This window comes from Cellulomonas xylanilytica (assembly GCF_007989805.1).
Taxonomy (GTDB): Bacteria; Actinomycetota; Actinomycetes; order Actinomycetales; family Cellulomonadaceae; genus Cellulomonas; species Cellulomonas xylanilytica.
The window spans coordinates 1-53,745 of the sequence record NZ_BJUB01000014.1 but is presented as its reverse complement, the minus strand read 5'-3'; the positions used below and the strand labels follow the sequence as shown (position 1 = coordinate 53,745).

At 73.3% G+C, this 53,745-nt stretch carries 62 protein-coding genes (1 of these 62 only partly in view); 29 read left to right on the top strand and 33 right to left on the bottom strand.

The window, feature by feature from the left end:
* A protein-coding gene (locus CXY01_RS18785) for a PP2C family protein-serine/threonine phosphatase (RefSeq protein ID WP_146930691.1) crosses the window boundary here: on the top strand, positions 1-948 show its 3' portion. Its footprint begins 582 nt before the window's first position; 948 of the gene's 1,530 nt are visible here — the last part of the coding sequence; its start codon lies off the left edge, out of view; it ends in the stop codon at positions 946-948.
* 19 nt (positions 949-967) lie between these two features.
* Here CXY01_RS18785 and dhaK read toward each other — a convergent pair whose 3' ends face one another.
* The 4 genes from dhaK to CXY01_RS18765 form a co-directional block, all read right to left on the bottom strand.
* Complete coding sequence (dhaK, locus tag CXY01_RS18780) at positions 968-1,963, bottom strand: dihydroxyacetone kinase subunit DhaK (RefSeq protein ID WP_146930688.1); 996 nt, start codon at positions 1,961-1,963, stop codon at positions 968-970.
* A gap of 74 nt (positions 1,964-2,037) precedes the next feature.
* Positions 2,038-2,658 (bottom strand): dihydroxyacetone kinase subunit DhaL, encoded by a 621-nt coding sequence (dhaL, locus tag CXY01_RS18775; RefSeq protein WP_146930685.1) that lies wholly within the window; start codon positions 2,656-2,658, stop codon positions 2,038-2,040.
* A complete protein-coding gene (locus CXY01_RS18770; protein ID WP_146930682.1) occupies positions 2,648-3,436 on the bottom strand; it encodes an HAD-IA family hydrolase in 789 nt (262 codons plus the stop codon). The genes dhaL and CXY01_RS18770 overlap by 11 nt, the downstream gene beginning before the upstream one ends.
* The gene (locus tag CXY01_RS18765; RefSeq protein WP_222594591.1) at positions 3,433-4,269 is read right to left on the bottom strand and encodes a class II fructose-bisphosphate aldolase; all 837 of its coding nucleotides are present in this window, start codon (positions 4,267-4,269) and stop codon (positions 3,433-3,435) included. The genes CXY01_RS18770 and CXY01_RS18765 overlap by 4 nt, the downstream gene beginning before the upstream one ends.
* 143 nt (positions 4,270-4,412) lie before the next feature.
* Between CXY01_RS18765 and CXY01_RS18760 the strand changes: the two genes are divergently transcribed.
* Positions 4,413-5,147, top strand: a complete 735-nt coding sequence (locus tag CXY01_RS18760) for a GntR family transcriptional regulator (RefSeq protein ID WP_146930676.1) — start codon at positions 4,413-4,415, stop codon at positions 5,145-5,147.
* A gap of 1 nt (position 5,148) precedes the next feature.
* On the opposite strand, the gene CXY01_RS18755 is transcribed toward CXY01_RS18760, so the two are convergent.
* Positions 5,149-6,489, bottom strand: coding sequence for an NYN domain-containing protein (locus CXY01_RS18755; RefSeq protein WP_186813468.1), 1,341 nt, complete (start codon positions 6,487-6,489; stop codon positions 5,149-5,151).
* 64 nt (positions 6,490-6,553) lie between these two features.
* Here CXY01_RS18755 and CXY01_RS18750 point away from each other — a divergent pair, with 64 nt between their 5' ends.
* Positions 6,554-6,877, top strand: a complete 324-nt coding sequence (locus tag CXY01_RS18750) for a cupin domain-containing protein (RefSeq protein WP_146930670.1) — start codon at positions 6,554-6,556, stop codon at positions 6,875-6,877.
* Positions 6,874-7,143, top strand: coding sequence for an acylphosphatase (locus tag CXY01_RS18745; protein WP_146930667.1), 270 nt, complete (start codon positions 6,874-6,876; stop codon positions 7,141-7,143). The genes CXY01_RS18750 and CXY01_RS18745 overlap by 4 nt, the downstream gene beginning before the upstream one ends.
* A gap of 4 nt (positions 7,144-7,147) precedes the next feature.
* On the opposite strand, the gene CXY01_RS18740 is transcribed toward CXY01_RS18745, so the two are convergent.
* Entirely contained in the window at positions 7,148-7,834 is a 687-nt protein-coding gene (locus tag CXY01_RS18740) for a hypothetical protein (protein WP_146930664.1), read from the bottom strand.
* 63 nt (positions 7,835-7,897) lie between these two features.
* Between CXY01_RS18740 and CXY01_RS18735 the strand changes: the two genes are divergently transcribed.
* A complete protein-coding gene (locus tag CXY01_RS18735; RefSeq protein WP_146930661.1) occupies positions 7,898-8,488 on the top strand; it encodes a carboxymuconolactone decarboxylase family protein in 591 nt (196 codons plus the stop codon).
* A 7-nt stretch (positions 8,489-8,495) separates the two neighbouring features.
* On the opposite strand, the gene CXY01_RS18730 is transcribed toward CXY01_RS18735, so the two are convergent.
* The 5 genes from CXY01_RS18730 to CXY01_RS18710 are packed head-to-tail and all read right to left on the bottom strand — an operon-like array spanning position 8,496 to position 13,280.
* Positions 8,496-9,614, bottom strand: coding sequence for a bifunctional 2-methylcitrate synthase/citrate synthase (locus tag CXY01_RS18730; RefSeq protein ID WP_146930658.1), 1,119 nt, complete (start codon positions 9,612-9,614; stop codon positions 8,496-8,498).
* A 49-nt stretch (positions 9,615-9,663) separates the two neighbouring features.
* The gene (gene prpB, locus CXY01_RS18725) at positions 9,664-10,557 is read right to left on the bottom strand and encodes a methylisocitrate lyase (RefSeq protein WP_146930655.1); all 894 of its coding nucleotides are present in this window, start codon (positions 10,555-10,557) and stop codon (positions 9,664-9,666) included.
* Positions 10,557-12,083 carry an MmgE/PrpD family protein gene (locus tag CXY01_RS18720; RefSeq protein WP_146930653.1) on the bottom strand — a complete coding sequence of 509 codons (1,527 nt, stop codon included), beginning with the start codon at positions 12,081-12,083 and terminating at the stop codon, positions 10,557-10,559. Before CXY01_RS18720 ends, prpB begins: the two co-directional genes overlap by 1 nt.
* Before the next feature lie 28 nt (positions 12,084-12,111).
* Positions 12,112-12,831 carry a 5'-methylthioadenosine/adenosylhomocysteine nucleosidase gene (locus tag CXY01_RS18715; RefSeq protein ID WP_146930650.1) on the bottom strand — a complete coding sequence of 240 codons (720 nt, stop codon included), beginning with the start codon at positions 12,829-12,831 and terminating at the stop codon, positions 12,112-12,114.
* On the bottom strand, positions 12,828-13,280 hold the full coding sequence (locus tag CXY01_RS18710) for an S-ribosylhomocysteine lyase (RefSeq protein ID WP_146930911.1): 453 nt from the start codon (positions 13,278-13,280) through the stop codon (positions 12,828-12,830). The genes CXY01_RS18715 and CXY01_RS18710 overlap by 4 nt, the downstream gene beginning before the upstream one ends.
* Positions 13,281-13,379: 99 nt before the next feature.
* Between CXY01_RS18710 and CXY01_RS18705 the strand changes: the two genes are divergently transcribed.
* The gene (locus CXY01_RS18705; RefSeq protein WP_146930647.1) at positions 13,380-13,847 is read left to right on the top strand and encodes an NUDIX hydrolase; all 468 of its coding nucleotides are present in this window, start codon (positions 13,380-13,382) and stop codon (positions 13,845-13,847) included.
* A gap of 1 nt (position 13,848) precedes the next feature.
* Here the strand turns inward: CXY01_RS18705 and CXY01_RS18700 are convergent, their stop codons facing one another.
* Genes CXY01_RS18700 through CXY01_RS18690 form a run of 3 tightly spaced genes read right to left on the bottom strand, consistent with a single transcriptional unit; the run spans position 13,849 to position 16,480 of the window.
* A complete protein-coding gene (locus tag CXY01_RS18700) occupies positions 13,849-14,886 on the bottom strand; it encodes an NAD(P)/FAD-dependent oxidoreductase (protein WP_146930643.1) in 1,038 nt (345 codons plus the stop codon).
* On the bottom strand, positions 14,883-15,407 hold the full coding sequence (locus tag CXY01_RS18695) for an isoprenylcysteine carboxyl methyltransferase family protein (RefSeq protein WP_146930640.1): 525 nt from the start codon (positions 15,405-15,407) through the stop codon (positions 14,883-14,885). The genes CXY01_RS18700 and CXY01_RS18695 overlap by 4 nt, the downstream gene beginning before the upstream one ends.
* Positions 15,404-16,480 carry a type III polyketide synthase gene (locus CXY01_RS18690; protein ID WP_146930637.1) on the bottom strand — a complete coding sequence of 359 codons (1,077 nt, stop codon included), beginning with the start codon at positions 16,478-16,480 and terminating at the stop codon, positions 15,404-15,406. The genes CXY01_RS18695 and CXY01_RS18690 overlap by 4 nt, the downstream gene beginning before the upstream one ends.
* A gap of 103 nt (positions 16,481-16,583) precedes the next feature.
* On the opposite strand from CXY01_RS18690, the gene CXY01_RS18685 reads away from it, so the two are divergent.
* A complete protein-coding gene (locus CXY01_RS18685) occupies positions 16,584-17,426 on the top strand; it encodes a UbiA family prenyltransferase (RefSeq protein WP_246125488.1) in 843 nt (280 codons plus the stop codon).
* 56 nt (positions 17,427-17,482) lie between these two features.
* Positions 17,483-18,358, top strand: coding sequence for an LLM class F420-dependent oxidoreductase (locus CXY01_RS18680; protein ID WP_146930631.1), 876 nt, complete (start codon positions 17,483-17,485; stop codon positions 18,356-18,358).
* Here the strand turns inward: CXY01_RS18680 and CXY01_RS18675 are convergent.
* The 4 genes from CXY01_RS18675 to CXY01_RS18660 form a co-directional block, all read right to left on the bottom strand.
* Positions 18,355-18,834 (bottom strand): VOC family protein, encoded by a 480-nt coding sequence (locus CXY01_RS18675; RefSeq protein ID WP_146930628.1) that lies wholly within the window; start codon positions 18,832-18,834, stop codon positions 18,355-18,357. The two genes, CXY01_RS18680 and CXY01_RS18675, sit on opposite strands and share 4 nt — an antisense overlap.
* Positions 18,835-18,931: 97 nt before the next feature.
* Complete coding sequence (locus tag CXY01_RS18670; RefSeq protein WP_146930625.1) at positions 18,932-19,714, bottom strand: pentapeptide repeat-containing protein; 783 nt, start codon at positions 19,712-19,714, stop codon at positions 18,932-18,934.
* A gap of 23 nt (positions 19,715-19,737) precedes the next feature.
* On the bottom strand, positions 19,738-20,025 hold the full coding sequence (locus CXY01_RS18665; protein WP_146930622.1) for a transcriptional regulator: 288 nt from the start codon (positions 20,023-20,025) through the stop codon (positions 19,738-19,740).
* Positions 20,025-20,579 carry a hypothetical protein gene (locus CXY01_RS18660; RefSeq protein ID WP_146930619.1) on the bottom strand — a complete coding sequence of 185 codons (555 nt, stop codon included), beginning with the start codon at positions 20,577-20,579 and terminating at the stop codon, positions 20,025-20,027. Before CXY01_RS18660 ends, CXY01_RS18665 begins: the two co-directional genes overlap by 1 nt.
* 136 nt (positions 20,580-20,715) lie before the next feature.
* On the opposite strand from CXY01_RS18660, the gene CXY01_RS18655 reads away from it, so the two are divergent.
* Both CXY01_RS18655 and CXY01_RS18650 read left to right on the top strand, forming a co-directional pair.
* The gene (locus CXY01_RS18655; RefSeq protein ID WP_146930616.1) at positions 20,716-21,324 is read left to right on the top strand and encodes a ClpP family protease; all 609 of its coding nucleotides are present in this window, start codon (positions 20,716-20,718) and stop codon (positions 21,322-21,324) included.
* Positions 21,324-21,947, top strand: coding sequence for a ClpP family protease (locus CXY01_RS18650; RefSeq protein WP_146930613.1), 624 nt, complete (start codon positions 21,324-21,326; stop codon positions 21,945-21,947). The genes CXY01_RS18655 and CXY01_RS18650 overlap by 1 nt, the downstream gene beginning before the upstream one ends.
* A 37-nt stretch (positions 21,948-21,984) precedes the next feature.
* On the opposite strand, the gene CXY01_RS18645 is transcribed toward CXY01_RS18650, so the two are convergent.
* The 4 genes from CXY01_RS18645 to CXY01_RS18630 form a co-directional block, all read right to left on the bottom strand.
* The gene (locus CXY01_RS18645) at positions 21,985-22,413 is read right to left on the bottom strand and encodes a helix-turn-helix domain-containing protein (protein WP_246125487.1); all 429 of its coding nucleotides are present in this window, start codon (positions 22,411-22,413) and stop codon (positions 21,985-21,987) included.
* Positions 22,414-22,553: 140 nt separating this feature from the next.
* A complete protein-coding gene (locus tag CXY01_RS18640) occupies positions 22,554-23,417 on the bottom strand; it encodes an ABC transporter permease (protein ID WP_146930610.1) in 864 nt (287 codons plus the stop codon).
* Positions 23,404-24,390, bottom strand: a complete 987-nt coding sequence (locus CXY01_RS18635) for an ABC transporter ATP-binding protein (RefSeq protein WP_146930607.1) — start codon at positions 24,388-24,390, stop codon at positions 23,404-23,406. Before CXY01_RS18635 ends, CXY01_RS18640 begins: the two co-directional genes overlap by 14 nt.
* A complete protein-coding gene (locus CXY01_RS18630) occupies positions 24,387-25,628 on the bottom strand; it encodes a LolA family protein (protein ID WP_146930604.1) in 1,242 nt (413 codons plus the stop codon). Before CXY01_RS18630 ends, CXY01_RS18635 begins: the two co-directional genes overlap by 4 nt.
* A gap of 83 nt (positions 25,629-25,711) precedes the next feature.
* Between CXY01_RS18630 and CXY01_RS18625 the strand changes: the two genes are divergently transcribed.
* From CXY01_RS18625 to CXY01_RS18615, 3 genes are read left to right on the top strand one after another with little or no spacing between them, the layout of a single operon-like run.
* Positions 25,712-26,365: a response regulator transcription factor gene (locus CXY01_RS18625; protein ID WP_146930601.1), complete on the top strand. Its 654-nt coding sequence runs from the start codon at positions 25,712-25,714 to the stop codon at positions 26,363-26,365.
* A gap of 1 nt (position 26,366) precedes the next feature.
* Positions 26,367-27,668, top strand: coding sequence for an ATP-binding protein (locus CXY01_RS18620; RefSeq protein WP_146930598.1), 1,302 nt, complete (start codon positions 26,367-26,369; stop codon positions 27,666-27,668).
* A gap of 45 nt (positions 27,669-27,713) precedes the next feature.
* Positions 27,714-28,256: a DnaJ family domain-containing protein gene (locus CXY01_RS18615; protein ID WP_146930595.1), complete on the top strand. Its 543-nt coding sequence runs from the start codon at positions 27,714-27,716 to the stop codon at positions 28,254-28,256.
* Positions 28,257-28,259: 3 nt separating this feature from the next.
* On the opposite strand, the gene CXY01_RS18610 is transcribed toward CXY01_RS18615, so the two are convergent.
* From CXY01_RS18610 to CXY01_RS18595, 4 genes are all read right to left on the bottom strand, one after another.
* The gene (locus tag CXY01_RS18610; protein ID WP_146930592.1) at positions 28,260-28,490 is read right to left on the bottom strand and encodes a hypothetical protein; all 231 of its coding nucleotides are present in this window, start codon (positions 28,488-28,490) and stop codon (positions 28,260-28,262) included.
* 65 nt (positions 28,491-28,555) lie between these two features.
* Positions 28,556-30,061 (bottom strand): MDR family MFS transporter, encoded by a 1,506-nt coding sequence (locus tag CXY01_RS18605; protein WP_371862787.1) that lies wholly within the window; start codon positions 30,059-30,061, stop codon positions 28,556-28,558.
* Between the two features lie 124 nt (positions 30,062-30,185).
* Entirely contained in the window at positions 30,186-30,521 is a 336-nt protein-coding gene (locus tag CXY01_RS18600) for a YciI family protein (RefSeq protein WP_146930589.1), read from the bottom strand.
* Positions 30,522-30,601: 80 nt separating this feature from the next.
* On the bottom strand, positions 30,602-31,537 hold the full coding sequence (locus tag CXY01_RS18595) for a DNA-3-methyladenine glycosylase family protein (protein WP_246125486.1): 936 nt from the start codon (positions 31,535-31,537) through the stop codon (positions 30,602-30,604).
* A gap of 39 nt (positions 31,538-31,576) precedes the next feature.
* On the opposite strand from CXY01_RS18595, the gene CXY01_RS18590 reads away from it, so the two are divergent.
* Positions 31,577-32,452, top strand: coding sequence for a DUF72 domain-containing protein (locus tag CXY01_RS18590; RefSeq protein WP_146930586.1), 876 nt, complete (start codon positions 31,577-31,579; stop codon positions 32,450-32,452).
* Positions 32,453-32,555: 103 nt separating this feature from the next.
* On the opposite strand, the gene CXY01_RS18585 is transcribed toward CXY01_RS18590, so the two are convergent.
* Positions 32,556-32,924 carry an RNA-binding S4 domain-containing protein gene (locus CXY01_RS18585; RefSeq protein WP_082570996.1) on the bottom strand — a complete coding sequence of 123 codons (369 nt, stop codon included), beginning with the start codon at positions 32,922-32,924 and terminating at the stop codon, positions 32,556-32,558.
* A gap of 394 nt (positions 32,925-33,318) precedes the next feature.
* Between CXY01_RS18585 and CXY01_RS18575 the strand changes: the two genes are divergently transcribed.
* A complete protein-coding gene (locus CXY01_RS18575; RefSeq protein ID WP_146930583.1) occupies positions 33,319-34,425 on the top strand; it encodes a GDSL-type esterase/lipase family protein in 1,107 nt (368 codons plus the stop codon).
* A gap of 95 nt (positions 34,426-34,520) precedes the next feature.
* Positions 34,521-35,753 carry an amidohydrolase gene (locus tag CXY01_RS18570; RefSeq protein ID WP_146930580.1) on the top strand — a complete coding sequence of 411 codons (1,233 nt, stop codon included), beginning with the start codon at positions 34,521-34,523 and terminating at the stop codon, positions 35,751-35,753.
* Between the two features lie 12 nt (positions 35,754-35,765).
* Here CXY01_RS18570 and pgi read toward each other — a convergent pair whose 3' ends face one another.
* Positions 35,766-37,436, bottom strand: coding sequence for a glucose-6-phosphate isomerase (gene pgi / locus CXY01_RS18565; RefSeq protein WP_146930576.1), 1,671 nt, complete (start codon positions 37,434-37,436; stop codon positions 35,766-35,768).
* A 55-nt stretch (positions 37,437-37,491) separates the two neighbouring features.
* The gene (locus CXY01_RS18560) at positions 37,492-37,923 is read right to left on the bottom strand and encodes a hypothetical protein (protein ID WP_146930572.1); all 432 of its coding nucleotides are present in this window, start codon (positions 37,921-37,923) and stop codon (positions 37,492-37,494) included.
* A 53-nt stretch (positions 37,924-37,976) separates the two neighbouring features.
* Between CXY01_RS18560 and CXY01_RS18555 the strand changes: the two genes are divergently transcribed.
* The 4 genes from CXY01_RS18555 (at position 37,977) to CXY01_RS18540 (ending at position 41,019) form a co-directional block, all read left to right on the top strand.
* Positions 37,977-38,297 (top strand): hypothetical protein, encoded by a 321-nt coding sequence (locus CXY01_RS18555; RefSeq protein WP_146930568.1) that lies wholly within the window; start codon positions 37,977-37,979, stop codon positions 38,295-38,297.
* Complete coding sequence (locus tag CXY01_RS18550; RefSeq protein WP_146930565.1) at positions 38,294-39,166, top strand: PfkB family carbohydrate kinase; 873 nt, start codon at positions 38,294-38,296, stop codon at positions 39,164-39,166. The genes CXY01_RS18555 and CXY01_RS18550 overlap by 4 nt, the downstream gene beginning before the upstream one ends.
* 66 nt (positions 39,167-39,232) lie before the next feature.
* Positions 39,233-40,369 carry a sensor histidine kinase gene (locus tag CXY01_RS18545; RefSeq protein WP_146930562.1) on the top strand — a complete coding sequence of 379 codons (1,137 nt, stop codon included), beginning with the start codon at positions 39,233-39,235 and terminating at the stop codon, positions 40,367-40,369.
* A complete protein-coding gene (locus CXY01_RS18540) occupies positions 40,366-41,019 on the top strand; it encodes a response regulator transcription factor (RefSeq protein WP_146930559.1) in 654 nt (217 codons plus the stop codon). Before CXY01_RS18545 ends, CXY01_RS18540 begins: the two co-directional genes overlap by 4 nt.
* A gap of 2 nt (positions 41,020-41,021) precedes the next feature.
* Here the strand turns inward: CXY01_RS18540 and CXY01_RS18535 are convergent, their stop codons facing one another.
* On the bottom strand, positions 41,022-42,020 hold the full coding sequence (locus tag CXY01_RS18535) for an LLM class flavin-dependent oxidoreductase (RefSeq protein ID WP_246125485.1): 999 nt from the start codon (positions 42,018-42,020) through the stop codon (positions 41,022-41,024).
* A gap of 195 nt (positions 42,021-42,215) precedes the next feature.
* Between CXY01_RS18535 and CXY01_RS18530 the strand changes: the two genes are divergently transcribed.
* From CXY01_RS18530 to nagB, 6 genes are all read left to right on the top strand, one after another.
* Positions 42,216-43,391 carry an ROK family transcriptional regulator gene (locus CXY01_RS18530; RefSeq protein WP_146930553.1) on the top strand — a complete coding sequence of 392 codons (1,176 nt, stop codon included), beginning with the start codon at positions 42,216-42,218 and terminating at the stop codon, positions 43,389-43,391.
* Between the two features lie 86 nt (positions 43,392-43,477).
* Positions 43,478-44,803: an extracellular solute-binding protein gene (locus tag CXY01_RS18525; protein ID WP_146930550.1), complete on the top strand. Its 1,326-nt coding sequence runs from the start codon at positions 43,478-43,480 to the stop codon at positions 44,801-44,803.
* Positions 44,804-44,969: 166 nt separating this feature from the next.
* Positions 44,970-45,911 (top strand): carbohydrate ABC transporter permease, encoded by a 942-nt coding sequence (locus CXY01_RS18520; RefSeq protein ID WP_146930547.1) that lies wholly within the window; start codon positions 44,970-44,972, stop codon positions 45,909-45,911.
* Complete coding sequence (locus CXY01_RS18515) at positions 45,908-46,816, top strand: carbohydrate ABC transporter permease (RefSeq protein ID WP_186813467.1); 909 nt, start codon at positions 45,908-45,910, stop codon at positions 46,814-46,816. The genes CXY01_RS18520 and CXY01_RS18515 overlap by 4 nt, the downstream gene beginning before the upstream one ends.
* A gap of 1 nt (position 46,817) precedes the next feature.
* Positions 46,818-47,807 carry an ROK family protein gene (locus CXY01_RS18510; RefSeq protein ID WP_246125484.1) on the top strand — a complete coding sequence of 330 codons (990 nt, stop codon included), beginning with the start codon at positions 46,818-46,820 and terminating at the stop codon, positions 47,805-47,807.
* Complete coding sequence (gene nagB, locus CXY01_RS18505) at positions 47,807-48,589, top strand: glucosamine-6-phosphate deaminase (protein ID WP_146930544.1); 783 nt, start codon at positions 47,807-47,809, stop codon at positions 48,587-48,589. Before CXY01_RS18510 ends, nagB begins: the two co-directional genes overlap by 1 nt.
* Before the next feature lie 16 nt (positions 48,590-48,605).
* Here nagB and CXY01_RS18500 read toward each other — a convergent pair whose 3' ends face one another.
* From CXY01_RS18500 to CXY01_RS18490, 3 genes are read right to left on the bottom strand one after another with little or no spacing between them, the layout of a single operon-like run.
* Positions 48,606-49,313, bottom strand: coding sequence for a hypothetical protein (locus CXY01_RS18500; RefSeq protein WP_146930541.1), 708 nt, complete (start codon positions 49,311-49,313; stop codon positions 48,606-48,608).
* On the bottom strand, positions 49,310-49,663 hold the full coding sequence (locus tag CXY01_RS18495) for a PadR family transcriptional regulator (protein ID WP_146930538.1): 354 nt from the start codon (positions 49,661-49,663) through the stop codon (positions 49,310-49,312). The genes CXY01_RS18500 and CXY01_RS18495 overlap by 4 nt, the downstream gene beginning before the upstream one ends.
* A 37-nt stretch (positions 49,664-49,700) precedes the next feature.
* The gene (locus CXY01_RS18490; RefSeq protein ID WP_146930535.1) at positions 49,701-51,023 is read right to left on the bottom strand and encodes an MFS transporter; all 1,323 of its coding nucleotides are present in this window, start codon (positions 51,021-51,023) and stop codon (positions 49,701-49,703) included.
* Between the two features lie 93 nt (positions 51,024-51,116).
* Between CXY01_RS18490 and CXY01_RS18485 the strand changes: the two genes are divergently transcribed.
* The 3 genes from CXY01_RS18485 to CXY01_RS20960 all read left to right on the top strand — a co-directional run bounded on the left by CXY01_RS18485 (position 51,117) and on the right by CXY01_RS20960 (position 53,729).
* On the top strand, positions 51,117-51,491 hold the full coding sequence (locus tag CXY01_RS18485; protein WP_146930530.1) for a DUF3039 domain-containing protein: 375 nt from the start codon (positions 51,117-51,119) through the stop codon (positions 51,489-51,491).
* The gene (locus CXY01_RS18480; protein ID WP_146930526.1) at positions 51,488-53,311 is read left to right on the top strand and encodes a DEAD/DEAH box helicase; all 1,824 of its coding nucleotides are present in this window, start codon (positions 51,488-51,490) and stop codon (positions 53,309-53,311) included. Before CXY01_RS18485 ends, CXY01_RS18480 begins: the two co-directional genes overlap by 4 nt.
* Before the next feature lie 262 nt (positions 53,312-53,573).
* Positions 53,574-53,729 carry a hypothetical protein gene (locus tag CXY01_RS20960; RefSeq protein WP_186813466.1) on the top strand — a complete coding sequence of 52 codons (156 nt, stop codon included), beginning with the start codon at positions 53,574-53,576 and terminating at the stop codon, positions 53,727-53,729.
* Positions 53,730-53,745: the final 16 nt, after the last annotated feature.

The following is a 53,745-nucleotide window of genomic DNA, read 5'->3' as shown; positions in this document are numbered from 1 at the left end:
CTCGACCGACGCGCGGCCGGGCCGGGCGCCGGCGACCCGGTCGGCGCGGTCGAGCCGCACGCCGACGGGGTCGTCGTCGTCGCGCTCGGGGCGGCCTCCGCTCCGCAGGGCACCCTGGTCCTCGTCGCCGGGGGAGGGCAGAGCGAGGACCCGTTCGACGTGGGGGTCCTCACCGCGGTGGGTCAGCAGGCCGGGCTGGCGCTCGGGCGCGCCGCGCTCTTCGACCAGAAGGCGTCGGTCGCCCACGAGCTCCAGCTCGCGCTGCTCACCACCCACCTGCCCGCCGACGACCGGTTCACGGTGACCACGGAGTACCGCCCGGGCGTGCAGGCGCTGGAGGTCGGGGGCGACTGGTTCGACGCGTTCCTGCTCGACGACCACGTGCTCGCCGTGACGGTCGGTGACGTCGTGGGCCGCGGCCTGCACGCAGCGACGGCGATGGGCCAGCTGCGCAGCGCGGTCCGCGCGGTGGCGGCGCCCGGCGTCGGACCGGCCGCGCTGCTGGCGCGGCTGGACCGGTTCGTCGGGCAGACGGGGGTCGGGTTCATGGCCACCCTGGCCTACGCCGAGATCGACCTGACCAGCGGCGAGGTCCGGTACGCCTGCGCGGGCCACCTGCCCCCGCTGCGGTTCGCGGCCGGGGGCGCGCACGAGTTCTGGTGGGACGGCCGCTCGACGCCGCTCGGCTCCGGCGCCGGGCGCACCGAGGCCACGGCCACGCTCGACCCGCACGACCAGCTCATCCTCTACACCGACGGTCTGGTCGAGCGCCGTGACCGCCCCCTGCTCGACGGCCTGGAGGCGCTCGCGTCCGCCGGGGTGGCGCTGCGCGAGACCTCGGTCGGCGCGCTGGTCACCGGCCTGCTGGGGCAGGCGCGCGACGAGCGCGACGACGTGTGCGTGCTCGTCGCCTCGTGGACGCCGGGGGACCCCGCGACCCGGCCGTGAGCCGACCGGGTCGAAGGGCTCAGAACACCCGGTTGGCGATCTCCGCGGGAGCGAGCAGCAGCTCGGTGATCTCGTCGTCGAGCCGGACCAGCGTGAGCGACGCCCCGGCCATGTCGAGCGACGTGCAGTACTCGCCGACGTAGCTGCGACCGACGGTGATGCCCTGGGCCGCGAGCTTCTCGTGCGCCAGCCCGTACAGCAGGTACAGCTCGCTGATCGGGGTGCCGCCCAGGCCGTTGATCATGAGCGCGACCGAGTCGCCGGAGGAGTACGGCAGGTCGGGGACCACGGCGCCGAGCAGCTCGTCGATGATCTCGTCGGCGCTGACGAGCGTGGCGCGGCGGCGGCCGGGCTCGCCGTGGATGCCGACACCCACCTCCATCTCGTCGTCGGCCAGCTCGAACAGCGGGGAGCCCTTGGCGGGCGGGGTGCACGGTGTCAGCGCGATGCCCATCGTGCGGGTGACGGAGTTGACCTTCTCGCCGATCCGGACCAGCTCGTCCAGCGACGCACCGGCCTCCGCGGCCGCGCCCACGGCCTTCATGACGAAGAAGTTCCCCGCGACACCCCGGCGGCCGACGGTCCAGGTCGAGTCCTTGACGGCGACGTCGTCGTTGATGAACAGCGTCCGGACGTCCATGCCCTCGGCCTCGGCCAGCTCCGCGGCCATCTCGAACGCCATCTTGTCGCCCGTGTAGTTGTTGACCAGCAGCAGGACGCCCTTGTCCGACGCCAGCAGCTTCGCCGTCTCCAGCACGTACTCCATGGGTGGTGCCGCGAACACGTCGCCGGGACACGCCCCGTCGAGCATCCCCCTGCCGACGACCATGACGTGCGCCGGCTCGTGGCCCGACCCGGACCCCTGGATGATCGAGACCTTGTCGTGGCTGGGGGCGTCGGCCCGCATGATCAGGTTGTACTCGGGCACGTAGCGCAGGGTGTCGGGGTTGGCCAGGGCGATGCCCTTGAGCATCTCGGGGACGAAGTTCAACGGGTCGTTGACGAACTTCTTCATCAGTCATTCCTCCACATCGTCGTGATCGGTCGACCTCTCGCCGCGTCGCCCCCCGGAGCGCGGACGTGCGTGTGTCACCAGCCGTCGGCGACGCGTTCCGCCAGCACGGCGACCGCGACGGCACCGGGGTCCAGCGACCCGATGCTGCGCTCGCCGGTGTACGACGCCCGACCGCGACGGGCCTGCATCGGCCGGGTCGCCTCGGCGGCCTCGCGGGCGCTCACGGCGGCGGCCTTCGCGACGTCCGCGGGCGCCGACCCAGCCGCGAGCTCGCGCTCGATCGTGTCCGTCATCGGCGCGAGCGCGTCGAGCAGCGTCTTCTCGCCGAGGTCGGCACCGCCGCGCGCCTTGATGCCGTCGATCGCGGCGCGCAGCATCGCGACGACGTCGTCGCCCGTGACGTCCTGCGTGCCCTTGACCTGCCCGGCCGCCCGCAGGAACGCGGTGCCCCAGATGGGTCCCGACGTCCCGCCGATCCGCCCCGACATGACGACGGCGACCTTCTGCAGGAAGGTGCCGGTGTCGGAGCGGTCGAACGTGTCCCACTGCGCCAGCACGTTCTCGAACCCCCGCGCCAGGGAGAACCCGAAGTCGCCGTCGCCGACGACCGAGTCGAGGTCCCCGAAGTACTTCTCGTTCTCGATGCACCCTTCGGTGATCGTGCGGACGACGGACTCGACGCGGCTATCGGACACGGTGGCTCCCTGTGCGGAGGTGGTCGAGGTGTGACAGGGCGACCTGCCCGTCGATGTCGAGGCCGAGCGGGTCGTCCAGCACGGTGGCGGGGTGGTCCGGGAGGTCACCGAGCGAGGTCACGACGAGGGACGCACCGGTGAAGTCCTCGTCGGCCGTGTAGCTGCTCACGGTGACGACGGTCCGCAGCCCGGCACCGAGAGCGGCGCGCAGGCCGTTCGCGCTGTCCTCGACGACGACGACCTCCTGGGGCGCGACCCCGAGCTCCTCCAGCGCGAGCAGGTAGATGTCGGGCGCCGGCTTCTTGGCCGGGACCACGTCACCGGCGAAGACGCGGAACCGGGCCGCGAGCTCGTCGCCGACCGCGTGCTCGAGCACGGCGCGGACCGACGCCTCGGCCGACGTCGACGCGACGGCCAGACCCCAGCCCGCCGCGGCCGCCTCCGCGACGACCCGCGCGATACCCGGCCGACCGGGCAGCACGCCGGCGGCCACCATCTCGGTGTAGTGCGCGGTCTTCGTCTTGTGCCAGCGGGCGACAAGCTCGCGCTGCTCGTCGGGATCCGCGGGCAGGTGCGCGGTCTCGACGAACAGGGGCGTGAACACCGTCGCCAGCCGTTCCTTGCCGCCGCCGATCGCGAGCAGGTGCCCGTACTCCTCCTCGCTCCAGTGGATCGGCAGACCGGCCTCGGCGAACGTCCGGTTGAAGGCGGGCAGGTGCGCGTCGCGCTCGGTGTCGGCCAGGACGCCGTCGCAGTCGAAGATCAGCGTGGGGCTCATCGGCCTGCCTTCCCTGCGGAGCCGAACTCCTCGAGGTGCACCGCGATCGCGGCCTGCACGGCGGCCGAGATGTCCCGGAACATCGACGGTGGGTCCCACCGGTCACGGGCGCGCGCCTGGGCCAGGTGCGTCTCGGCCGAGCGCATGTAGGCGACCTTGACGCCGGTCGAGATGTTGATCTTGGAGACGCCCGCGTCGATGAACGTCGCGAAGTCGTCGGCCGACAGCCCGGTGCCGCCGTGCAGGACGATCGGGCGGTCGGTCAGCGCGGCGAGCTCGCGCACGCGCTGCGGCAGCAGGACGGGCTGCGCCTTGTACTCGCCGTGCGCGGTGCCCAGCTGCGGGGCCAGCAGGTCGACGCCGGTGCGCTCAGCGACGGCTGCCAGGGTCGCGACGTCGTAGGAGTGCAGCGAGACGTCCGAGCCGACGCCGTCCTCGACGCCGATGATGTTCTCGATCTCCGACTCGACGTCGACCCCGGCGGCGTGCGCCTCGGCGACCACCTCGGCCGTCTCGCGCTCCGCCGTGGCCAGGTCCCGGTCGGAGGCGTCGAACAGGACCGAGGACCAGCCGGCGCGGACGACGTCGGAGATCACCGCCCGGTCGGGGCAGTGGTCGAGGTGCAGCGCGACGGGGACGGGGACGTCGGCCGCGTGCCGGAACATCGTCGTGACCAGGTCCGTGCCGATGGAACGGACGGTCTTGACGGAGATCTGGACGATCATCGGGGAGCTCGCCGCGACCGCGGCCGCGATCACGGCCCGGAGGCTGAGGTCGTCGAGGATGTTCACCGCGGGCACCGCGTAGCCCTGCTCGCGAGCGGTCCGCGTCATCGTCCGTGTCGACGAGATCATGCTCTGCCCTCCCGGCGAGCGGTCCTGCCTGACCGGGACCGCATCGTCCCGACCACTCGGCAGTCTAGACAGGTCTACTCATGCACGACCAGACGCGCGCGATCCGTGAAACCCTGGACCCCATGACGGACGTCCTGCAGCGCGAGTCGGCGGTGCCGCTCTACGCGCAGCTCGAGCAGATCCTGCACACCCGGATCACGAGCGGCGAGTGGCTGCCGGGCCAGCGCATCCCGTCCGAGAACGAGCTCAACAGGATCTACGGGCTCAGCCGGATGACGGTGCGCGGCGTGCTGACCAAGCTGGTGGGCGACGGGCTGCTCGTGCGGGTGCCGGGCAAGGGCACCTACGTCGCCACGCCGAAGATCAACGCGATCTCCCCGGCCTACCGCGGGGTGCGCGAGCAGCTGGAGGGCCTCGGCTACGAGACGTCCACGCGGCTCGTCTCCCTCGGGCTCGAGACGCCGTCGTCGGGCGTCCGGGAACGGCTCGCGCTCGGGGAGGGCGACGAGACCTACGTGATCGTCCGCGTCCGCTCCGTCCAGGGCGAGCCGATCAGCCTGCACCGCTCGTACGTGCCGGCCCGGCTCGCACCCGGGCTCGACGGGCACGACGTCGTCGCCAACCAGCTCTGCGTCGTCCTCGAGGAGCACTACGGCCTGCCCATGAAGCGCGTGCACGAGGAGCTCGAGGCCGTCGCCGTCAGCACCGAGGACGCCCGCCACCTCGGCATGCGGCGCGGCGAGCCGGCCCTGCAGCTGCAGGACGTCATCTCCGACGCGTTGTCCCGCCCGTTCGAGTACTCGTCGATCGTCTTCCGCGGCGACCGCATGCGCCTCCGCTTCGACTACGACCGCTGAGTCAGCCCTCCAGCAGCCCGCCGCCGACCCAGGCGCGGATCGCCGCGACGTCGCCGGTGCTCATCTGCATCCGTGCCCCTCGGCACAGCCCGACGACGTTGTCCGCCCAGGCCGTCGCCAGGTCGCGCGCCGTGACCGACGACGTGAGGCGCAGCCCGGCGAAGATGATGCCGCCGATGACGAAGTTGACGGTCGAGCGGCCGATCTTGGCACCCGCCTTCTGGCAGGCGTCGCGCACGCGTCGTGAGGTCTCGGCCCGGTCGAAGGGATGGGCGGCGAGGTCGGCGGCGAGCGCGGTGAGCAGCACGCGGTAGGTGGACTGGCTCAGGCCGGGGGTGTCGGTCACGGCGACCACCTGGTTCTGCAGCGCGCTGGGCGCCATGTCCGTGACGGCGCCCGGCAGGTCGGCCTCCCCGAACCGCGTGGTGTCCCAGACCCAGCCCGGCGGACGGGACGAGACGCCGACCTCCGGGACGACCTTCGCCAGCCAGGGCAGGAACCCACCGGCACCGGCCCACCGCGTCTCGGGCAGGGACGGCTCGGTCTTCTGCGCCAGCTGTGCGACGGTGCCCAGCGGAACGGGACGGTCGGCCGTGCGCACGCGCTGCAGCACGGCCTTCCGCGCGGCGCTGGTCACCGGTGCCGTGGCGACGACGGGCTCCGGCGCAGCGGCGACCGCGGGCTCGGGGGCGGCCTTCTTGGCGCGGGCGGGCGGGGTCGCCGCGGCGGGAGGGGCGGCGACGACCGGCGGCTCGACCACCGCGTTCTCCACCGGGAGCGTCGACGCGGTGTGCGTCACCAGGTCCGCCAGCTCGTCGGCGGTGATGACCGAGTCGGCGACGGCCCGGTAGGCGCTCGCGGCGGGGCTGGCGGTCATGATCGTGACCCGACGGTCCGCCGCACGGCAGCGCAGGGCCAGAGGAGTGAAGTCGGCGTCCGCGGAGACGATGACGAACTCCTCGTAGTTGGTCGGCGCGGCCAGCGCGTCGACGGCGTCGAGGACGAGGTTGATGTCGGCGCTGCTCTTGCCCTGCTGCGTGAGCGAGGGGCAGTCGACCACCTGGAAGCCGGCGCGCGTGAAGTTCGGCCGGAACTGGGAGAACCGCGACGGGTTCAGGTAGCAGGCGCGGATGAGGAACCGGCGCGTGAAGTCGCCCTCGGAGTCGGTGCCGGACTCGAGCTCGCTCAGCCAGTGCGCGGGGTTGGTGGCGAAGGCCTCGGCGGCGACGGGGTCCAGGCGCTGCAGGCCGATGTAGACGTTGTCGAAGTCGACGAACAGGGCGGTGCGAAAGCGGCGGCCCGCATCCGTCCGGTCGGCAGAGGTCACGCTCGAGGAAGTCACCGGGACATCTTCCCCTGCCCGGACGGGCGGACGTGCACGGCGGCGCTCCGGGCAGACTGGGCGGATGCATCTCCTCCAGGGCGCCGGGCTCCCCGGACCCACCGCCTACACCGAGCACCTGCGCGTCCCCGACCTCAGCGTCGGGACCTACGTGCTGGCCGTCGGCGACGTCGACGGTCAGCAGCCGCACACCGAGGACGAGATCTACGTGGTGCTGCGCGGCCGGGCCCGGCTGTGGACCCCGGGCCTCACCGTCGACGTCACCGCCGGGTCGGTCGCGTTCGTCCCGGCGCTCGAGCCGCACCGGTTCGTCGACATCACGCAGGACCTGCACGTGCTCGTGGTGTTCGGGCCGGCCGAGCGCAGCCGCGGCGGGGAGGCCGGATGATCCGCAGGCACCTCGTCGTCCGCGGGACGGTGCAGGGCGTCGGCTACCGGTGGGCCGTGTCCCGGGAGGCGCGACGGCTCGGGGTCCACGGCTGGGTGCGCAACCGCGCCGACGGCACCGTCGAGGCGGTCGCCGAGGGAGCCGACGAGGCGGTCGACGCGCTCGTGGCCTGGTGCCGCTCCGGCCCCGCAGGTGCGCAGGTGACCGGCGTCGACGTCACCGACGAGGCGCCCGAGGGCCTGTCCGGGTTCGACATCGCGCCGTAGCCCGTCAGCGCAGCCAGACCCTGAGCGGGCCCACGGGCTCGAAGCCGGCGGTCAGGGGCGCGGCGAGGTCGTCGCCGGACTCGTACCCGACGAGCGGGTGCGGGCCGAGCAGGTCGCGGGCGAGCAGCACGAGGTCCGACCAGACCCGATCCGGCTCGACCGCGAGAGCCTGGACGTTCGACACCCCGACGACGGTGCGGGTGCCCGCGCCGGAGCGGTTCAGCGCCGCGACCGCGAGGGCCACGTCGCCGTCGGCCGCGAGCAGGAGCCGCACGTCCGGGTCGTCGAGGACGCCCGGCGTGATCGCGTCCGAGCCGTGGGCGTCGAGCCAGCGCGGCAGCGCGTCGCGGTCGACCGTTCGCCACGGCAGCTGCAGGGCCGCCGCCGACGGGGCGGACCGCGTGACCCACCGGGCGTCGAACAGCACCGACCAGCCGTACGGCGCCAGGTCGAGGTCCGCGAACGAGTCCTTCACCGACGCCCCGGGGGAGTCGTCGACGGCACCCAGGACCTCGGCCTCCGGAACGTTCGGCCGCAGCGTGACGGCGTCCGGGTAGGCGACGGGGGACCGGCGGGGGGTCGACCAGAGCGCGGGACCGCGCACGGTGGCCAGTCCGGCGCAGCGGCAGACGAGGTCGCACCACGCCGCGTTGTTCGCGACCGCGGCGGCGACGATCGAGTCGGCGGTCATGGTGACGACTCTGCCGCACGCCGGAGGCTCGACGCCCGCGGTGCGCGCCGCCATGATCGGCTCATGAGCTGGATCCAGGACGCCACGCCGGACGACGACACCACCGGGGAGGTGACCGCGGCGTTCGAGAAGGACCGGGCGTCCCTCGGCCACGTCGCCAACTACACGCGCATCTTCGCGCACCGACCAGCGGTCCTGCGCGCGTGGCAGGGGCTCAACGGCGCGGTCAAGGGCATGGACCCGCGGCGCTACGAGGTGGCGACCACCGCGGCGGCGCTGCGGCTGCGGTCCAGCTACTGCGCCCTGGCGCACGGCAAGGTCCTGGCCACGGCGCACATGAGCCCGGACGCCGTGCGCGCGCTCGCGGACGGCGGACGGTCCGCCGAGCTGACCGAGGTGGACCTCGCCGTCGCCCGGCTGGCCGCCAAGGTCGCCGCGGGGGCCGCGGACATGCACCCCGACGACCTCGACGAGCTGCGCGGCCTCGGGTTCGCCGACGACGAGATCCTCGACGTGGTGCTCGCCGCCGCCGCCCGCTGCTTCTTCAGCACCGTGCTCGACGCGGTGGGTGCCGAGCCCGACGCCTCCTACCGCACCCTGGACGGACCGATGCGCGAGGCGCTGACCGTGGGACGGCCGATCGCGAGCCCCTGACCGGGACCTACGGCACGTCCCGCCGCTCCGGCCCCACGTACTGGCTCAGCGGCCGGATCAGGGAGTTCGCGCCCAGCTGCTCCATCACGTGCGCGGTCCAGCCGGTGATGCGGCTGGCGACGAACAGGGGCGTGAACGTCGGGGTGTCGAAGCCCATGAGGTGGTACGCCGGGCCGGTGGGGTAGTCGAGGTTCGGCAGGATGTTCTTGCGCTCGGTCATCGCGGACTCGAGGGCGTCGTACAGGTCGAGCATGTCCTGCCGGTCGTAGTGCTCGACCAGGGTCACCAGGGACTCGCGCATCGTCGGCACCCGGGAGTCGCCGTGCTTGTAGACGCGGTGGCCGAAGCCCATGATCTTGCGCTTGCTCGCGAGCGCGTCGTCGAGCCACACCGCCGCACGCTCCGCGGAGCCGATCTCCGCGAACGTGGCCATGACCGCCTCGTTGGCGCCGCCGTGCAGGGGGCCCTTGAGCGCGCCCACCGCACCGGTGACCGCGGAGTGCAGGTCCGACAGGGTCGACGCGATGACGCGGGCGGTGAACGTCGAGGCGTTGAACGAGTGCTCCGCGTAGAGCACCATCGAGACCTCGAACGCCTTCACGACGACGGGGTCCGGCACCTCGCCGAACGTGACGTGCAGGAAGTTCTCCGAGAACCCGAGGTCGTCCCGCGGAGCCACCGGGTCCTGTCCGCGGCGGCGGCGCTGGTCGAGCGCGACCACCCCCGGCAGCTGCGCGAGGAGCCGCACCGACTTGGCCAGGTTGGCCTCGCGCGACGAGTCCTCCGCGGTCGGGTCGTGCGCGCCCAGCACGCTCACGGCCGTCCGCACGACGTCCATAGGGTGGGAGGTGGTGGGCAGCGACAGCACCGCCTGGACCACGTCGTCGTCGAGCGCCCGCTGCGAGCGCTCGGCCGCCTCCAGCTCGGCGAGCTGGTTCGCGGACGGCAGCTCGCCGTGCCACAGCAGGTACGCGACCTGCTCGAACGAGCACTGCGCCGCCAGCTGCTGCACGGGGTAGCCGCGGTACAGCAGCGAGTTGCTCGCGGCGTCCACCGAGGAGATCTCGGTGGTGTCGACGACCACCCCGGCGAGGCCCTTGTGGATCTGCGTGTCGGACTCGGTCATGCGTGTGCCTCCATCGTCGTTGACGGGACGGTGCGTGAGAAAGCAGAGGTCAGAGCGTGAAGTTGAAGACGTTCGCGTCGAACTGGCCGTAGGCCTCGTAGTCCAGCAGGTCGTAGAGCTCGGCGCGGGTCTGCATGCGGTCCAGCAGCCCGGCCTGGGTGCCCTCGTCGCGGATGGTGTCCAGGCCCGCCATCGCGGCCCCCATCGCGAGTCGCAGCAGCGTGACGGGGTAGATCACGATGTTCATGCCGATGTCCTCGAGCTGGCGCGCCGTGAGCAGCTCGCCCTTGCCGAACTCGGTCATGTTCGCCAGCAGCGGCACGTCGACCGCGGCGCGCATCGCCGCGAACTCGTCGGGGCCGGTCAGCGCCTCGGGGAAGATCGCGTCCGCGCCGGCGTCGACCAGTGCCTTGGCCCGGTCGACGGCCGCCGACAGGCCGTCGACGGCCCGGATGTCGGTGCGGGCCATGATGAGGAAGTTCGGGTCCCGGCGGCCGTCCACCGCGGCGCGGATGCGCTTGAGCGCGGTGTCGTCGTCGACCACCGCCTTGCCGTCCAGGTGACCGCAGCGCTTCGGGTTGACCTGGTCCTCGATGTGGCAGCCGGCCAGGCCGGCGTCCTCCAGCCCTTGGACGGTGCGGGCGACGTTCATGGGCTCGCCGAACCCGGTGTCGGCGTCGACGATCGCGGGCAGGCCGGTCATCCGCGCGATCTGCCCCGCGCGCTGCGTGACCTCGGTCGCCGTGGTCAGGCCGATGTCCGGCAGACCGAGGTCGGCGGCCAGCACCGCGCCCGAGACGTAGACGCCGTCGAAGCCCTTGGCCTCGATCAGCCGGGCGGACAGCGGGTTGAACGCACCGGGCAGCCGCAGGAGCCGTCCCGACGCCAGCCCGTCCCGGAGGGCGACGCGCTTCTCGGCGGGTGTCGCGGTGGCGTAGAGCATCAGAACAGCCCTTCCGGCGTGGTGACGGTGTCGAGCAGGCCGGCGGGGGCGACGACCGTGAGGCCGGCCAGCTCGCCGGCCGTCAGCGACGGCAGCCGCTGGGCCACGTCGAGGAACCGCTCGATCTCGTCCGGCGCGAGCACCCCGGCCGCCAGCGACCGGAACTTCGCCACGTACTGCTCCCGGGCGAACGGCCGGGCGCCGAGCGGGTGCGCGTCGGCCACCGCGAGCTCCGCGACGACCACCTCGCCCCCGGTCGTCGTGATCTCGACGCGACCGCCGAACGCCTTCTGCGCCGGGTCGCTCGAGTGGTAGCGCTCGGTCCACGCCGGGTCCTCGGTCGTCGTGACCTTCTGCCACAGCTCGACCGTGTCCGGGCGGGCCGCCCGGTCGGGGGCGTAGGACGCGACGTGGTCCCAGACGCCGTCCTGCAGCGCGACCGTGAAGATGTACGGGATCGAGTGGTCCAGCGTCTCGCGCGAAGCCGTCGGGTCGTACTTCTGCGGGTCCTGGGCACCCGAGCCGATCACGTAGTGCGTGTGGTGCGACGTGTGGATGACGATCGACGTGACGTTGTGCGGGTTGGTCAGGTCCGGGCGCTCGTGGTGCAGGCTGCGCGCCAGGTCGATGAGCGCCTGCGACTGGTACTCCGCCGAGTGCTCCTTGGTGTACGTGTCGAGGATGGCCCGCTTGGGCTCCCCGGGGGCGGGCAGCGGCACGTCGTACGCGGCGTCGGGACCGTCGAGCATCCAGGCGATCACCCCGTCCTCGCCCTCGTAGATGGGCGTCGGCGACGTCTCGCCGCGCATCGCCCGGTCCACGGCCTCGATGGCCACCTTGCCCGCGAACGCGGGGGCGTAGGCCTTCCACGACGAGATCTCGCCCTTGCGCGACTGCCGCGTGGCCGTCGTCGTGTGCAGCGCCTGGCCGACCGCGTGGAAGATCACCTCGGGCGGCAGGTCGAGCAGGGTGCCCAGGCCGGCGGCCACCGACGGCCCGAGGTGGGCGACGTGGTCGATCTTGTGCTTGTGCAGGCTGATCGCGCGGACCAGGTCGACCTGGATCTCGTACCCCGTGGCGATCGCGCGGACCAGCGCCGCCCCGTCGCGTCCGGTGTGCTGCGCGACCGCGACCAGCGGCGGGATGTTGTCGCCCGGGTGGGAGTAGTCGGCCGCGAGGAAGGTGTCGTGGTAGTCCAGCTCCCGCACCGCCACGCCGTTGGCCCACGCGGCCCACTCCGGGCTGACCCGCGTCGCCGGGTCCACGCCGGAGACTGTCGCGCCGTTGCGAGGACCGGCGTACGGGTGGGCCAGCGCCTGCGCACGGGCCGTCGACGGGGGAGTGCGCGTCAGCGAGGCGACCGTGACGGCCGCGTTGTCGATCACGCGGTTGATGATCATGTCGACCACGTCGTCCGGCACCTCGACGGGGTCGGCGGCGACCTCCGCGATGGCCCAGGCCAGCTGGTCGGTGCGCGCCAGGCGGTCGGCGCTCGGGTGCACGCGCACGGCGTGGTTCTGGGTCATCTGCTCGCTTCCGGTCGGTGCGTCGGGGTCAACGTGCGTGTGCCATGTCCCCGACGGCCAGCCGCCGGAGCACCTCGATGACGACGGCCGCGGACCGCTCGGCAGCATCGTCCACGTGCGTGAGGAAGTCCGCACCCGCGACCGGTCCGCACAGGTCGGAGATGCCGCGCACCGACAGGAACGGCACCCCGTAGAGGTGCGCCGTGTGGGCCAGGGCCGCGGACTCCATGTCCGTGGCCATGGCTCCCGGGAACGCGCTGCGGATCCGGTCGATGCGGCTGGCGTCGATGAACGCGTCGCCCGACAGGATGCTGCCGGTCAGCACGCGCAGGTCGACGGACGCGGTCACGGCGGCGTCGTGCAGGACCTGCTCGGCCTCGTACACCTCGGGCATGCCCGGCACCTGGCCCAGCTCGTACCCGAACGCGCGCGCGTCCGCGCCGGAGTACAGGTACTCGGAGCCGACGACGACGTCGCCCACGCGGACGTCGAGCCCGACCCCGCCTGCGCTGCCGGCGCTGATGACCGCGCGGGGGTGCGTGCCCTGGATGGCGACGGCGGCGGCCGTGGCGGAGTTCACCAGGCCGATCCCGCACTGCACCAGGAGCACCTGCCGGCCGCAGATGGTCAGCAGCCGGTGCTCCGCGTGCCCCATCTGCGTGGGGTCTCCGACGACGTCGGCGCGCGCGAGGAACGCCGCCGACTCGTCGGGCATCGCGGTGACGATGACCGCGTCGACGGCGATCATGCGGACACCTGGCTCCATTCGTCGCGGGCCGCGAGGAACGTCCGCGCGGCGTCCTGCGCTCCGGAGAGCGTGTGGTTGGCGCCCCAGCCGCACTGGACCTCGTTGGCGGCCGGCACCTCGGTCGCCGTCGTGATGTCGGTCAGGGTGTCCTGCACCAGGCCCAGGACGTCGTCGTAGGCCCACTCGCCCTGCAGGATCAGGTAGAACCCGGTCTGGCAGCCCATCGGGGAGAAGTCGATGACGCGCTCCGAGTGGTTGCGGGAGTGCTCCGCGAACAGGTGCTCGAGGGAGTGGACCGTCGGCATCTCGAGGTGCGCCGAGTTCGGTTGCGTGAACCGGACGTCGTACTTCTGGATCACGTCCCCGGCGGGCAGCTGCTTGGTGTCGGCCAGGCGCACGTACGGCGCGGCGACGGTCCGGTGGTCGAGGTTGAACGACTCGACGTTCATGCGGGGCTGGTTCACGGCACAGGTCCTTCTCGGTCGGCGACGGTCCATTCTCTCTCGTGGGCGCCGCGTCGCCGAACGTGCGCCTCGTACGATCGCCTCGTGCCGGTCCCCGAGTTCGTCCTCGCCCTGCGTGCCGCCGTCGGGCACGACCTGCTCTGGCTGACGGGGGTGACCGCTGTCGTCGTCCGTGGCGACGACGTCCTGCTGGTCAGGAGGGCCGACGACGGCGCCTGGACGCCCGTGACCGGGTTCATCGACCCGGGCGAGGAGCCGGCCGTGGCGGGCGCGCGCGAGGTGCTGGAGGAGGCGTCGGTCGTCGCGGTCGCGGAGCGGCTGACGTGGGTGCACGTGCTGCCGCCCAAGGTCTACGACAACGGCGACCGGGTCCAGACCCTCGACCACACGTTCCGGTTCCGGTACGTGTCCGGCGAGCCGTTCCCTGCCGACGGGGAGAACACGGAGGCGGGCTGGTTCGGCCTCGACGCCCTCCCCCCGATGTCGGCGGAGATGCACGCACGGATCGCGAGCGCCCTCGCTCCCGCCGGCCCGGCGGCGTTCGAGTCCTGAGTCAGCGCGCGAGGCGCTCGACCACGGCGCCGTACAGGCCGGGGGCGGTCGCGGCGAGCGGCACGATGCCGCGTCGTAGCGGCGACCCCGCGGCGACGAGCAGGCCGCGCGTGAGCATCCGGTAGTCGCGGGTGGCGGCGGTCCACGCCTTCTCGTAGGCGGCGTTGGAACGGCGGACGTCCTCGCCCAGGGTGGCGACCGCGGCGTGCGCCTGGGCGAGCCCCACCCGCACCCCCTCGCCGGTGAGGGCGTCGACGTAGCCCGACGCGTCACCGACCAGGCGCACACGTCCCGCGGTGCGCTGCCGGCTCTGCTGGTAGAGCGGACCGGCCCCGCGGGCCGGCTCGAGCGGCTGCGCGTCGCCGAGGTGGTGGCGCAGGGCGGCGAACGACTGGAGGGTCCGGTCGTAGTCGTGGTGGGCCGGACCCAGCAGGGCGACGCCGACGACGTCGTCGGCGACGGGGGTCACGTACGCCTCGACGGACCGTCCCCAGTGCACCTCGACGAGGTCCGACCAGGGCGCGACACGGAAGTGCCGCCGCACGCCGAACCGCCGACCCGGCGCCCGGCGGTGCACGGAGAGGTCCACCTGCCGGCGGACGGTCGAGTGCAGACCGTCGCAGGCCAGCAGCCAACGGCCCCGGATCCCCGCGCACCAGACGGACGACCCGTACTGCTCGACCGCGCCGGCCCGGCCCGGGACCACCTCCGCCCCGAGCTCCTGGGCCCGCTGGGCCAGCGCGGCGTGCAGCACCGTCCGGCGGACGCCGCGCCCCAGGGCCGTCGTGAAGAGGTGGTCGGCCCTCTGCGCACCGCGCAGGTACCGGATCCCGGTGAGGGTGTGCCCGGCGGGGTCGACGCCGAGGCGGGCCAGGGCGGCGACCGCGCCCGGCATGAGCCCCTCGCCGCAGGCCTTGTCCACGGGCGTCGCGCGGGGCTCGACGACGATGACCGACATCCCCGCCAGCCGTCCCTCGATCGCGACGGCCATGCCGATCGGTCCGCCACCGATCACGAGCAGGTCGGCGTCGGGCGTCATGCAGCGGCCGGGCTCACGGAGCGCAGGGCGCGCTCCTCGGTGGGGATCCGGAAGCCGAGCAGGAGGACGGCGTTGAGCACGGTGAACGCGATCGCGGTGACCCACGCGGTGTGCACCAGGGGGAGGGCGGCACCCTCGAGGGCGACGGCGACGTAGTTCGGGTGGCTCAGCCAGCGGTACGGCCCGCGGCGGACCAGCGCCACGCCCGGGACGACGATGACCCGCGTGCTCCACTGGTTGCCGAGCGTCCCGATGCACCACCAGCGCAGCGCGTTCGCGGCGACCACGAGCGCCAGCGCGGTCCACCCGAGCGCCGGGATGAACGGCCGGTCCGCCACGTGCACCTCGACGACGCACGCGACGAGCAGCCCGGAGTGCAGCGCGACCATCGGCGGGTAGTGCCGCTTGCCCGTCTCGATGCCGCCGTGCGCGAACGCCCACGTCACGTGCCGCTGCGAGACGATCAGCTCGGCCAGTCGCTCGAACGCGACCACGACGATCAGCCAGTCGTACCAGCTCACGAGGGCTCCTCGGGCCAGCGCAGCAGGACGGTCTCCGTGCAGACGCCCGGACCGACGGCGAACAGCACGCCGGCGGACCCGGGGATCTGCCCCCCGGCCGCCAGCTCGTCGGCGAGCACGTGCAGCACCCCCGACGACGACAGGTTGCCGACGCGCGCGAGCGACCGCCAGCTCGCCGCGAACGCCTCGTCGGGCAGCTCGAGCGCGCCCGCCGCGGCCTGCAGGATCCGGGGGCCGCCGGTGTGCGCCACCCAGGTGCCGACGTCGGCCACCTTCAGTCCGTGCGCGGCGAGCAGGTCGACGACGCCCGGGCCGAGGTTGCGCCCGACGATGTCCGCCAGGCTCGCCCCGAGCACGATCTTGAAGCCGCTGCCGCCGATGTCCCAGCCGAGCACGTCCGTCGTGCCGGGGACCAGGTCGCTGCGGGAGTCGACGACGTCGACACCGCCCGGGACGTCGTCCACGCGGCCGGCGCCGACCATGACCACGGCCGCGGCGCCGTCGCCGAACAGGCCGCTCGACACGATGTTGGCCATCGAGTCGTCGCCGTGCTGCAGCGTGAGCGAGCACAGCTCGACCGACACGAACAGCGCGACGTCCTGCGGGTGACCCTGCAGGTGGTCGCGCACGCGCGCGATCCCGGCGGCACCCGCGACGCACCCGAGCCCGAACACCGGCACCCGCTTGACGTCGGGGCGTAGCCCGAGCTGCTCGGCCAGCAGGACGTCGAGCGACGGGGTGGCGATCCCGGTGATCGAGGTGACCAGCAGGTAGTCGACCTCCTGCGGGTCGAGCCCTGCGGCGGCGAGCGCCTCACGGCACGCCCGCGCCCCGAGCGACGTGCCCTCGCGCACGAACGCGTCGTTCGCGGCCGTGAACGACGTCAGGTCGGCGTACTCGTCGAGGGGCAGCGTCATGTGGCGCGTCTGGATGCCGGTGGCCGCGTGGATCCGCTCGATCGTCGCCAGCCGCCGGGGATCCGACGAGAGCAGGGGGGCGATCGCGGCGGTGATGTCGGCCTGGGCATGGACGTGCTGGGGGAGGACCGGGGCAATCGAGGCGATGCGCGCCATCCGGGCATCGTGCCATGTGGTCGCGCGTCCGGCACCCGTGCGGGTCACCGTGCTCAACCTTCACCCGACCTGCGACGATGGCGCGTCGACGGAGGTGAAGCAGGTGAGCGAGGTGGCCCAGAGGTCGCGCGTGCTCGACCTCGCGCTGGCGTGCCACCCGGGGCCGACGGTCGCGGTGAGCGTGTTCTCCGTCGCCATGGCCGCGGGGGCGGGTGCACCGGCGGCGACGACGGCTCTCGTGGGGGCGGCGATCCTGACCGGGCAGCTCTCCGTGGGCTGGTCCAACGACTGGATCGACGCCGGCCGGGACGCGGCGGTCGGCCGCACCGACAAGCCCGTCGGCACCGGGCGGCTGGCGGTCTCGACCGTCCGCACCGCCGCCCTCGGCGCGGCTGCGGCGTGCGTGGTGCTGTCGCTGGCGCTCGGCTGGCGGGCGGGACTGGTGCACCTGGCGACCGTGGCGTCGGCCTGGGCCTACAACGCGCGGCTGAAGAGCACGGTCTGGTCGTGGGCCCCGTACGCGTTCTCGTTCGGCTTCCTGCCGCTGGCCATCGCGCTGGCCCTGCCGGGTGCGCCCGTCGCCGCCTGGTGGGCCATGGCGGCCGGAGCCCTGCTCGGCATCGGCGCGCACGGGGCGAACGTGATCCCGGACCTCCAGGACGACCACGCCACCGGCGTCCGCGGGCTGCCGCACCGGGTGGGCGGGACCGTGACGAGCATCGGCACCGCCCTGGCGCTCGTCGCCGCGACCGTCCTGGTCGTCCTGGCGCCACCGGGCCCGCCGCGGGCGGCTGCGGCTGCGGCGCTCGTCGTCGCGCTCGGCCTGACCATCGCCGCCACCGTGCTCGCCCTGGGCGGCGGCCGCCACCGCCTTCCGTTCGTGTTCGCCATCGCCGTCGCGGCGGTCGACGTGGTGCTCCTGGTCCTGTCCGACTGGGTCGCTTGACTTCGAGCGCGCTCGAAGCGGCAGGGTGACAGGACACCCCGTCGAAGGAGCAGCTCGTGCGCGTTGGCGTCCACCTCTACCGTTTCGACTCCGTCGAGCCCGCGGCCCTGCGCCAGGAGCTGGCCGACGCGGCCCGCGCGGCCGAGGACTCCGGCGTCGCCTGGGTCTCGGTCATGGACCACTACTTCCAGATGACCGCGGCGGGCTTCCCCGCCGACGACCCGATGCTCGAGGCGTACACGACCTTGGGGTACCTGGCGGGCGTCACGTCCGAGGTGCAGCTGGGCGTGCTCGTCACCGGGGTGACCTACCGGCACCCTGGCCTGCTGGCGAAGATCCACGCCACCCTCGACGTCCTGTCCGGCGGCCGCGCGACCCTCGGCATCGGTGCCGCCTGGTACGAGGAGGAGCACCTCGCGATGGGCGTGCCGTACCCGCCGCTGGCCGAGCGGTTCGAGCGGCTCGAGGAGACGCTGCAGATCTGCCGGCAGATGTGGGACCCCACGAACGACGGACCCTACGACGGCACCCACTACCAGCTGGCCCGGACCCTGTGCTCGCCGCAGCCGCTGACCCGGCCCGAGATCCTCATCGGCGGCTCCGGCGAGCGCAAGACCCTGCGCCTGGTGGCGCAGTACGGGGACGCGTGCAACCTGTTCACGTCCACGCCGCAGGAGGTCGCGCACAAGCTCGAGGTCCTGCGCGGGCACTGCGCCGACGTCGGCCGCGACCCCGCCGAGATCCGCGTGACCATGCTGTCCCGCGGCGAGCAGCTGCTCGCCGGGGACGTCGACGGGTTCGTCGAGGAGATGCGCGCGTACGACGCCCTCGGGGTGGAGTCCGTGATCCTGACCCCGGCCGACACGAGCCTGACGGCCTGGGTCAAGGACGCGGTGGCCCCGGCGGTTCCCCGCCTGGCCCAGCTGGGCTAGGCCGGCGCGTCGGCCGCGGCGTGCAGTGCGGCCACGTCGATCTTGTCCATCGTCAGCATCGCGTTCATGGCCCGGCCCGCGCGGGCGGGGTCCGGGTCGGACAGCAGGGCCGGCAGGGCCGTCGGGACGACCTGCCACGACAGGCCCCAGCGGTCCTTGAGCCAGCCGCACCGGCCGGGCTCGCCGCCGTCGGCGATCAGGGCGTCCCACACGCGGTCGCACTCGGCCTGGTCGGGGACGGAGACCTGGAACGAGAACGCCTCGGTGAACGGGAACGCCGGCCCGCCGTTGAGGGCCTGGACCTCGACGCCGTCGAGCACGAAGCTCACCGTCAGAGCGGTCCCGGCCGGCTGGGGAGCGCCCTCGCCGTAGCGGGCGACCGACACGACGTGCGAGTTGGGGAAGATCTCGACGTACCGCTGCGCGGCCTGCTCGGCCTGGTCGTCGAACCACAGGAACGGGCTGATGGTCTGCATCTCGGTGCCTCCGGTGTCGTGACGCGGAGCCCGGTGCTGCCGCGTCGTTCGTGCAGTGGTCGGAGCCCGATCGCGGTTCTCGACACGGGTGCCGGCACTAGTTCCAGTGACGGGGCGGGACCAGGGCGGCGGGCAGGCGGGTCAGGCTGTCGCCCCGCGCGGACGCCACCTGGGGCGGTGTCAGGAAGAGCGCGTCCGTCAGGTCCGCACCGTCCAGCCGGGCACCGCGCAGGTCCGCGCCGAGCAGGTCTGCCCGGCGCAGGTCGGCGCCGCGCAGGTCCGCGCCGATCAGCAGCGCGCCGCGCAGGTCCGCCCCGCGCAGGTCCGCTCGGCGCAGGCCGGCTCCGGTCAGGTCGGCGCCCCGGGATCTCCGGCCGCCCAGCCCGTCCCGCGCCAGCGCGCTGACCCGCCCGAGCAGCTCGCCCACCCGCGCCTGGGCGTCCGGTCCCGGGTCCCCGGCCACCTCGGCGCGCAACCGGGCGAGCTCGGCGTGCAGCGGTGCCGCGGCGCGGATCGCGAGCGACTCCGTGAGGTACCAGAGCAGCTCGTGCAGCCCGCGCATCGTGCCGAACGCCGCGAACATGTCGGCGGCGATCGTGGGGTCGTCGCGCCACGTGCGGCCGCCGAAGAGCTGCTGGGTCACGAACTGGCCGGCCCCGAAGCACTCGTAGACCGTGCACCCTGTGAACCCGCTGGTGCGCAGGTCGGCGTGGATGCCGCACCGGAAGTCGGCCTGGAGGTTGCGGCACGGCGTCCCGGCCGGCTTGTCGTAGGCGAAGTCCGACGAGCGCTGGAACGTGTGCGCGACGCAGCACAGCCCCGAGCAGCGCGCGCAGTCCGACCGCAGGTCTCGCAGCGGGATCGGGGCGTGGTCGGTCACGAGGTCGAGAGTAGGACGGGTGATCACTGCACCGCGTCGATCAGCCGGCGCAGCGCGGCGACGTGGTCGTGCAGCGCCCGCCGACCGGCCGGCGTCAGGCTGACCCACGTGGTCCGGCGTCCGGCGTGCACGCTCTTGCGGCTGCGCACGTAGCCGGCCTCGACCAGGGCCGACACGTGCTTGGAGAGCACCGAGTCGCTGACCTCCAACGCGCTGCGCAGAGTCGCGAACTCCGCCTCCGACACCGCGGACAGGGCCGTGACCAGCTGCAGCCGTGCGGGAGCGTGGATCAGCGGGTCGAGGCCCGCCATCAGCCGAGGACCAGCAGCACGGCGCACCCCAGGCACGCCGCCACGGCGAGCAGCCCGAGGGTCCGCGGGGAGGCGCCGCCCTCGTGGGCGGCGGGGTCGTGCCGGTAGGCCCGCCACCAGTGGCGGGCGCCGAGCGCGCAGCCGATGCCCGCGGCGACGGACGCCACGGCGACGAGCCACCACACGGACTGGAAGGCCGCCACGATCCCGACCGCGAGCGCGCCGAGGTACGCCAGCGAGGCCCTCGCCCCGGCCACGAGCACGACCTGGCTGGCGAGGCCGTCCACCCGGACGCCGTTGGTCCGGCTGAAGCGGTGCAGCAGGAAGGCGGCCACACCCAGGAAGACCGCGGCCCCGGCGAGCGCGACGGCCACCCCGGTCACCGTCTGCGCGGCGATCCCGTACGCCGCGGCGCCCACCTGGACCGCGACCCCGCCGGCGAGCGCGGGGTAGAAGCCCACGGGCAGGCGCAGGCCCGTCGTCAGTCGCTGGCGCGCGTCGTCCGCCGCGGCCAGCGCGGCGAGCGGGTCCTCAGCACCTCGGTTACTTTCCATGTCGGAAAGTATGGACCGAACTTTCCAGACTGGCAAGTAGACGTCTGCCCTCGGCAGATCCGCCGACGGCAGACCGGGGGTCCCCGGGCGGGCAGGCTGTGTGACGGTCGAGGAACCAGCGACCCCGGAGGAACCCATGGCCACCGCACCACCGACCGTCCGCCCGTTCGACGACGACCTGTCCACCCGCCTCCTGCACCAGCGCATCGTCGTGCTGGGCCAGGAGGTCGACGACACCATCGCCAACCGCGTCTGCGCGCAGCTGCTCCTGCTGTCGGCGGAGGACCCCCGTCGCGACATCGCGCTGTACATCAACTCGCCGGGCGGCTCGGTCAGCGCAGCGCTCGCCATGTACGACACGATGCGGCTCATCCCGAACGACGTCTCGACCCTCGCGATGGGTCTCGCGGCGAGCGCCGCGCAGTTCCTGCTCAGCGCGGGCACCCCCGGCAAGCGGTTCGCGCTGCGGCACTCACGCGTGCTCATGCACCAGCCGTCCGGTGGGATCGGCGGCACCGCGATCGACATCGCCATCCAGGCGCAGAACATGGCGCACGTGAAGCGCACCATGCAGTCGCTCACGGCCGAGCACACCGGGCAGAGCGTCGAGACGATCGAGCGGGACGCCGACCGCGACGCCTGGTTCACCGCCGAGGAGGCCCTCGCGTACGGGTTCATCGACCGGGTGGTCGAGCACCTCGACGACGTGCGTCCCGACGCGTCGCTGCGACGGGCGGGCCTCTGATGGCGGGCCAGTACACGATCCCGGTCGTCATCGAGCAGCGGCCGACGGGCGAGCGTGCGTCCGACGTCTACTCGCGGCTGCTCAGCGACCGGATCGTCTTCCTCGGCACCGAGATCGACGACGGCGTCGCCAACGTGGTCATTGCGCAGCTGCTGCACCTGCAGTCCGAGAGCCAGGACTCACCCATCCACCTGTACATCAACTCGCCGGGCGGCTCGATCACCGCGCTCCTGGCCGTGTACGACACCATCCAGTACATCAAGCCGACGGTCGCCACCTTCTGCCTCGGCCAGGCGGCGTCGGCTGCGGCGGTGCTGCTCGCGGCGGGCACGCCCGGCAACCGGCACGTCCTGGAGCACGCGCGCGTCCTGCTGCACCAGCCGTCGGGCGGGGGAGAGGGCACCGCGGCGGACCTGGAGATCCAGGCCCGCGAGATCGCCCGCGTCCGGGAGCAGGTCGACGAGATCCTGCACCGCCACACCGGTCAGCCGCTGGCCAGGCTGCGCACCGACACCGAGCGCGACCTCATCCTCACCGCCCAGCAGGCGGTCGACTACGGGCTGGCAGACCGGGTCGTCACGACGCTGAAAGAGGTGCCGGAGCTGGCGCGCAGCGGCGGGTGAGGAGCCGTTGCCGCAGGTAGCCCGATCGGCCGAGGTGTCAGGCGGCCAGCAGGACCGCCGTCCCGACCTCTCCGGCCGGTGCCGGCGCGTCCGCGTGCGCCGTGAGGGTGGTGACGGTTGCAAGCTCGTGGCGGTCGGGCGCCGTGAGGTCGACGACGAGGCGGCCCTCGGCGAGCGCGAGCTGCGCGTGCGCGGTGCCGACGAGGTCGACGAGCCGCAGCCCGAGCGCCCGGCAGACCGCGGCAAGCACCTCCGACGACGGCTCCTTGCGACCCCGCTCGACCTCGGAGAGGTAGGCGACGGACACCCGTGCGTCCTCGGCGACGTCGCGCAGGGTGCGCCGCTGACGTTCGCGCTGCTCGCGCAGGATCGACCCCACGAGCCGCCGGAGCAGCGGCTCGGTGCGGTGCTCGAGGGGCGTCAGGTGCGGCGTCATCGCGTCCTCCGGGGTCGACGTGGTGCTCACGCCACGCTAGCCCGCACCGCGCGCCGACAGTCGTGCCGACGCTTCTGCCCTGAGCGGACGCCGCGGGGACGGCGAACCGGCCCTGAGTGCCGTGACCAGACGTCGCGGCGGCACTCAGGGCCGGTTCGTGCCCGGTGACGTCAGCTCGACACGTCGGCCGTCGTGAAGCGGCTCCACGCCAGGGCGCCGAAGATCGCCACCCAGGCCGCCTGCAGCGCCAGTCCCTGGCCGAGCACGCCCCAGTCCGGTTCGAGCCGGAGGAACTCCGCGAAGTCGAGCCAGTGGTGGGTCAGCAGCGCGGGCGCGATCGTGGCCAGCTGCGGGAGCTGGTCGAGGACGCCGCAGACGATCGCGGTGACCACCGTGGCGGCCATCGCGCCGACGGGCACCTCGGTCAGCGTCGAGAAGAACAGCCCGACCGCGACCAGCCCGGTCATGGACAGCCCGACGTAGACGACGACCGCGGCGATCCGCAGGATGCCGTCGCCCAACGACACGGTGGTGCCGGACAGCAGGGTGATCCCGCGCAGCCCGAAGAACGCGGCACCCGCGACGATCCCGACCACCGCGATCGCGGCCACCGCGGCGGCGGCGAAGGTCAACGCCCCGACGGCCTTGACCGCGAGCAGCCGCCCGCGCGCGACCGGCACGGTCAGCAGGTAGCGCAGGGTCCCGGCGGCCGCCTCGCCCGCCACCGCGTCGCCGGACGCGATCCCGATGGTCAGCGGGAGCAGGAACGGCAGGCACAGGAAGAGGGACGCCACGACGAGGAACAGCCCGTTGCCCGTCACCCGCCCCACGAACCCCGGTCCCTGGCCGTCGAGCGCGGTGTCCTGGGACAGGAACAGCACGGTCCCCAGCAGCAGGGGGACCAGCGCGAGCCCGAGCAGCAGGACGAGGTTGCGGCGCCGGCCCAGGACGAGGCGCAGCTCGGAGCGGACGAGCCGCAGCAGCGATCCCCGCAGCGGCCTGACCGTCGGTGGGGCGGTCTCAACGAGCGACATCGAAGCCCTCCCCGGTCAGCTCGACGAAGATCTGCTCCAGGTTCGGCCGGCGCACCTCGAGGCCCAGCAGGTCGACGCCCGCGTGGACGAGCGCCGCCGACACCTTCTCGGGCGGCACGGCGCCCAGCAGGGCGGACACCGTCGCGCCCTCGGTCTGCACGTCGGTGAGGCCGAGACCGGTCAGCACCTCGGTCGCGGCGCCGACGTGGTCCGCCGACGTGAGCACGGACAGCCGGGGCAGGCCCTGCGCGGTGAGCTCGGCGCGGTCGCCCTGCAGCAGCAGGTGCCCGCCGCTCATGATCCCGATGTGGCTGCACACCTGCTCGATCTCGGCCAGCAGGTGCGAGGAGACCAGCACGGTGGTGCCGTTCTCGGCGAGCTCGCGCACCAGGTTGCGGACCTCGCGCGTGCCCTGCGGGTCCAGACCGTTGGTCGGCTCGTCCAGCACGAGCAGCTCGCGAGGGCGCAGCAGCGCGGCAGCCAGCCCGAGCCGCTGCTTCATGCCGAGCGAGTACTGCCGGTACGGCTTGCCGGCCGCGGCGCCCAGCCCGACGCGGTCGAGCGCCTCGTCGGCCCGCTGCCGAGCGGTGCGCGGGTCCGCCGTCGCGTCGCTCGCGTCGAGCCGCGCGAGGTTGGCCGACCCGGTCAGGTACGGGTGGAACGCCGGTCCCTCGACGAGCGCACCCACCCGCGGCAGCACGTCCGCGCCCGCGCCCGGCATCTCGCCGCCGAGCAGGAACGCGCGTCCGCTGGTCGGCCGCACGAGCCCCAGCAGCATGCGGATCGTCGTCGTCTTGCCCGAGCCGTTGGGGCCGATGAACCCGTAGACGGCTCCGCGCGGGACGCGGAGGTCGATCCCGGCGACGGCCACCTGTCCCGAGCGGAACCGCTTGGTGAGGCCGTCGGTCGCGATGGCGAGCGGCGCGACGGGAGCCGCACCCGAGGGTGCGGCTCCCGTCGTCGGATCGGTCACCGGGCCGCCAGGGCCTGGAGCGTGGCGCCGGGCACCGCGCCGACCAGCACGCGGCCGTCGTCGGTGACGAGCACCGACAGCAGGGCGGAGGACAGCAGCCGCCCCTCGGGCACCTCGGTGGTCAGCGTCTCGTAGAGCGCGCTGGTGTCGAGGTCGCCCATCGGCGAGCCGGACCCCTCCTCCGGCATGAACTCCGAGTACAGGTCCGCGGCACCCTGCGAGCCGAACGTCTTGTCGACGCCGGGCAGGCTCGCCGCGGCCGACGGGTCGCCGGCGACCACGGCTGCGACGTCGAGCCCGGAGGCCTGCACGATCGTGTCCCAGCCGGCCCCCGTCACCGTCACGCCCTCCGGCAGCTCCTTGTCGGGGGTCGCGGTGGCTGCCTCCGCCGGCATGTCGGGGAGCGGGACCACGACCTCACGCGTGGACGCCCCCGCCGGAGCGGAGAACGCGAGGACCGAGTCGGCGGGCGTCGCGAACGACACGTCGGTGAACCCGATCTCCAGCGCGGGAGTCTCCGTGTCGGACGTGCTCCACACCTGCACGCGCAGCGGGGTCGAGGTCTCGGCGTCCACCGCCACGACGATGCGACCGACCAGCGTCGTGTCGCTCCGGGGCGTCACCACCAGCTGGTAGGCGGCCCGGCCGGCCACTTCCGTCTGCGAGTCCAGCGTCACCGTCGAGGTCAGCTTCGCCATCTCGACCGCCTGGCGGCCCGCCTCCTCGGGCGTCGGCAGGTCGCCCTGCACGGCGAGCTCGCCGGCCTCGGCCTGCGCCTTCAGCTCGTCGAACCGGGCCACGTCGGCCGGGTCCAGGCTGTAGTGCACGACGGCGTCGTCGGTGCTGGAGTACGTCCAGGCCTCCGGCCCGTCCTGCACGACCGAGTACTCCGACGTGGCGCCCAGCAGCGCGACCCGGGACCGCTCCTCGCCGTCCGACCAGACGCGAATCGTCGAGCTGCCACCCAGCAGCGCGACCGGGTTGGCGCCACCGACGTCCCCGAACGGGAGCTCCGGCAGCCCGAGGCGCGCGGTGTAGACGACGGTGCCGGACAGCGGCGACGGCTCGGCGCTCGCCACCTGCGCGGCGAGCTCCTCCGGGCTGACGGTCGGCAGGCCCGCGTCGTCGGCCGACGCGAACAGAGGAGGAGCGACGAAGGCCAGCCCCACCGCGACGGCGGCGACGGCGGGGACGGCCCAGCGGGCTCGTGGGCTCAGGGTGCGGCGGGACTCGTTCATGGCTCCACTGTGCGACACGACCGCTGAGGGCATCCTGAGAGCACCACGGGGTGGGTGTGCGGTCCGGATGGGATGCTCAGGTCATGCGGGTCCTGGTGGTCGACGACGAGCGCGGTCTCGTGCGCGCCCTGCACCGCGGGCTCACTGCCGAGGGGTTCGCCGTGGACGTCGCGTTCGACGGCGAGCGCGGGCTCGAGCTGGCGTCGCAGGACGGCTACGACGTCATCGTGCTCGACGTCATGCTCCCGCGGCGCAACGGGTACGACGTGGTCACCGAGCTGCGCGCCCGGGACGTGTGGACGCCCGTCCTCATGCTCAGCGCCAAGGACGGCGAGTACGACGTGGCCGACGGGCTGGACGTCGGGGCCGACGACTACCTCACCAAGCCGTTCGCGTTCGTCGTGCTGGTCTCGCGGCTGCGTGCGCTCCTGCGCCGGCAGGGCCAGGTGCGGCCGCCCGTGCTGACCGCGGGCGACCTCGTGCTCGACCCCGCGACGCGGCGGGTGACCCGGGCCGGGGAGGCGGTCGCGCTGACCACCCGGGAGCTGGCCCTGCTGGAGTACCTGATGCACCACGCCGACCGCGTCGTCGGCAAGGTCGAGCTGCGCGACCACGTGTGGGACGGCACGGGCGAGGACGTCAACGTCGTCGAGGTCTACGTCGGCTACCTGCGGCGCAAGCTCGGCCGCGAGGCCGTCGAGACCGTCCGCGGCGCCGGGTACCGCGTGGCGAGCTGACGTGCGCCGTGGCCTGTCGCTGCGTCTCCGGCTGACGCTGCTGGCGTCGGGGGCGCTCTGCGTCGCGCTCGTCGTCGGAGCCATCGCCCTGACGACCGTCCTGCGCAGCACGCGCATCGACGCCCTCGACCAGGTGGTCCGCGACCGCGCCGCCACGGTGTCCGCGCTCGCGGCCGACGACCGCCTGCCCGAGACGCTGCCCGTGCAGGAGCCGGGCGAGATCGTGCAGCTCGTCGACGCCGGCGGCGCCGTCCTGGCGACCTCCCCGAACGCCAGCCGCACGCTGCCGGTGCTCCCACCCGACGTCCTGGCAGGCCTGGACGGCGTCTCGACGACGCACCGCAGCGCCTACGACGACGTCGCCCGCGTCACGGTGCAGAGCACGACCTTCCAGGGCGAGCCCGTGACCGTCGTCGCGACCGTCCCGCTGACCGAGGTGCAAGGGGTGCTCGACGCGCTGCGTGTGGCCCTCGCGGTGGTGGTCCCGCTGCTCACCGTGGCGCTCGGCCTCGGCGTGTGGCTGATCCTCGGGCGGGCGCTGCGGCCGGTCGAGGAGCTCCGGCGGGGCGCGGCCCTGGTGGCGTCGTCGGGCGGCCCCGGCTCGCTGCCCGTCCCCGACCGTGACGACGAGCTCGGCGCGCTGGCCCGCACGCTCAACTCGATGCTCGACCGGTTGGAGGCGGGCGCCGCGCGACAGCGGGCCTTCGTCGCCGACGCGGCGCACGAGCTGCGCTCACCGTTGGCGGCCCTGCGCACCAGCGTCGAGGTGGCGCGGGCGCACCCGCAGTCGTACCGGACGGACGAGCTCGCGGCGGAGCTCGAGGGCGAGATCCTGCGGATGCAGGCGCTCGTGGACGACCTGCTGCTGCTCGCCCGGGTGGGCTCGACCCCGCTGGCCCACGAGGAGCTCGACCTCGGCGCCGTCGCGCGCGACGTGGTGCGGCCGACCGAGCCCGTGACCGTCACCGGGGCCGGGCGCGCCCGCGGGGACGCCGCCGCAGTCGGCCGGGTGCTGCGCAACCTCGTCGACAACGCCGTCCGGCATGCCGGGTCCCGGGTCGCGGTGGTCGTCGCCGACGGGTCGGTGCGGGTGGAGGACGACGGCGCGGGGCTCGACCCGGCGGACCGCGAGCGCGTGTTCGAGCGCTTCGTGCGGCTCGACGAGGCACGGCAGCGCGACGAGGGCGGCAGCGGGCTGGGGCTCGCGATCGCCCGGGAGATCGCGCGCGAGCAGGGCGGTGACGTGGTGCTCGGGACCGCGGACCTGGGCGGCCTGCGGGCCGAGCTGCGGCTGCCACGCTGACGGGCCCGTCGTAGCGTGGGAGCCGTCGAGCGGCGGAGGTGAGCGATGGCGGAGCACGACCCGGTGCGCGACTCGGCCCGCTACCGCGTGCAGCGCGACTCGGCGGACGACCAGGAGGTGCCGGAGGCGGCTCCGCCTCCGGGTCGCATGGAGAACCGGCACCAGTGGGTCGACGTCGTGATCGACCAGGCGATCGCGCGTGGTGAGTTCGACAACCTGCCGCTGGCGGGCAAGCCGATCCCCGGGATCGCGCGGCACGACCCCGACTGGTGGCTCAAGGCCCTGATCGAGCGGGAGCAGATCTCTGGCGTGCTGCCGGAGGCCATCCAGCTGCGCAAGGACGACGCGGTCCTGGCCGAGCGGCTGGACGCGCTGCACACCGCGGACGACGTGCGCGCCGCCGTGGAGGAGTTCAACGCCCGGGTCGTGTCCGCGAGACGTCAGCTGATGGGCGGTCCGCCCGTGGTCACGCCGCTGCGGGACGTCGACCGCGAGGTGCGCGCGTGGACGGCGCGGCGGCAGCCGCCGGAGCCTGAGCCGGCTCCGGAGCCCGCCCCGAAGCGACGTCGCCGGTGGCGCAGGACCTGACGGTCAGGCGCGGTCCTCGAGGGCCGGGAGGATCGTCGTGGGGATCGCGAACGACAGCGAGATGGCGAGGATGCCACCGGCGAAGGCCCACGGTCCCCAGTCGCCCACGTTGAACGAGATGGTGAACAGGGCGAGGCCGAGGATGAAGAGGATGGCGGGGAAGACGACGCTGAGCATGCGACCGGGCGTGCCCGACCCGTCGTCCTCGCGACGCTCGATCACCGGGTAGCTCATGGGTCGTCCTCCAGGAGTGCTGTGCTGGGGTCCCCGGTGTGGTTCCACCGAGGACCCCAGCGTAGTCAGTGCGCGAGGGCGGGCGCCGCCTCGTCGACCGGTGCGCCGTGCGGTGCCGGGGCGGCCTTGACGAAGAACGCCGCCGGGATCGCGGCCAGCGAGATCACGGCGCCGACCAGGAACGCGGCGTGGATGCCGCCCGCGGTGGCGTCGACCACCCCGGACCCCGCAGCCGCCAGCGTGGCGCTCTGCGCGGTGAGCACCGTGACGAACAGCGCCGTCCCGGCCGCACCCGCCACCTGCTGCACGGTGCCGACCATCGCGCTGCCGTGCGAGTACAGGTGCATCGGCAGCGACCCGAGGGCGGACGTGAACAGCGGCGTGAACATCAGCGCCAGGCCGGCGCTCAGCGTGACGTGGCACGCCAGCATGAGCCACGGCGAGCTCGTCGCCCCCAGCAGCGTGAAGCCCCACGCGCTCGCGCTCACGATGATGGCGCCGGGCACCAGGAGCGGCCGCGGGCCGAACCGGTCATAGGCGCGCCCGACGCTCGGTGCGAGCAGACCCATGATCAGGCCGCCAGGCAGGAGCAGCAGACCGGTCTGCAGCGCCTCGAGCCCGAGCACCGTCTGCGCGTAGAGCGGCACCAGGATCAGCGTCCCGAACAGCGACATCATGCTGATCGCCATCACGCCCACCGAGATGGTGAACGTCGAGGACGAGAAGGTCCGCAGGTCCAGCAGCGCGTCGTCGGCCTTCTGCAGCTGCAGCTGGCGCAGCACGAACACGACAAGCGCGACCGCGCCGGCGCCGAGCGACACCCAGGTCGTGGTCGTGATGCCGGTGGTCGCCACCGCGCCCAGGCCGCTGAGCCCGTACACGATCCCGCCGAACGCGACGGCCGACAGGATGACCGAGCCGATGTCGACGCGGGCGACCCGGGTCTCCGTCAGGTTCGGCAGGCGGACCGCGCCGAGCGCAAGCGCGCCGATCGCGATCGGCAGGACCAGCGCGAACAGCCAGCGCCAGTCGAGCACGCTGAGGATGAGACCCGAGATGGTCGGACCGAGCGCCGGGGCGACCGAGATGACGATGGAGATGTTGCCCATCGTGCGGCCGCGGCTCTCGGGCGGGGTCACCGTCATGACCGTCGTCATGAGCAGCGGGAGCATGATCGCCGTGCCGCACGCCTGCACGACGCGGCCGATGATGAGCGCGTCGAACCCCGGCGCCAGCGCGCAGATCGCGGTGCCCAGGCTGAACAGGGTCATCGCCGCGAGGAACACGGCGCGCGTGGTGAACCGCTGGATCACGAAGCCCGTGATCGGGATGACGATCGCCATCGTCAGCATGAACGCCGTCGTCACCCACTGCGCGGTGCTCGCAGGGATGTCCAGGTCGCTCATCAGCCGGGGGAGCGCGACGCCCATGATCGTCTCGTTGAGGATGACGACGAACGTCGAGATGAGCAGCAGGCGGACGGCGAGACGGTCGCGCACGCCGGTGCCGGCAGCCCCGGCAGGGTCTGAGGACGAGGGCGGGTGGGTGGTGGTCAGGGTCTCGTCGGTCACGGGGACACCTCGGGTGTGGGAGGACGTGGATGTCGCAGCCGGTGCGGATCGGCGCGGACGCTGGGCACAGTCTGGGCGGTACGGCCGACGCGGGTCGACGCTTTTCGCTGTCAGGAGATGCGCGTCACAGCTGCAACGGCCAGAACGGCCGGACCTCGACGCGTCCGAAGCGCGCCATCGGGTGGGTCGCTGCACGCTCCAGCGCCTCGTCCAGGTCGGCGCACTCCAGCACGTCGAACCCGGCGATGGACTCCTGCGTCTCCGCGAACGGTCCGTCGGTGACCAGCAGCTGGCCCGAGCGGACCCGGACCGTGCGGGCGTCGTCGGCGGGGCGGAGCCGGTCGCCGATGACGCTGAGGTTGCGACGGTCGTTCTCCGCCACCCAGTCGGAGATGTTGTCGTCCTCCGGGCGATACGTCTCGGCGGTCGGGTCGTCGCAGATCAGGAGCAGGAAACGCATGAGTCCTCCAGGTGGTGGTCGAGCCTTCATCTGATGGACGATCCTGCGGGCGGCGGATCGACACGATCGGACGAGCAGTTTCAGATCAGGGGTCGGGCACGGGGTGCGCGCGGCCCGAACTTGGGTGCGCGGCTGGTCTGCGTGATCTCGATGAGCCGGATGACGCGCTGCCGGTGACCCGCCCACGGCTCCAGCAGGCGCAGCATCCCGGCGTCGTCGGTGCGGCTGCCCGTCAGCGCCCACCCCACCAGGTGCGCCAGGTGGTAGTCGCCCACGGAGACGGCGTCGGCGTCGCCCAGCGCCCGGGACGCGATCTCCGCGACGGTCCACGGGCCGATGCCGCGCACCGTGAGCAGCCGACGGCGCGCCTCCTCGATCGGCAGGTCCGCACCCTCCTGCAGGCGGCGGGCCACGGCGGCGGCGCGCCGCACCGTGCCGGCGCGCACCTCCTCGATCCCCGCCCGCCGCCAGTCCCACACCGGCACGTCGCGCCAGCCCTCCGCCGTCGGCGGCACCCGCATCGTGCGGGGAGCCGGACCAGGCGCCGGGCTGCCGTGCTGCAGGACGAGCCGTCGCCACGCCGCCTTGGCGTCCAGCCCGACCACCTTCTGCTCGAGGACCGCCGGGACGAGCGCCTCGAGAACGTTGCCCGACCGCGGGATCCGCATCGCGGTCCGGCTGCGGTACGCGTCGCGGACCACCGGGTGCAGCGACGGGTCGAACCCGCTGGGGTCGTCGCGCGCCCCGAGCAGGTCCGGTACGCCGGCCAGCGCACGCTCCGCGCCCGGTCCCCAGGCGGTGACGTGGATCCCGTCGCTGCGCACCACGAGGTGGCGGGTGGCCGGACCGTCCGCCGTCCACGTCGCCTGCCAGATCGCACCGTCCGGGGCGAACCACCACGCCGGGTCGCCGCCGCCGCGCCGCAGCGGGGCGAGCGTCAGCCGCACGTCGACGCGGTCGCGCGGACGGTAGACGGAGGTGAGACCCGCCTGCTCGTCGGTGGGCGCGGGAGTCACACCACCACTATGCGCCGCACCGCCGACACACTGGTCTCCATGACCATCCGCACGGGAATCTCGGGCTGGCGCTACGCACCGTGGCGCACGGTGTTCTACCCCGCGGGGCTGCCGCAGCGCCGCGAGCTCGAGTACGCGTCCCGTCGGCTCACCTCGATCGAGATCAACGGCTCGTTCTACTCGCTGCAGCGGCCGGAGAGCTATGTGGCGTGGGCGGCGGAGACCCCGGACGACTTCCTCTTCTCGGTCAAGGGCCCGCGCTTCGTCACCCACATGAAGAAGCTCGCCGACGTCCGCGTGCCGGTCGCCAACTTCTTCGCCAGCGGCGTACTGGCCCTGGGGCCCAAGCTCGGTCCGGTCCTGTGGCAGCTGCCCCCCAACCTCGGGTTCCACCCCGACCGGCTCGCGGCGTTCTTCGACCTGCTGCCGCGCACCACCACCGCCGCCGCGCAGCTGGCCACCGAGCACGACGAGCGCCTGGACGACCGCGCCTGGACGACGACCGACGCCGACCGCCCGCTGCGGCACGTGCTCGAGGTGCGGCACACGAGCTTCGAGGACCCCGCCTTCGTCGAGCTCCTGCGCGCCCACCGCATCGGGATGGTCGTCGCGGACGCCGCCGGCCGGTGGCCCGTGATCGAGGACGTCACCGCCGACCTCGTCTACGTGCGGCTGCACGGCGAGACCGAGCTCTACGCGAGCGGCTACGACGACGACGCGCTCGACCGCTGGGCCGAGAAGGTCCGGGTGTGGGCGGCCGGCGGGGACCCGCAGGGAGCGCGCAGGCTCTCCGGGCCGGCCGAGCCGGCGGCGGAGCGCGACGTGTTCGTGTACTTCGACAACGACATCAAGGTGCGCGCGCCGTACGACTCGATGGCGCTCGCGGCCCGGCTCGGACTCACCCCTGGAACCTGAGCCGACACCGCACGCTTCTCCACCGCCCAGATCGTGGGTTCGACCCCAGATCGTGGGTGCGAACGCACGATCTCGTGCGGGAGCCACGATCTCGCCCGAGGCGTCAGCGGCCCTTGAGGCGCTGGATCAGCCGGCGGTCGCGCTTGGTGGGTCGGCCCGCGCCGCGGTCGCGCTCACCGGGGACCACGTGCTCCTTGGGCAGCGGCGCGGGGGAGCGGTCCAGGTAGCAGGCGACCGCGACCGGGGCGCCGACGCGCTTGACGACGGTCCGCTGCACGACGACGATCCGCTCGCGCTCACCGCCGCGGACGTGCACCTCGTCGCCGGGGACCACCATCGTCGCGGGCTTCGCGCGGTCGCCGTTGACGCGGACGTGACCCGCGCGGCACGCGGCCGCGGCGGCCGAGCGCGTCGGGAACAGCCGCACCGCCCACGTCCACGCGTCCACGCGCGCTCGCGTCACCTCAGCCACCGCACGAGCCTCTCACGGGCACGGGCACGGGCACGGGCACGGGCACGGGCACGGGCACGGACATGGGCACGGGCACGGGCACGGGCACGGGCACGGACATGGGCATGGACACCGACACGGACACCGACACCGACACCGACACCGACACCGGCAGAGGTGTCGGGGCGGGGCCGACGGGTGCTCCCACCGGCGCAGGACGAGTCGGGCCCGGCGGACCACCGCGGCGGCATCGCGGGACGCCGGGGCGCTACGGGACGGTGCTCGTCGAACCGCTTCCGCGGCGAAACGATTCGTCGCCCTGACCAGCCCGCGGATCCGCACCACGCTGCACCTGGCGGGCGTGCGCCCCGCCCCGCCCCGCCCACGGGCCGCGGCGGCTGCGGACGGAGGACCCATGACGACCACGCTCGTGCGCCGACTGGCCGGCGCGCTCGCCGCCCTGGCGCTGCTCGTGACCGGTGCGCTCGCACTGGCCGGCCCGACGGTCGCGGCCGACCCGGTCCGCGTCATGACGCTCGGCGACTCCATCACGGGGTCGCCCGGCTGCTGGCGCGCGCTGCTCTGGCAGAAGCTCCAGCAGAACGGCTACACGAACGTCGACATGGTCGGCACCCTGCCCGCGCAGGGCTGCGGGGTCGCCCACGACGGCGACAACGAGGGCCACGGCGGCTTCCTGGTGACCAGCGTCGCGGCACAGAACCAGCTGGTCGGCTGGCTGTCGGCGACGGACCCGGACGTCGTCGTCATGCACTTCGCCACCAACGACGTGTGGAGCAACAAGAGCCCGCAGGAGATCCTCGGCGCCTGGACGACGCTCGTGCAGCAGATGCGGGCGAGCAACCCGGCGATGAAGATCCTCGTCGCGCAGATCATCCCGGTGGCGCCCTCGAGCTGTGGTGACTGCCCCCAGCGGACGGTGAACCTCAACGCAGCGATCCCGGCATGGGCAGCGGGACTGAGCACCGCGGCGTCGCCGATCACGGTGGTGGACCAGTGGACCGGCTGGAACGCGGCCACCGACACCTCCGACGGCGTGCACCCGAACGACGCCGGCATCGTCAAGCTCGCCGACCGCTGGTACCCGGCCCTCGCCGCCGCCCTGACCGGCACCACGCCGACACCCACCCCGACGGTGACACCCACGCCGACCGTCACGCCGACCCCGACCGTCTCGCCGTCGCCCAGCCCGACCTTCACCATGCCGCCCGCGGACGGCTGCACCGCCACCTACACGGTCGCCAGCCAGTGGCCGGGCGGCTTCGTCGCGACCGTCCGCGTCAAGCCGTGGGCGGTCGCGCTGGCGGGCTGGAAGGTGACTGTCACGCTGCCGGACGGTGCCGTCACCCACGCCTGGAGCTCGTCGCCGACGACGTCCGGGTCCGCGACCACGTTCGCGTCGGCCGCGTGGAACGGCTCCGTGCCGGCCGGCGGCTCCGTCGAGTTCGGCTTCCAGGGCACCGGCAGCCCGACCGCCTCGCAGGTCGCCTGCACGCGGGCCTGACCACGGGGCAGGACGCAGACCGAACCCGGCGCGGGTGCCGTGACACCACGTCACGGCACCCGGTGGGCCTCGCCGACTCCGCCTACGGTGGACCGATGACTGCTCCCGGTTCCCAGGTCGTCGCTGTCGTCGGCGGCCATGTCGTCCCTGTCGTCTCCGACCCGATCGACGGCGGCACCGTGCTCGTCGTGGACGGCCGCATCACCGCGGTCGGCCCGGACGTCGAGGTGCCTCCCGGCGCCCGCGTCATCGACGCGACCGGCCGGTGGGTGCTGCCGGGGTTCGTCGAGTCGCACGGTCACGTCGGCCTGCACGAGGAGGGCGAGGGCGCCGCGGGCAACGACACCAACGAGATGACCACCCCCAACGCCGCGGCGGTCCGCGCCATCGACGCCGTCAACATCGACGACGAGGGCTTCCGGGACGCGCTGAGCGGCGGCGTCACGTCGGTCGTCGTCAAGCCCGGCTCGGGCAACCCGATCGGTGGCCAGTCCGTCGCCCTGAAGACGTGGGGCGGTCGGACCGTCGACGAGCAGATGATCTCGGCGTCGGTCAGCGTGAAGTCGGCGCTCGGCGAGAACCCGAAGCGCGTGTACGGGGAGCGCAAGCAGCTGCCGTCGACGCGCCTGGGCACCGCGCTGGTGATCCGCGAGGCGTTCACGCATGCCCTGCACTACCGCGCCGCCCGCTCGGCCGCCGCGACCAAGGGCGAGCCGTTCCAGGTCGACCTCGCCCTGGACACCCTGGCCCGCGTGCTCGACGGCGAGCTCGCCTGGGACCAGCACACCCACCGGCACGACGACATCGCCACGGCCCTGCGGCTGGCCGACGAGTTCGGGTACCGGCTGGTCCTCAACCACGGCACGGAGGCGCACAAGATCGCCGACGTGCTGGCGGAGCGGGACGTCCCCGTGATCTTCGGGCCGATGTTCACCAGCCGCTCGAAGGTCGAGCTGCGCGACCGCTCCATCGCGCACCTGGCCACGCTGGCGGCGGCGGGCGTCCGGGTCGCGATCACCACGGACCACCCCGTGGTCCCCATCAACTTCCTCGTCCACCAGGCGACGCTCGCCGTCAAGGAGGGGCTGCCGCGGCAGACCGCGCTCGAGGCGCTCACGGTGAACCCGGCGACGTTCCTGCGGCTGCACGAGCGGGTCGGCGCGCTGGCGCCCGGGCTCGACGGGGACGTCGTGGTCTGGTCGGGCGACCCGCTCGACGTGACGTCCCGCGCCGAGCACGTGCTGATCGACGGGCGCACGGTCTACACGTGGGACGCCGAGGCGGGCCGCGGTGTGGTGGTCGAGCGCGCGGCCCGCTTCGAGCGCTGAGGAGCCGACCGCTCAGTCGCGCAGCTCCAGGTAGCGGCTGATCAGCGCCCGGGTCGACGGGTCCTGCGACGCGAGCGCGTCCATGTCGCCCTGCACCGCGGGGGCGATCTCGAGCGCGAGCTTCTTGCCCAGCTCGACTCCCCACTGGTCGAACGAGTCGATGCCCCACACGACGCCCTGCACGAACGTGATGTGCTCGTACAGCGCGATGAGCTGCCCGAGGACGCTGGGCGTGAGGGCCGCGGCCAGGATCGACGTCGTGGGCCGGTTCCCGGAGAACACGCGGGCGGGCACGATGTCCTCGGCCGTGCCCTCCGCGCGCACCTCGTCGGCGGTCTTGCCGAAGGCGAGCGCCTTGGTCTGGGCGAAGAAGTTGGCCAGGAACAGCCCGTGCACGTCGACGCCGTCGTCCGTCAGCGGGTGTGCCGGGTTCGCCACCGCGATGAAGTCGGCAGGGATGAGCCGGGTGCCCTGGTGGATGAGCTGGTAGAACGCGTGCTGGCCGTTGGTGCCGGGCTCGCCCCAGAACACCTCACCGGTCTGCGTCGTCACGGGCGTGCCGTCCCAGCGCACCGACTTGCCGTTCGACTCCATGGTCAGCTGCTGCAGGTACGCGGCGAAGCGGTGCAGGTACTGGGCGTACGGGAGGACCGCGTGGGTGTGCGCGCCGAGGAAGTTGACGTACCAGACGTTCAGCAGCCCCATGAGGACGGGCACGTTCTGCGCGAACGGGGTCGTCGCGACGTGCTGGTCGACGGCGTGGAAGCCCGCCAGGAACTCGCGGAACGCGTCGGGCCCCACGGCGATGGCCAGCGAGGTCCCGATCGTGGAGTCGACCGAGTACCGGCCGCCCACCCAGTCCCAGAAGCCGAACGCGTTGGCGGGGTCGATGCCGAACGCTTCGACCTTGTCCAGGGCCGTGGACACCGCGACGAAGTGCTGGGCGACCGCGGCGTTGCGCGACTCGTCGTCGTCGGCCGTGCCCAGCTGCTCCCAGAGCCACGTCCGCGCCAGGCGCGCGTTGGTGAGCGTCTCCAGGGTGCCGAACGTCTTCGACGCGACGATGAACAACGTCGTCGTCGGGTCGAGGCCCTTGACGGTCTCCGCGAGGTCGCTCGGGTCGATGTTGGAGACGAACCGCACCTCGAGGCCGTCCTGCACGTACGGCTTGAGCGCCTCGTACGCCATCACCGGGCCGAGGTCCGAGCCGCCGATGCCGATGTTGACGACCGTGCGGACACGCTCCCCGGTGACGCCGGTCCACTCGCCGGAGCGCACCTTGTCCGCGAACGCGAACATCTTGCCCAGCTCGGCCTGCACGTCGGCGTCGATGTCCTGCCCGTCGACGACGAGCGGCGGCTGCGCGCCCGCCGGCCGGCGCAGGGCGGTGTGCAGGACCGCGCGGTCCTCGGTGACGTTGATGTGGTCACCCCGCAGCTGCGCCTGCAGGCGGTCGGCCAGACCGACCTCGTCGGCGAGCCGGACCAGCAGGGCGAGCGTCTCGTCGGTGACCAGGTTCTTGGACAGGTCGACCGTGAGGTCCGCGAGCGGGAGGGTGAGGCGCGTGGCGCGCTCGGGGTCGTCGGCGAACCAGCCGCGCAGGTCGGGCGTGAGCGTCGACTCGTGGACGCTGAGCTCCTGCCAGGCAGCGGTGGACGTGGCGTCGATCGGCGAGGTGGGCATGAGGCCACCGTATTGCGCGGGCACGACCCCTCGCACCGGCGTCCGCGAGGTCGTTCTACCTGGGCTCCTCCGCGGGCCCCGCGCCGTTGCGTCGGTATGTCTCCGGCAGGGGGTGGACCGCACGCGCGGCGCCCTGGATCACACGCAGCCGCCACTGCCGGAGCAGCTCGCGGAAGTCGTCCACGTCCATCAGCTCGCTCGGCTCGTCGTCACCGGCGAAGTCGAAGCGGGCCTCGACACAGTCGCCGACGACGCGCAGGAGCGTGACGTTGCCGCAGGTGAACGGGCGGTCGCTCCCGGCCGCGACCGCACGCTCGACCCCGCGGGCGGCGACATCGATCCAGTAGGTGGAGGGTCCCGCGCCGGGCGCACCCCGCGGCGGCAGGGACGAGATGCTGTCCGCCAGCGCGTCGTTGAACAGGGGCCATGCCGCCCCGAGGCTGACGTCGACCTGCCCGTCGGTGCGTTCGGTGAAGTGGGCGTCCATGGCGACATCGTCGCGTAAGGGTCGTCCGGGCTCCCGCGGATAAGTTGGATCCCATGTCTCGCGTCCCCACCGCCGTCATCGCCGCGCTGACCCTCGTGGTCGGGTTCGCCGTCGCCGACCTCACCGACGTGCGTGCGCTGGGAGGCGTCGTGCTGGTCGCCGGAGTCGTGTGGTGCGCGGTGCGGGCCCGGTCGGCCGGCTGGTGGCGGGTGGCGGCGGTGGTGCTGGTGGGTGCGGTGTGCTTCGCCGTGTCGCACCCGCTCGGCGGCGTGATCGGCGCCTGGCCGGCCGTCGCGGTCGCCGCCCTCGTGCTCGGCGGCGCGACGTACGCCCTGGTGGACCGGCCCGCCGAGCAGCCCGCCCGCGTCGCGTGACGGCGCTGCTGGTCTGCTGCGGCCTGGCGACGCTCGACGTCGTGCAGGTGGTCGACCGGCTGCCCGCCGCCGACGAGAAGGTCGTCGCGCGCAGCCTGGACGTCACGTTCGGTGGCCCGGCGGCGAACGCCGCCGCGACCGCGGCCGCGCTGGGGGTGCGCACGGTGCTCGTGACCGCGCTCGGGCAGGGACCGGTCGCTGACCTCGTCCGGCACGGGCTGGGCGCGGCCGGCGTCGAGGTGGTCGACCTGCTCGACGGCCCCGGGACACCGGCGGTGTCGACCGTCCTGGTCACGCGGGGCACCGGCGAACGAGCCGTGGTCTCGGTGAACGCGGTCGGCGTCCGGGACCTGAGCGGTCCGGCGCGTCGCCTCGACGTGCTCGAGGGTGCCACGGCCCTGCTCGTCGACGGCCACCACCTCGGGGCGGCGCAGGAGCTCGCCGCCGACGCGTCCGTGCGGGGTGTCCCGGTGCTCCTCGACGGCGGCAGCTGGAAGCCGGGACTGGAGGGTCTGCTCGCGCACGTCGACCACGCGGTGCTGTCCGCGGACTTCCGGCTCCCCGACGGTGGCGGTGACGTGCTCCGTCGCGTCGCCGACCTCGGTCCGCGGTCGGTCGCGCAGTCCGCGGGCGGCGGGCCGGTCCGGATCCTCGTCGGGGGACCGGAGGGGCGGCACGAGTCGGTGCTCCGGCCGCCCGTCGTCCCCGCCGAGGAGGTGGTGGACACGCTCGGTGCGGGCGACGTGCTGCACGGTGCGACGGCCGCCTCGCTCGCGGCGGGTCACGACGTCCTGACCGCGCTGGCCGACGGTGTCGCCCGGGCGAGCGAGTCGGTCCGCCATCCCGGGGCCCTGGGCTGGGTGTCCTGACGGGCGATGCGCGACTCGACCGATCGGCCGAGCCGCGCGCGAGCGTCCGTCCCTAGGCTGCACGACGTGATCCCCGACGCGATCCGTCCGCTGTGGACGGCCCCCCGAGCGCCCGGCGCGCCCGCACGGGTGTGGCGGGACTGGGTCCTCGTCGCGCTGCTGGTGCCCACCGCGGTGCTGGAGGCGGTGCTGCGGCCGGACGTGACCTGGCGGCCGGTCGCCCTCGTCCTGGCGCTCGTCGTGGTGGTGTCGCTGCTCTGGCGGCGGACCCACCCGCTGGGCGCGGTCCTCGTCGTGTTCGGCACGCTCGTCGTCGTCGACACGGCCGTCCTCGTCAGCGGCGCGGGCGAGCTGGGGCTGTACACGACCGCCTGCGTGCTGCTCCTGCCGTATGCGCTGTGCCGCTGGGGGAGCGGGCGGGACGTCGTGCTCGGGCTGGCGGCCGTCCTCGTGGCCACCACGCTCGGGATCGCCGGGGACTTCACGGGTGTCGCTGAGGCCGTGCTGGCGGTGGTGTTCATCATGACGCCCGCGGGGATCGGGGCCTGGGTCCGGCTCGCGTCCACGGCACGGGTGCGTGAGCGTGACCAGGTCCGGCTGCGCGAGCGCGAGCAGCTGGCGCGGGAGCTGCACGACACCGTGGCGCACCACGTGTCCGCGATCGCGGTGCGCGCGCAGGCGGGCCGGGTCGTGGCGGCGTCGGACCCCTCGGCGGCGGTCGCGGCGCTCGTCGTGATCGAGGGTGAGGCGTCGCGCGCGCTGACGGAGATGCGGCTGATGGTCGGTGCGCTGCGTGACGACGGCGCGGCGGACCTGGCTCCCCAGCGGGGGGTCGGGGACATCGAGCAGCTCGCCACGGCGGGGCCCCCGCGGGTCGTCGTCGACCTGTCCGGCGACCTCGACGGGCTGCGGCCGGCGGTCGGCGCGGCCCTGTTCCGGCTCGCCCAGGAGTCGGTGACCAACGCGCTGCGGCACGCGCGGTACGCCTCGCAGGTCCGCGTCGAGGTGGCCGCGGGCGAGGAGAGCGTGCGTCTCACGGTCGTCGACGACGGCGAGCTCCACGGACGCTCCGGCACCGGGTACGGGCTGGTGGGCATGGCCGAACGGGCGTCGCTCCTGGGCGGCACGCTGGAGGCCGGCCCGGGTCAGGAGCGCGGGTGGACGGTGGTCGCGGTGCTGCCGAGGACGGGAGAGGTCGCATGACGATCCGGGTGCTGGTGGCCGACGACCAGGAGCTGGTCCGCACGGGGCTGTCGATGATCCTCGACGCGCAGCCGGGGATCGAGGTGGTGGGCCAGGCGTCCGACGGCCGCCAGGCGGTGTCGAAGGCGAACGAGCTGCGTCCCGACGTGTGCCTCTTCGACATCCGGATGCCGCAGCTGGACGGGATCGAGGCGACCCGCCGGCTCGCCGGTCCGGACGTGGCCGACCCGATGGCGGTCGTCGTGATCACGACGTTCGACCTCGACGAGTACGTGCACGGGGCGCTGAAGGCGGGTGCCCGCGGCTTCCTGCTCAAGGACGCCGGGCCGGAGCTGCTGGTCCAGGCGGTGCACGCCGCGGCCGCCGGCGACGCGCTTATCGCCCCGAACGTGACGGTGCGGCTGCTCTCGGCGTTCGCGGCCGCCGGCAGGCGCAACCGGGTGCTGCCGCCGGTCGTGCCGCTGACCGGTCGCGAGGAGGAGGTGCTGGTCACGGTGGCCCGCGGGCGGACGAACGTCGAGATCGCCGACGAGCTGCACATCAGCCTGAGCACCACCAAGACCCACCTGGGCAGCCTCATGGACAAGCTCGGCGCCCGGAACCGCGTCGAGCTGGCGATGTGGGCGTACGAGTCGGGCCGGATGGACTGACGTCAGCCGAGGGCCTCCCGCACGAGCGGGGCGACCCGCGTGCCCAGCAGCTCGATGGACCTCAGCGACTCCGCCTGCGGCACCCCGGACAGGTCCATCTGGAACGACTGCCGGTCGTGCTGCAGCACGCCGTGCAGCGCCACGATGCGCTCGGCGACCTGCTCCGGCGCCCCGACGAAGTACGCCCCGCCGCGTGCCGCCTGCGACTCGTAGGAGATCCGGTTGGGCATCGGGAAGCCGCGCTCCGACGAGATCCGGCGCATGGACTCCAGCCAGTACGGGTAGAACAGGTCGCGGGCGCCCTTGTCGTCGTCGGCGAGGAACCCCATGCCGGCCACGGAGACGAACGGCGCCGACACGGGATGCTCGGCCTGCGCGTGCGCGCGGCGGTAGAGGTCGACGAGCGGGGCGAACTGGGCCGGCTGCCCGCCGATGATCGCGTAGCTGATCGGCAGCCCGAGCAGTCCGGCGCGCACCGACGACTGCGGGTTGCCGCCCGTCGCGACGGCGATGCGCAGGTGCTCGCCGTGCGGACGGGGCAGGACCAGGGCGTCGTCGAGCGCGGGCCGGAACCGCCCCTGCCACGTGATCCGCTCCGCCTGGTCGAGCCGCAGGAGCAGCTGGATCTTCTCGTCGTAGAGCTCGTCGTAGTCCTGCAGCGACGCCCCGAACAGGGGGTAGGACTCGATGAACGAGCCGCGTCCGGCGAGGAGCTCGACCCGGCCCTCCGAGAGCAGGTCCATGGTCGTGAACTGCTGGTAGACCCGCACGGGGTCCTCGGTGGACAGCACGGTCACGGCACTGCCGACGGTGATCCGGGACGTCTGCGCCAGGGCCGCGGCGATGACCGTCGACGGCGAGGAGATCGCGTAGTCGGGGCGGTGGTGCTCGCCGATCCCGACGTAGTCGAGGCCGACCTCCTCGGCCAGCCGGACGCGTTCGAGCACGTCGCGGATGCGCTGGCCGGGGGAGGAGTCCCCGACGTCGCCGAACGTGTACATGCCGAGTTCCATGTCCGTGCGAACGCATCGATCGGCTCGGGTGTTCCCTGCGTTCTCGCAGGTCACGAGCGCGCCGGTTGAATCGTTTCCGGCTCGGTCATCCCATGAGTCGGTCCGGTGAACGTCGCATCACGATGTGGTCACGGTCACAGAAGAGTGTTGACACTGATTTGTAAGGAAGGTCTACTAACAAACGTGACAGCGACGACGCAGCCCCTCGCGGCAGCCCACGGAGTCGGTCGGGCCCTGCGCCCGACGGGCAAGGTGCTGCCGGAGCACGCTCGCGCGCACAACCGGTCGCTGGTGCTGGCCCACCTGTTCCACATCGGTCACGCCTCCCGTGCCGACATCGCCCGCAGCACCGGCCTGACCCGGGTGACGGTCTCCGGCCTGGTCGCGGCGCTGATCGCGGAGGGCCTCGTCGAGGAGCTCGGCGTGCGCGTCGAGGGCAAGGTCGGCAAGCCGGCCACGCTCGTCGGGATGCGGACCGAGGCGTTCCAGATCGTCGCCGTGGACCTCACGGACGACGCCCACCTGCTCGGCGCGGTGATGACGCTGGTCGGCGCGGTCGTCGTCCGGCGCTCCGTCGCCCTCGAGGGCCGCACCGGGCAGGCCGCGGCCGACCTGGTGGAGAGCCTCTGCCGCGACCTGCTCACCGACGCCACGCGCCCGGTCCTCGGCATCGGCATCGCGTCGCCGGGTGTCATCGACCTCGACGGCACCGTCGTGCAGGCGCCGAACCGGGGCTGGTACGACCTGCCGCTGGCCGCGCGGCTCACCGAGAGCCTCGGCGTCGCCGTGCACGTGGCCAACGACGCCAACACCCGGGCGCTCGGCGAGTTCACCTACGGCTCCGCCGCCGGGTCCGGCTGCATGGTGCTGACGATCGGGGAGGGCGTGGGCGCCGGCATCGTCGTCGACGGCGCCCTGGTGCTCGGCCGGCACCACGCCGCGGGGGAGATCGGGCACGTGACCGTCGTCGACGGAGACGTCCGCGACGAGCCGCCGCTGGACTGCGCGTGCGGCCGCTCCGGCTGCCTCGAGACCGTGCTGAGCGTCCCGGCCCTGCGCCGCCGGACCGCCGGTCTGTCCACCGAAGACTCCGACGCCGCCCTGGCGTCGGTCGGACGGTTGCTGGGCATCGCCCTCGCACCCGTCGTCAGCGCGCTCGACCTGGCAGAGGTCCTGCTCTCCGGCCCCCCGGAGCTGCTGGACGGTGCTCTGCGTGAGTCGGCGCTCGCCACTGTCCGCGCACGAACGATGCCCGTCATCGGGCACGGACTGGCACTGCGGATGGGATCCCTCGACGAGGACGGTGCTCTCGCTGGTGCGGCAGTACTCGTCCTGTCAGGCCAGCTGGGGGTCTCGTGACGACCCCCAGCCGGCCCACTGCAGGTCGGAAGAACCACCCGGCGGCGCCATCCGGCGCGCGCCTCGCTCACGGGAGGAACCCCAACGTGAAGATCCTACGTTTCGCGGCCGTCGGCGTGGCGGCCGCGCTCACGCTCACGGCATGCGGCAACGGCGACGACGCCGCTGACGAGCCCACCGAAGCCGGAACGCCCGAGGCCGCCACGATCAAGCTGTGGCTCAACGGCACCGACACCCCGGACGCCCTGCGCGAGTACCTCACGACGACGTTCGAGTCGGAGAACCCCGGGTCCAAGCTCGTCATCGAGGAGCAGGACTGGAGCGGCCTCGTGCCGCGCCTCCAGACCGCGCTCGGCTCGGCCGACCAGACGCCCGACGTCGTCGAGATCGGCAACACGCAGTCGCCGACCTTCACCTACGCCGGCGCCTTCGCCGACATCACGGACATGTACGACGAGCTGGGCGGCGACAAGCTGCTCCCCGGCTTCGTCGAGGCCGGGAGCGCGGACGGCAGCTTCTACGCCGCCCCGTACTACTCCGGCGCCCGTGCCGTGTTCTACAACAAGGACGCGTTCGCCGCGGCCGGCGTCGAGGTCCCCACGACGCTCGCCGAGTTCACCGAGGCCGCCAAGGCGCTGCAGACGGACACGCAGTCCGGCTTCTGGTTCCCCGGCCAGGACTGGTACAACGGCGCCGCCTGGATCTACACCAACGGTGGCGACCTGGCGGTCAAGGACGGCGACACCTGGAAGGGTGCGCTGTCCACGCCCGAGTCGATCAAGGGCCTCGAGGAGGTCCAGGACCTGTTCGCCAACGCTACCAACGCGCCGGCCGACAGCGACTCGAACGAGCCGTGGGTCCCGTTCAACGCCGGTCAGTCGGCGATGTTCTCGGCCCCGACGTGGGCGCGGTGGAGCATCGACCTGCCGCAGTGCAACAAGGCGGTCGACCCGGACGACACGTCCGAGGAGGCCAAGGTGCTGCGCGGTGAGCAGCAGGCCTGCAACGAGGAGCACACCGGGATCTTCCCGCTGCCCGGTCTGGAGGAGGGCTCGGTCGCGAACGGCTTCGCGGGTGGCTCCAACATCGCCGTCGCGGCGAAGTCGAAGAACCCCGACCTGGCCAAGAACCTCCTGAAGATCATCTTCTCGGAGGAGTACCAGAACATGCTCGGCGAGAACGGCCTGATCCCGGGCAACACGGAGTACGCCGCCTCGATGGGTGACGACGTGTACGCCAAGGCTGCCGTCGCCGCCGCGCTCGACGCCAAGCTCACGCCGGCGGCCGAGAAGTGGGCCGACGTCGAGGGTGACCGCATCCTGGAGGACTTCTTCCAGCAGCTCGCCACCGGTGCGGACGTCACGGAGGCTGCCGCGGAGACGGACCAGCTCCTCGAGGACGCGCTGAACTGACCACCCCTCGGCCGGCCGGGTCCACCCCGGCCGGCCGGGCAGGTGATCCCCGAACCACCGGTCCGGCTGCCGCGTCGACCGACGATGCAGCCGACCACCTGATCCGGGCACGACCGGGCCTGCCCACGCAGGCCGGCCCGGTCGTGCCACCAGACAGGAGCTCCACATGGCAGCCACCGCCACCGTGCCGCTGCAGGACGACGACACCGTCGTCTTCCCGCGCCGCCGCCGCCGCAAGCTCGGCGTCTACGGCCTGCTCGTCCCCGCCGCGATCCTCATGGGCGTCGCGCTCGGCTACCCGCTGGTCCGCCAGTTCGTCATCTCCTTCCAGGAGTACGGGCTGCGCCAGCAGTTCGGCCAGCCGGCCGAGTGGGTGGGCCTGAAGAACTACACCGACCTGCTCTCGGACCCGTACGTGTGGACCGTCATCGGGCGCTCGATCGCCTTCTGCCTGGTCAACGCCGGGGTGACGATGCTGGTCGGCGTCGCGTTCGCCGTCCTCATGTCCCGGGTCTCGAAGGCCCCCCGCATCACGCTGCAGGTGGCGCTGCTCCTCGCCTGGGGCACGCCGGTCCTCGCGTCGATGACGGTCTGGCAGTGGCTGTTCGACTCGCAGTACGGCGTCATCAACTGGGTCCTGGCCAACGTGTTCGGGCTCGAGGACATGGCCGGCCACTCGTGGATCATCCAGCCGCTGTCGTTCTACTTCGTCGCCACGGTCATCGTCGTGTGGATGTCGGTGCCGTTCGTGGCGTTCTCCGTCTACGCGGCACTGCTCCAGGTGCCCGAGGAGACGATGGAGGCCGCCCAGCTGGACGGGGCGTCCGCCCGGCAGCGGTTCTGGAACATCACCATGCCGATGGTCCGGCCGGTCCTGTCGATCGTCCTGCTGCTGCAGGTGATCTGGGACTTCAAGGTGTTCACGCAGATCTACGTGCTCCAGCGGGCCGGTGCGCCGACGCGCGAGACCAACCTCCTGGGCACCCTCATCTACTCCTACGCCGACGAGTTCTCGCTCGCCGGTGCGCTCGCCACGATCATGCTGGTCATCACGCTCGGCCTCACCGGGTTCTACATCCGCAAGATGCTGAAGGAGGACGAGCTGTGAGCGCCCTTGCCACGCCGGCCCCGCCGGTCCCCGCCACCGCTGCGACGCCCACCAGGTCCTCCGAGGCCGGCCGCGCGCAGTCCCGCGGAGGTCGCCGCGCCCTCGGGGTGCTGGCCGTCATCCTGTCCGTCCTGTGGGTCTTCCCGATCTACTGGATGGTCAACAGCGCGTTCCTGCCGCTGAACAAGCTGCAGACGCCGGAGCCGACGTTCTTCCCGGTCGGCGCCACGCTGTCGAACTTCCGCCGCGTGCTCGACGACCCGAGCTTCTGGACCTCGATGCGCGTGTCGCTGGCCGTGGTCGCCATCGTGCTGGTCGCCGCGCTGCTGTTCGCGTTCCTCGCGGCGCTCGCCGTGAGCCGGTTCCGGTTCCGCGGTCGCAAAAGCTTCATCCTGACCATCCTCGTCGTGCAGATGATCCCCGCGGAGGGGCTGTTCATCTCGCAGTACCAGATGCTCGACGGCTGGAACCTGGTCAACAAGGTCGCCGGCCTGGCGCTCGTCTACACCGCGGCGATCCTGCCCTTCACCATCTGGATGCTGCGCGGGTTCGTCGCCGGCGTGCCCATCGAGCTGGAGGAGGCGGCGATGGTCGACGGGCTGTCCCGCACCGCCGCGTTCTTCCGCATCACGTTCCCGCTGCTGGCCCCCGGGCTCGTCGCCGCCGGGGTGTACGGGTTCCTGCAGGCGTGGAACGAGTACACGCTCGCGCTCGTCGTGATGACCGACCCCGCCCAGCGGACGCTCCCGCTGTGGCTGCAGGGGCTCGTGGAGTCCAACCGCGCCACCGACTGGGGCGTGGTCATGGCCGGGTCGGCCGTCATCGCGATCCCGGTGATCGTGTTCTTCCTCTTCGTCCAGAACAAGATGACGTCCGGGCTCGTCGCGGGTGCGGTGAAGGGCTGACGTGAGCACGCAGGGGATCCCGACGCCGCACTGGGCGCCGGTCGGGAGTCAGTGGTCGGTCGGGCTCGACGTCGGGGGCACCAAGGTTCTCGGCGTGCTGCTCGACGCCGAGGGCGTGGTGACGCACCAGCTGCGGTCCGCCACCGTCGGGGGAGCGGCCGGGGTCATCGACACGGCCGTCGCCGTCGTCGAGGAGCTGTGCGCAGGTGCCGGCATCCCGGTCGAGGAGCTCGCCGGGGTGGGCATCGGCCTGCCCGGCGTCGTCGACCCGTCCGACGGCACCGTCGAGCACGCCGTGAACCTCGGCATCGAGGAGCGCACCCCGCTCGGTGCGCTCGTCGCCGAGCGGCTCGGGGTCCAGGTCCGCGTCGAGAACGACCTCACAGTGGCCGTCGTCGGCGCCGCGCACACGGTCGACGGAGCCCACGCGTCGACGCAGGACACGGTCGTGCACGACCTGGCGTTCCTGGCGCTCGGCACCGGGCTGGCCGCCGGGCTGCTGCTCGAGGGGCGCCTGCGGCGGGGCTCGACCGGGGGTGCCGGGGAGATCGGGCACCTGACGCTCGTGCCCGACGGTCTGCCGTGCAAGTGCGGTCAGCTGGGCTGCCTGGAGCAGTACGCGTCCGGCTCGGCGCTCGACACCGCCTGGCCCAGCCGGTACGGCCGCCCCGCCCCCGAGGAGCTGTTCGCCGCGGCCGAGGCCGGCGACGAGCGGGCGATCGAGATCCGCGACCAGTTCGCCTGGGCGGTCGCCGGGGCGGTGCGGATCCTCGTGCTGACCTGCGACGTCGAGCTCGTCGTCATCGGTGGCGGCGTCAGCGCGCTCGGGCAGCCGCTGCTGCGGGCGGTCACCGCCGAGCTCGAGCGCGAGGCGCAGGCCTCGCCGTTCCTTGCGACGATGGGGCTGGCGCGACGCGTCAGCCTCGCGCCCGCGGACGTGCCCGTCGGAGCGGTAGGCGCGGCGCTGCTCGGCCGAGGGGAGTACGTCTGATGGAGGTCGTCATCGCACCCGGCCCCGAGCTGGGCCGCCTGGCCGCCGCGGCGGTCGAGCAGCTGGTGCGCGAGCAGCCCGACGCCGTCCTGGGCCTGGCCACGGGGTCGAGCCCGCTCGCCGTCTACGACGAGCTGGCCCGTCGGCACGCCGAGCACGGCCTGTCGTTCGCCCGCGTCCGCGCGTTCATGCTCGACGAGTACGTCGGCCTCGCCGCCGACCACCCCGAGCGCTACCGCAACGTCATCGAGAAGGAGATCGCCTCGCGCGTCGACTTCGCACCCGGCGCCGTGCAGGGCCCCGACGGCCTCTCCGACGACCTCCCGGGCGCCTGCGCGGCGTACGAGGACGCCATCGCGTCCGTCGGGGGCATCGACCTGCAGCTGCTCGGCATCGGCACCGACGGGCACGTCGCCTTCAACGAGCCCGGCTCCTCGCTGGCGTCCCGCACCCGCATCAAGACCCTCACCCGCCAGACGCGCGAGGACAACGCGCGCTTCTTCGGCGGCGACCTGGACCAGGTGCCCCAGCACTGCCTGACGCAGGGCCTCGCGACGATCATGTCGGCGCGGCACCTGGTGCTGCTGGCCACCGGCCGCGGCAAGGCCGAGGCGGTGCACCAGCTGGTCGAGGGCCCGGTGAGCGCGATGTGGCCGGCGACGATCCTGCAGCACCACCCGCACGTCACCGTGCTGGTCGACGACGCCGCCGCGAGCCGCCTGCAGCTGGCGGACTACTACCGCGAGACGTACGCGGCGAAGCCGGACTGGCAGGGGCTCTGACGCCGAGGTCCGGCGATCAGAGGACCAGGGCGTCCAGGCCCGCGATCACCAGGACGCCGACGAGTGCGAAGCCCACCAGCATCCAGGCGAGCAGGACGTCCGACCGCACGTTGCGGCGCCGGGTCTCCGCGGGGTCCTCGCCCGGTGCGGTGACCAGGTCGGCGCTGGGCCGGCGGCGAGCCCGCACGGTCCCGACGACGGCGTCCCCGACGAGCAACGTGCCGCCGACCGTGAGGGCGAGCCAGTCGGGGACGGTCGCCAACGGAGCGTCGAGCAGGAGCCCCAGCGCGACGACCGCGGCGAGGACGAGCGCGACGACGAGCACCGACCGGATCGTGCGCCCCTGCCCCAGCGCGGCGATCGTGACGACCGCTCCGCCGAGCATCAGCGGCACCCCGATCAGCCACCCCGCGGTCACCACGAGGTCGGGCCCGCTGCCGACGGCCGCGAGCACGATGACCAGGCCGACGAAGCCGACGACGACCCTGCCAGCGGCACGCACGTCGTCGCGGAGCCGGGGCGGCTCGGTGTCGGCGGCGCTCGTGAGGCTCGCCGCGTACTCGCGGGGGTCTCCGAACGCGGTCACGGCGTCCTGACCGCTGTCCGCGCAGAACTCCTCGACCTCCGCGAGGGCGTCGCCGATCCGGGCGCCGCTGGCGTCGCGCAGCCGCAGCGCGAGCACGAGCTCGTCTCGCCAGGCTGCAGGGACGAGGGACGTCGTCATGGTGTGGTCCTCCGAGTGGTGGGGGCGTCGACGATCGCGCTGGTCAGTCCGGCGAACCGGTGCCACGCGGCGCCGCGACGCGCCAGGTCCGCGCGCCCGTCCGCCGTGAGCGCGAAGTACTTGCGGCCGGGGCCGGCGACCCCGGGTTGCCACTGCGTGGTGACCAGCCCGGCGTGCTCCAGGCGTGTGAGCAGGGGGTAGAGGGTGCCGCCCTTGACGGTGCCCAGCCCGAGCTCGTCGAGACGGGCGCTGATCGCGTACCCGTAGGTGGGCCCCTCGGCCAGGACGGCCAGGACGCAGACGTCGAGGACGCCGCGCAGCCACTCGCCGGGCCAGGTCTCGGTGCTCACGACCTAGACAGTACGGCTGACTAGTTGGTGTGTCTACCTAGCGCACCTCGGGGTTCCCGCCCTGCGTCTGAGGGTCGCCCAGACGCGCACCACGCAGCCGCGAGCCCAGCGTGACGAGCGCGGTGAGCACCAGCGCGGACCCGGCCACCACCAGCGCCCACCCGTAGCCGAGCGCGTCCCCGAGCAGGCCGCCCAGCGGTGCCGCGACGACGATCATCGCCCGGTTGACCGACCGCATCGTCGCGTTCATGCGTCCCTGCAGCCGGTCGGGCGTCGCCGTCTGCCGGTACGCCATCTCGTTCGTGTTCTCCGACCCCATGCACAGCCCCAGCAGCAGCTGGCCCACCGCGAAGAGGACCCACGCCCGTCCGCCGCCCCAGACGCCGACCGGGGGACCGGCCGGGAGCAGGAGGGGCGCCGCGGCCATCAGCGACCACGCGAGCCCGGTGCCGACCCGCGCCCCGATGATGACGCGCCCCGCGCCCAGCCGGTCCCCGAGCCGCACCGCGAACGACGCGCCGACCAGTGCGCCCACGCCGGCGGCCGCGAGCGCCAGCCCGAGCGTGGTGGGGTTCAGGTGCAGGGTCCGCAGGGCGAACGGGGTCATCACGGCTCCGGCGATCGCCGAGCACGCGAACCAGGCGTGCGTGGACAGCGCGAGCGGTCGCAGGGTGGGGTGCCGGTAGACCCAGCGCAGACCGTCGGCGATCTCCGCCCCGACGCCGCGCAGCCGACCGGTCGCCCGCGGACCGGTCCGCGGCTCGTCGACCCGCACGGTGGCCAGCAGGACGGCGGACGTCAGGTAGCTGACCGCGTCGACGAGGACCGCGACCGGCGCTCCCAGCACCGAGATCAGCCCGCCGGCCAGCGCTGGTCCGCTCGCCTGCGCGACGGCGTCGGACTGGTCCAGCCGCGCGTGCGCGGGTCCGAGCAGGCCGGTGGGCACGACGCGCGGCACGAACGACTGGAACGCCGCGTCGCCGACGAGCGTGCACAGCCCGAAGACGGCCATCAGGACCACGAGCCAGCCGACGGCGAGGTGCCCGGTGGCGGCCAGGACGGGGATCGTCGCGAGCGCGACCGCGCTGAGCAGGTCGGTGGCGACCAGCACCGGACGGCGCCGCACACGGTCCACGAGGACGCCGGCCAGCAGCCCGAGCAGGAGGTAGGGCGCCCAGCGCGCGGCGTTGACCAGGCCGACGTCCACCGCATCGCCGTCGAGCACGTCCACGACGATGACCTGCAGCGCGAGGACCGTGACGTAGGTGCCGAACGCCGAGGCGGTCGACGCCGCCCACAGCCGGGCGAACCCGCGGGTCTGACGCAGGGCCCCCGTCGCTGTGGGCAGGGCCTCGGTCACCGCCCCTGTCTAGCGCACGGGCAGCGCGACGGACGACTCGTCGGCCCCGGACCCTCCGGCTTCGTGTCCGCCCCCCGACGTACACTTCACGCCATGAGCGAGCCCCTGCCTCCGAGCACCGGACCCGACGACCCGTTCTCCTCGGACCCGGGCACGTCGACCAGCGTGCTGGAGCGCGAGGAGACCACCGAACAGGTCGAGCCGGGGGACCACGAGCGCTTCGCGCACTACGTGCGCAAGGAGAAGATCCTCGACTCCGCCATGAGCGGCAAGCCCGTGATCGCGCTCTGCGGCAAGGTCTGGGTGCCGGGCCGGGACCCGAACAAGTTCCCCGTCTGCCCCATCTGCAAGGAGATCTACGAGGGGCTGCGCGAGCCGCAGGACGGCGACAAGAACGAGGGCGGCAAGGGCTCCGGCGGCGGCCGGAAGTGGGGCTTCGGCCGCAACCCCGGCAGCGGCGGCGCGTGACGGCCGCCCCGCGCCCGTCCTCCCTCCCCTCGACCCACGCGTCCTCGTCGGCGGCCTCCCAGCTGCCGCCGGCGTTCCCCGCGCGTGCGCCCTGGGGCACGGCGGGCAAGCTGCGCGCCTGGCAGGCCGAGGCGATCGAGCACTACCGGACCGCCAACCCGCGGGACTTCCTCGCGGTGGCCACGCCCGGTGCCGGCAAGACGACGTTCGCCCTGCGGATCGCCACCGAGCTGCTCGAGGCCAAGGTGGTGCGGCGCGTGACCGTGGTCGCGCCGACCGAGCACCTCAAGCGCCAGTGGGCCGACGCCGCCGCCCGGGTGGGCATCACGCTCGACCCGAACTTCAGCAACGCCCAGGGGCGGCACGGCCACGGGTTCGACGGCGTCGCGGTGACCTACGCGCAGGTGGCCAGCAAGCCCGCGCTGCACGCCGCGCGCACGGCCGCCGCCCCGACGCTGGTGATCCTCGACGAGGTGCACCACGGCGGTGACGCGCTGTCCTGGGGCGACGCCGTCCGTGAGGCGTTCGAGGGCGCCACCCGCCGGCTGGCCCTGACGGGGACGCCGTTCCGGTCGGACACCGCGGCCATCCCGTTCGTGCGGTACGACCGTGACCGCGACGGCATCCGGCGCAGCGTCGCCGACTACACCTACGGCTACGGGGACGCGCTGCGCGACCACGTCGTGCGTCCGGTGATCTTCCTGTCCTACAGCGGCTCGATGCGCTGGCGCACCAAGGCGGGCGACGAGATCAGCGCCCGGCTGGGGGAGCCGCTGACCAAGGACATCACCGCGCAGGCGTGGCGGACCGCCCTCGACCCGAACGGGGAGTGGATCCCGAGCGTGCTCGCGGCCGCCGACCGCCGGCTCTCCGAGGTCCGGCGGGCCATCCCGGACGCGGGTGCGATGGTCATCGCGACGGACCAGACGGACGCGCGCGCGTACGCGGGCCACCTCGCACGGATCACGGGGAAGTCCCCGACGATCGTGCTCTCCGACGACGACGGGGCGAGCGACCGCATCGACGAGTTCTCCGCGGGCGACTCCCGCTGGCTCGTCGCGGTGCGGATGGTCTCGGAGGGCGTCGACGTGCCGCGCCTGGCCGTCGGCGTCTACGCGACGAGCACCGCGACCCCCCTGTTCTTCGCGCAGGCCGTCGGCCGGTTCGTGCGCGCGCGCCGACGTGGTGAGACGGCCTCGGTGTTCCTGCCGAGCGTGCCGCAGCTGCTCGCGCTGGCGAACACGCTCGAGCTCGAGCGGGACCACGCGCTGGACCGGCCCAAGACGCTCGAGGAACAGGGCGTGGACGTCGGCCTGGACGACGGGCTGCTGGACGAGGCCAACCGCGAGCGCAACGGCCCGGACGAGGTCGGGCCGGACGGCAAGCAGGGCGCGTTCGAGGCGCTCGAGGCGCAGGCGTCGTTCGACCGGGTGCTGTTCGACGGCGGCGAGTTCGGCACGGGTGCCGAGATGGGGTCGGACGAGGAGCTGGACTTCCTCGGCCTGCCCGGGCTGCTCGACGTCGACCAGGTCTCGGCGCTGCTCCGGCAGCGGCAGGCGGACCAGATCAGCGGACGCAAGAGGCCCGACGCAGCGTCACAGCAGGCGCTTGCGGAGATGGACCACCGCAAGCAGGCGGAGCTGCGCAAGGAGCTGTCGCAGCTGGTGGGGGCGTGGGCGCGCAAGAGCGGCCAGCCGCACGGGGCGGTGCACAACGAGCTCCGGCGCCGGTGCGGCGGACCCGAGGTCGCCCTGGCCGATCCCGGCCAGCTCACGGCGCGGGTCGCGATGGTCCGCGGGTGGTTCGTCGGCAAGAAGTGAGCCGAGGCTCCATGAGCATCGCGCGATTACATCAAGCAACGGTAAAGTCGCAAGGGCTGTCTCACCATGCGGACAGCCTCAAATAGAGATAAAGCCGCAGGTCAGGGCCCTGGACGCGCGACCACATAGCAGTCCGGTTCCCTCGCGCAACTTTTCTCCCGACGTGCCGACACCCTCCCGCGCTGCCACATTTGTCACGTGACACACGGCGCCGGGTACCCCCGGATGCCGAATCGGTGACCACAGAACGAAAGGGTCAACCATGCCTACCTGGCTCATCCTCATCCTCGTCGGTGTCGTCCTCGTCGTCCTCGGCGTCGCGACGAACATCGGCCAGTTCCTCATCTGGATCGGCGTGATCGTGCTCGTCGTCAGCCTGATTCTCGGGCTGGTCGGCCGGGGCCGCTCGCGGGTCTAGACACCCGACATGTAGT

What these genes read in the sequence shown, in the direction of transcription:
- CXY01_RS18735 (WP_146930661.1), top strand. Translation starts at nt 7,898, where the DNA reads ATGAGCTGGATCCAGGACGCCACGCCGGACGACGACACCACCGGGGAG.
- CXY01_RS18590 (WP_146930586.1), top strand. Translation starts at nt 31,577, where the DNA reads ATGACCATCCGCACGGGAATCTCGGGCTGGCGCTACGCACCGTGGCGC.
- CXY01_RS18770 (WP_146930682.1), bottom strand. Translation starts at nt 3,436, where the DNA reads ATGAGCCCCACGCTGATCTTCGACTGCGACGGCGTCCTGGCCGACACC.
- pgi (WP_146930576.1), bottom strand. Translation starts at nt 37,436, where the DNA reads ATGCCCACCTCGCCGATCGACGCCACGTCCACCGCTGCCTGGCAGGAG.
- CXY01_RS18500 (WP_146930541.1), bottom strand. Translation starts at nt 49,313, where the DNA reads ATGACGACGTCCCTCGTCCCTGCAGCCTGGCGAGACGAGCTCGTGCTC.
- CXY01_RS18750 (WP_146930670.1), top strand. Translation starts at nt 6,554, where the DNA reads ATGCATCTCCTCCAGGGCGCCGGGCTCCCCGGACCCACCGCCTACACC.
- CXY01_RS18650 (WP_146930613.1), top strand. Translation starts at nt 21,324, where the DNA reads ATGGCGGGCCAGTACACGATCCCGGTCGTCATCGAGCAGCGGCCGACG.
- CXY01_RS18630 (WP_146930604.1), bottom strand. Translation starts at nt 25,628, where the DNA reads ATGAACGAGTCCCGCCGCACCCTGAGCCCACGAGCCCGCTGGGCCGTC.
- CXY01_RS18520 (WP_146930547.1), top strand. Translation starts at nt 44,970, where the DNA reads ATGGCAGCCACCGCCACCGTGCCGCTGCAGGACGACGACACCGTCGTC.
- CXY01_RS18535 (WP_246125485.1), bottom strand. Translation starts at nt 42,020, where the DNA reads ATGTACACGTTCGGCGACGTCGGGGACTCCTCCCCCGGCCAGCGCATC.
- CXY01_RS18575 (WP_146930583.1), top strand. Translation starts at nt 33,319, where the DNA reads ATGACGACCACGCTCGTGCGCCGACTGGCCGGCGCGCTCGCCGCCCTG.
- CXY01_RS18700 (WP_146930643.1), bottom strand. Translation starts at nt 14,886, where the DNA reads ATGACGCCCGACGCCGACCTGCTCGTGATCGGTGGCGGACCGATCGGC.
- CXY01_RS18485 (WP_146930530.1), top strand. Translation starts at nt 51,117, where the DNA reads ATGAGCGAGCCCCTGCCTCCGAGCACCGGACCCGACGACCCGTTCTCC.
- CXY01_RS18710 (WP_146930911.1), bottom strand. Translation starts at nt 13,280, where the DNA reads ATGAACGTCGAGTCGTTCAACCTCGACCACCGGACCGTCGCCGCGCCG.
- CXY01_RS18610 (WP_146930592.1), bottom strand. Translation starts at nt 28,490, where the DNA reads ATGAGCTACCCGGTGATCGAGCGTCGCGAGGACGACGGGTCGGGCACG.
- CXY01_RS18745 (WP_146930667.1), top strand. Translation starts at nt 6,874, where the DNA reads ATGATCCGCAGGCACCTCGTCGTCCGCGGGACGGTGCAGGGCGTCGGC.
- CXY01_RS18760 (WP_146930676.1), top strand. Translation starts at nt 4,413, where the DNA reads ATGACGGACGTCCTGCAGCGCGAGTCGGCGGTGCCGCTCTACGCGCAG.
- CXY01_RS18690 (WP_146930637.1), bottom strand. Translation starts at nt 16,480, where the DNA reads ATGGCGCGCATCGCCTCGATTGCCCCGGTCCTCCCCCAGCACGTCCAT.
- CXY01_RS18615 (WP_146930595.1), top strand. Translation starts at nt 27,714, where the DNA reads ATGGCGGAGCACGACCCGGTGCGCGACTCGGCCCGCTACCGCGTGCAG.
- CXY01_RS18570 (WP_146930580.1), top strand. Translation starts at nt 34,521, where the DNA reads ATGACTGCTCCCGGTTCCCAGGTCGTCGCTGTCGTCGGCGGCCATGTC.
- CXY01_RS18560 (WP_146930572.1), bottom strand. Translation starts at nt 37,923, where the DNA reads ATGGACGCCCACTTCACCGAACGCACCGACGGGCAGGTCGACGTCAGC.
- CXY01_RS18765 (WP_222594591.1), bottom strand. Translation starts at nt 4,269, where the DNA reads ATGACGCGGACCGCTCGCGAGCAGGGCTACGCGGTGCCCGCGGTGAAC.
- CXY01_RS18665 (WP_146930622.1), bottom strand. Translation starts at nt 20,025, where the DNA reads ATGGCGGGCCTCGACCCGCTGATCCACGCTCCCGCACGGCTGCAGCTG.
- CXY01_RS18540 (WP_146930559.1), top strand. Translation starts at nt 40,366, where the DNA reads ATGACGATCCGGGTGCTGGTGGCCGACGACCAGGAGCTGGTCCGCACG.
- CXY01_RS18640 (WP_146930610.1), bottom strand. Translation starts at nt 23,417, where the DNA reads ATGTCGCTCGTTGAGACCGCCCCACCGACGGTCAGGCCGCTGCGGGGA.
- CXY01_RS18720 (WP_146930653.1), bottom strand. Translation starts at nt 12,083, where the DNA reads ATGACCCAGAACCACGCCGTGCGCGTGCACCCGAGCGCCGACCGCCTG.
- CXY01_RS18675 (WP_146930628.1), bottom strand. Translation starts at nt 18,834, where the DNA reads ATGCAGACCATCAGCCCGTTCCTGTGGTTCGACGACCAGGCCGAGCAG.
- nagB (WP_146930544.1), top strand. Translation starts at nt 47,807, where the DNA reads ATGGAGGTCGTCATCGCACCCGGCCCCGAGCTGGGCCGCCTGGCCGCC.
- CXY01_RS18555 (WP_146930568.1), top strand. Translation starts at nt 37,977, where the DNA reads ATGTCTCGCGTCCCCACCGCCGTCATCGCCGCGCTGACCCTCGTGGTC.
- CXY01_RS18625 (WP_146930601.1), top strand. Translation starts at nt 25,712, where the DNA reads ATGCGGGTCCTGGTGGTCGACGACGAGCGCGGTCTCGTGCGCGCCCTG.
- dhaK (WP_146930688.1), bottom strand. Translation starts at nt 1,963, where the DNA reads ATGAAGAAGTTCGTCAACGACCCGTTGAACTTCGTCCCCGAGATGCTC.
- CXY01_RS18730 (WP_146930658.1), bottom strand. Translation starts at nt 9,614, where the DNA reads ATGACCGAGTCCGACACGCAGATCCACAAGGGCCTCGCCGGGGTGGTC.
- prpB (WP_146930655.1), bottom strand. Translation starts at nt 10,557, where the DNA reads ATGCTCTACGCCACCGCGACACCCGCCGAGAAGCGCGTCGCCCTCCGG.
- CXY01_RS20960 (WP_186813466.1), top strand. Translation starts at nt 53,574, where the DNA reads ATGCCTACCTGGCTCATCCTCATCCTCGTCGGTGTCGTCCTCGTCGTC.
- CXY01_RS18660 (WP_146930619.1), bottom strand. Translation starts at nt 20,579, where the DNA reads ATGGAAAGTAACCGAGGTGCTGAGGACCCGCTCGCCGCGCTGGCCGCG.
- CXY01_RS18740 (WP_146930664.1), bottom strand. Translation starts at nt 7,834, where the DNA reads ATGACCGCCGACTCGATCGTCGCCGCCGCGGTCGCGAACAACGCGGCG.
- CXY01_RS18655 (WP_146930616.1), top strand. Translation starts at nt 20,716, where the DNA reads ATGGCCACCGCACCACCGACCGTCCGCCCGTTCGACGACGACCTGTCC.
- CXY01_RS18600 (WP_146930589.1), bottom strand. Translation starts at nt 30,521, where the DNA reads ATGCGTTTCCTGCTCCTGATCTGCGACGACCCGACCGCCGAGACGTAT.
- CXY01_RS18715 (WP_146930650.1), bottom strand. Translation starts at nt 12,831, where the DNA reads ATGATCGCCGTCGACGCGGTCATCGTCACCGCGATGCCCGACGAGTCG.